This window comes from Limimaricola cinnabarinus LL-001, assembly GCF_000466965.1.
Lineage (GTDB): Bacteria > Pseudomonadota > Alphaproteobacteria > Rhodobacterales > Rhodobacteraceae > Limimaricola > Limimaricola cinnabarinus.
Window position 1 is genome coordinate 1 of the sequence record NZ_BATB01000007.1, and the last position, 54,999, is coordinate 54,999.

Below are 54,999 nucleotides of genomic sequence, written 5' to 3' on the forward strand. Positions count from 1 at the left end.
AGGGATCGGGGAGCACCTCACCCGTGACACTATGAACAACGGACCCTTGGCTCTTGAAGAAGCCGGCCGGAAGAGACCATATAAAACGCATGGCCCGTGTCCTTGCCCTCTGCCTGCTGTTGTTCGGTTTGGCGACGCAGCTTTCGTCCGCCGCGGCCGGGCCGATGTCTGGTGTGCACGATGTCGCCTCGACACAGAGGATGTCCAACTGCTCGGACTGTCCGGAGGAGACAAGCATGGGAGGCGCCCATTGTGAGACGACCGCTCCTTGTGGGTCGGTGCTCGCTGCTTCGGGCGCGCAGGCGACTGCGCGCGTGTTCGATCCTCAAGGCCGTGATCTGACCGTGGATTTCGATCGCGGCCCATCGGCAAGCACCCGACCGACCCCGTTGTTGGAGCCACCCCGCCACTTGGTCTGATGTCGTTCGCCCCGAGGGGCAAAGCCGCGCCTGCGCGGCGCGATCCGATCAAGGATATCCAAAATGACAAACTTGACCAGCCTCTCCCGGAGGGGCTTTCTTTCGGGCGCCGCGGCGCTCGGCGGCGCGGTGCTGCTGCCCACCCCGTCCGAGGCGGGCGCGACGATCGACCTGTCCATCGGCTCCTCGTGGGCCCAACTGCTTCCGCCGCCCCGCCCGGCCACGCCTGTCTGGGCCTATGACAGCGCCCTTCCGGGCCCCGAGCTTCGCTTTCGTCAAGGAGAGCGGTTGCAGCTACGCGCGCGCAATCATCTCGACAGGCCGACGAGTATTCACTGGCATGGGTTGCGGGTGCCGAACGCCATGGACGGTGTGGCGCACCTCACCCAGCCGCCGATCGGGCCGGGCGAGGATTTCCTCTACGAGTTCGATCTGCTTGATGCCGGAACCTACTGGTATCACCCGCATATGGGCGGTGCCGAACAGCTGGGCCGAGGCCTCGCTGGCGCGCTGATCGTCGAGGAAGACACCCCGATCCGGGTCGATCGCGATCTCGTCTGGATGCTTCAGGACTGGCGGCTCGAGCGTGGTGGAGAGGTCGCGCCCGGCTTCGACAGCGCCCATGACGCGATGCATGGCGGGCGGATCGGCAGCCATGTCACGCTGAACGGCCGGCCCGCGCCGCGCATCGAGGTCGTGCCGAACGAGCGGTTGCGCATCAGGATCGTCAACGCCGCGACGGCGCGTGTCCTCGCGCTCGATTTCGGCTCGCTCGCCCCTGTCGTCGTCGCGCTCGACGGCCAGCCGGTTGCGCCGCATGCACCAGAGGGCGGCGTGGTGTTGGTCGGGCCGGGCATGCGGGCCGATATCGTGCTCGACGCCACTGGCGAGCCGGGCGCGGCGATGACGGTGCGCGATCTGTTCCGCTCTGGCGATGCTTATGACGTCGCCACATTAGCGCATGGCGATACGCCGCTGCGCGCACGTGCGCCTGACTGGGACATGGCGCTCGCGCCCAATCCGCTGTCCGAGCCTGATTTGGCGGGTGCAGTGCGGCACGACATCGTTTTCAACGGTGGCATGATGGGGCAGATGATGATGGGTGACGAAGCACCGGCCATGATCGAGCAGATGCGCCAAGGTCGGATGTGGTTCGTCAACGGGCGCGCCTCGGACGGTCATGACGGCCCGCCGCTGATCGCGGCCGAGCATGGCAGCTCGCATGTTCTCCGGCTTGAGAACCGCACCGGCTGGTGGCACCCGATCCACCTGCATGGCCACGTCTTTCGCGTGATGTCGCGCGATGGCCGACCGACTGCGCATCGCGAATGGCGCGACACCGTTCTCATGGCCCCCGAGGAGCGCGTCGAGATCGCGTTCCAGGCCGACAACCCGGGCGATTGGATGTTGCATTGCCATGTCCTCGCCCACCAATCCGCCGGGATGGCGGCACTGATCCGCGTCGCCGACGCGGTCTGATTTGAAACACAAGGAAACGACAGATGAAAAGCCTCAGGACCCTCGCCACCGCCACGCTGTTCAGCCTCACCGCCCTGCCGGTACTGGCGGGCACCATGACCCTCTACAAGGACCCGAACTGCGGCTGCTGCGCGGCCCATGCCGAATACCTTCGTGAGAACGGCTACGAGGTCGAGATCGTCGAGACCTACGACCTCGCCACGGTCAACGCCGAGGCCGGGATTCCGCTTGGCCAGCAGGGCTGCCACACCGCGCTGATCGACGGCTACGCGGTCAGCGGGCACGTGCCCGCCGACATCCTGTCGCGCTTTCTTACCGAAAAGCCCGAGGCGATCGGCCTGAGCCTGCCCGGCATGCCGATGGGCGCACCGGGTATGGGCGACGACCCGGAGGCCGAACTCGACGTGGTGATGATCGACGCCGAGGGCATGCCCCGCCCCTACCCGGCCGAGTAAGGCTTGCGGGCCGGCGCGGAACCGCGTCGGCCCTGCGACCGTGGATCCTTCATGACCGTAACCAAGGCTGCCGCAGACGGAAGATCTCTGCGCGCCGACGGAACGTGAGGCTTCGATGTGCGGCTGCGACCTGCGGGTCGATGAGGATGAGGCGACCCCCTCGGTCAGTCCCGTGCTTTTTCGAGGAGCGCGACCATCTCTTGGAACTTGGTGCGCTGCTGGTCGGGATCGCCCGACTGGATCGCCGCCTCCATGCAATGGTTGGCATGATCCTCGATCAGGAGCCGCTCCACAGACCTGAGCGCCGAGCGTACCGCCGCTGTCTGCATCAGCACGTCGACGCAGTAGCGGTCCTCTTCAACCATCCGGGAGATGCCCCTGACTTGGCCCTCGAGGCGCGCGAGACGCTTCTGTATCGCCACCTTGTTCTGCTTTTCCTGCATGTCGTTCGCCTCCGAACTTGGAACCATTCGACCGGACGATGGTTCCCGCCATACCCCAAGAGGGTATCGTCGAAGATCGGGCGCTGATTGGTGCCTTTGCAGCAAGGAAACTTGCCATGAGCCTGGTCGCCATGCGCGCATGCCTCGTCACGGGAGACTCGGCGGTCGGTCAGCGACCGATCCGCAGGATGATAGGAACAAGGCCCCTGCTGATTCTCCTATCGAAACGGCAGCGGCCCCTGACACGCTCGGTCCCAAAATCTTTTGTCTGGCCATGAACGGCGCGACGATGTCGGGCACGCCGGTTTTCGACCTCGATCATGACGTGGCGGCGATGGGCAGAATCGCCGCTACCCTCAACGAACTCCCCGGCCCGCAGCCGGAGACCTGCCAGTGCCTTGCCGCTACCGCCGGCGGACATGGCGGCATCACTTTTCCCCATACCGAGTAACAAGGAGACCCCCATGTCCTACTGGCGCTTTGCCGCGATGATCGCGACCTCGACGATCGTGATGTTCGGGCTGATGTACATCAACACCTACGCCTTCGAGCACCTCTTCTTCAGCGAGACTCGCACCTACATGGCCCTCCTGATGGGGGCCGTGATGGCGGTGATCATGCTCAGCTTCATGCTGTCGATGTATGCCAGCCGCGCGATCAACATCGCGATCTACGCCGGTGCGGTCGTGGTCTTCGGCCTGACGCTGTGGCTCGTGCGCGGTCAGGCCACGGTGGGCGACACCAGCTACATGCGCGCGATGATCCCGCACCACTCGATCGCTATCATGACCTCGGAGCGGGCCAACATCTCGGACCCGCGGGTCCGCAAGCTTGCCGACGAGATCATCGCGGCGCAGCGCAAGGAGATCGGCGAAATGCGCTACCTGATCGCCGACATCGAGGAGAACGGCGACGCCGCGGCGCCGGAGCTGGGCGAGCCGGAGGCCCCGGCCTCCGAAGGCACCGTCGATGAGGCGCTGGGGTCGGCCGAGCTGGCCGGGCTCGATCCCGAGGGCCTCAAGCCCGAAGAGGTCGAGACCGTGCTGGAGGCGGGGGCTGCCTGCGAGTTCCGCCGCACGAACGAAGGCGAGCCGATCCTCGCCATGGCCGGCGAGAGCGGCGCAATCAAGCTGTCGGGCACTCTGATCTCGCTCGCCGCCGACGCGACGGTTGCGGTGGATACGCTGAACGACGGCGCGCGCCTCACCGCGGAAGGCACCGAGATCACCGTGACGCCAGACCCCGAGGCCGACTGGACCGAAGAGAACCCCGGCCTGCGCCGCGCGGACGCGGAGATGGTGTTCCACCTCGATCGCGGTCTCACCGTCGGATATCGCGGCTTCCTCGACTGCGCTGTTTGATCCGTACGATCGCCGCCACCGGCTCGCAGGGGATCGGTGGCGGCGTACGTGGTCGGGTGGTCGGGTTCGGCCACGCAGATGTCAGAGTGAAGAACGCCATCACAACGGTCGCCCCTCCATGGGGCGGCCGGTTTCGTTTCCGACGGTCAGCGGCTCGAACCGGGCTTGGCGATGTTTGCGCCGTGTTCGAGCGGATGCTATCGACGGATCGGCCGCCGGACCATGCCAGACTCAGTGTCCGGACATCGTCCCCTGATCCGCGGGTATCGCGAGCGTGTCACCGAGCTCGCCGTGACCGCCCGCATGATCATCCACATGCGCCGCCGGGGACGCCCCGCCATGATGGCCCGGGCTCATCGGCAAACTCTCCGCATATGCGCGCAGGCCCAGATGGAAGACCGAGGCGAAGACGAGGCCGCCGACGATCATCAGCATCCAGTTCCGGCGATGCAGCACGTAGCCCTGCCGGATCGCGAAGGCGAGCGAGGAGACGAAGACGCCGATCGGCGCGCTCCAGCTCGCAAAAATCGGCGTGTCGTAGAAATGCTGCGCCGCGCCTGACACCATGCCGATGCCGACCGCCAGCAAAAGCGAGACCGACACGTATTTCAGGACGCTGTCGCCGAGGATGCCCGTCTTGAACAGCACCTCGTTGAGATAGGAGCCGAAGGCGAAGAGCGCGGCACCGATGGCCATGAGAGCCAGAGCATAGGACCGCATGTCCGGCTGCGCCGCGTGCACGAGCGAGCCCGAGATCAGGCCCATACCGAGGAACATGGTGAGATAGGAGAAGTAGGGTTTGAAGACCTCCCACGGGGCGGTGAAGGTTACTTCGTTGGGTTGAGCATTCGTCGACATCTGGTCGAAACTTTCGTTGTGTTGCTGGGGTTCGTCTAGAGTCCGGCCTCGATGTCGAGGCCGGGGCACCGGATCGCGTCGCCCCCCGCAAGCGGGCGAAAACGCGCATTTCTTCGGAAAATGGATGCGCCCGGAGGCCATCGGCCTTGCCGTGGCGCATCGAGGGTCACGGCTGCCCCGTGGCGGGCAGCCGCTGTTGGCTCAGCCCGCCTGAACGGCGAATTCGGTCATCATGCCGCTCGCGAGGTGTGGCATCTGGTGGCAATGCAGCATCCAGCGCGCCGCCTCGCCCGCGTCGAGCGCCACGGTGACGGCCGCCATCGGCGGCACATAGACCGTATCGCGCAGCGCGCCCGAGAAGCGCACCCCGTTGATCTCGACGACCTGGAACACGTGCCCGTGCAGGTGCATCGGGTGCCCCATCGACGACATGTTGTGGAACATCAACTCCACCCGCTCGCCGCTGATCGCGGGGACCGGCTGACGCTCTTCCCAGACCTTGCCGTCGATGGTCCAGACATAGGGCTCCATCTGACCGCCGAGCATCACCATCTGTTTGCGGTCCACCGCACGCTCGGCCAACGGCGACACGGCACGCAAGATCCCCTCCTGTTCGAGCTTGAGATCGAAGGCGGGGGCGGCCTGCCCGGCGGTGCCGATGATCTTCTCGACCTGCGCGCCCTTGCTCGCCAGCACGATCCCGGTGCGCTCGACGGCGCCCTCGCGCAGCGCGAGGATCGGGAAGGCGCCACCGCCCGGCAGGTCGATCTCGATGTCGAGCCGTTGCGCCATCGCGGCGGCGAAGCGGCGGCCCGGAAGCGGTTGTACCGGATGACCATCGACGGCGACCAGCCGCGCCGGGGCGGTGCCGCTGTCGATCCAGAAGGTTGTGGCGGCCGCGGCGTTGATCACCCGCAGCAGCACCCGCCCACCCGGCTCCACGCTCACCACCTCGGGGTCCGACAGGGTGCGGTCATTTGCGAGATAGGCGTCGAAGTCGTAATCGTTGAGATCGGCGGTCATCGGCTCGGAGCCGGTCATGGACCCATGGTCCATGCCAGCCATCGCGCCATCCATGCGCATCCCGCCCATCGCCGACATGGCACCGTGATCCATGCCCTGCATCGCCATGCCGGAGGTGATCTCCTCCATCACCTCCTCGGGCGCCTTGAAGGAGAAATCGTGCAGGAACATCACCACCTCTTGGCGGTCGGCAGCGAGGTCTTCGGGCCGCCGCACGATCAGCGGTGCGGCGAGCATGCCGAGCTCCTGCGTCGGGATGTGGCTGTGCATCCAGTGGGTGCCCGGCATCGGCGCGAAGTCGTAGTCGCGGCTTTCGCCCGGCGCCAGCGGCGGCATCGGCAGGTTCGGCACGCCGTCCTGCGCGTTGGGCGGGATCTGCCCGTGCCAGTGAATGAGCGTCTCGACGTCGAGCTGGTTCTCGAGCCGGACGGCGAAGCGCTGGCCGGGATCGAGGGTCAGGCCGGGACGGCCATCGGGGCCGAGCACGCCCATGACGGACGCCGCGCGCCCCTCGATGTCGAGCGTCCGGCGGGTGGCGCGCAGCGCGAGCGCCGCGGTTTGGCCTCGGGCGAAGCCGGGCATGGAAAGGGTGGTGGCCATGGCCGCGCTGGCGGCGAGAAAGCCGCGGCGGGAAATCTGGGTCATCTGTCTGTCATCCTTGCGGCGTGTTGCGCCGCGCGTGAAGGGCCCCGGCGGACCGGGAGAGAACACGGAGAAAGTCAGACGATCTCGGGCGGATGCCATGGCGGCGCGGGCGTGCGCCCCTCGACCGAAAGCCGCAACTGGCTCCAAGGCCCTTCCGCCCCGCGCGCGAGGACGCGGTAGCCTTCGGGACCGGCGCCGACAGGGCGCTGTGCAAGGCACATCAGAGCACAGGCCGCGTCATGCGCGATGTCGTGATGCCCCTTGGGGACATGATGCTCGGCCTGGTGGATAGAAGCCCCCGGCGTCTCGGCCGCGCCACCGCCAAAGCCCGACGACGCCAGCAGCAAAAGCACCACCCCCAAAAGGGCGGGCAAGGCGGCGGGGAGGCGGATTCGATGGCTCATGACACGGCGACACATGGCAGGTCCCGCGCGCAGCGCAAGGGGCCGCGCAGGGGGGCGAGATCACATCGGCGCCATGCCGCGCGCCTTGCCACGCCGCCTCAGTCGATGCCGTTTTCGCGTTGGAGCGCGCGTACATAGGCCACGACATTGGTGACATCCGCGTCCGTCAGCCCGTCGATCGGGGGCATGTCGCCAAAGCCCCAGTGATGCGATCTCACGCCGTTGCGCACGGCGGCGAGAAAGGCGTAGTCGCCATGGTGGCTTGGCTCATAGGTCTTGTGCACCAATGGCGGCGCGATGCCGTTCTGCCCCGCGGCGTTCGCGCCGTGGCAGTCGGCGCAGACGGCCTCGAAAGCCCGCTTGCCCATCTGCGCCTGCTCATCAAGCGCGGCGGGCAGCGCGACCTGCGCGATCGGCGCGCCCTGTGCGATTTCGGAGGTATCGGGCGGGGTCATGGAGTGTCCGGCCATGCCGCCGTCATCGGGTGTCGAGGCGATCCACAGCAGCCCGCCGGCAAGGATGACGCCCGTGGCGCCGAATATCATCGTCTTGTTCATCAGTCTTCTTTCGAATGGGTTCGATCCGCCGCGCAGCTTGGCGCGCCGGTGATTTGGTCCGAAGGATCAGCGCAGCTGCGCAAGCGCGTCGGAGGCTTTCGGGGCGAGCGTGGCGTCGAGCAGATAGGTGGCGATGGCCCGTCTGTCGGCCTCATCGAGAAAGCTGGTCCCCTGCTCCACCACTTCGGCCATGGAGCCGCCGAACACGTCGCCCGAAGGGGTGATCCCGGTCTCGAGCGCATAGGCCAGAGCGCTTGCGGTCCAGCCCTCCTCCCTGAGGTCGTCGGCACGGATCGACGGTGCTGCGGAGCCGCCGGGCAGGTCGTCATTGCCACCGAAGGGCCGCGCGTCGAGCCCGCCCAGAAGGCCGCGCCCAGTATGGCAGGCCCCGCAATGCGCGGCCCCATCGACCAGTTCGCGGCCCCTGTTCCACTCCTCGGATCGGCCCAGCACCGGCGCGGTCTCGGCTTCGCGGAGCGCCGTCGCACGCCAGGGCTTCAGCCCTGCGCGGATGCTGAACGGGAATGCGACATCGCTCTCGGCCCGCGTCTCGGCCACCGGCGGCACGCTGGCCAGCGCCGCCCAGAGATCCGCGATGTCCTGATCCGAAAAGCCCGCGTAGAACTCGAAGGGAAAGGCCGGGTAATAGGGCGCGCCTTCGGGCGATATTCCCTCGCGCAGCGCGCGCGCCAGATCGTCCTTGCTCCAGCCGCCGATGCCATGCGCGAAATCGGGCGTGATGTTGGGCGGCGCAAAGCTGCCGAAGGGCGTGTCGAGAGGCGCGCCGCCCGCGAGCGCCGGGCCATCCGCCGCCGTGTCGGTGTGACAGGCGACGCAGCCCGAGGCCCGCGCCAGATAGGCGCCGCGCCGTGCGTCGCCCTCGAGAGTGATGCGCGAGGGCGTGTCCCCGATGGGCCACACGCGCAGCCCGGCATAAGCCCCGCCCGCCATCACGCCCAGCAGGATGACACCCCTGAGAAGTCCCTTCATGCTCAACTCCCCGACCGGTAGCGGCCGTGGCAGGCCGAACAGGTCTCGCCGATCATGCGAAACACATCGCTCGCCGCCATGGAGGCATAATCCGGCGCGTTGCTCTCCATGGAGACCGGATCACTTCCCACCCCGATCTGTGGCCGCCGGGCTGGGTCGCGGCCTTCCGCGACTCGAGCCCCATGAGCTGTGCCACCGAATAGGACGCGCCGGGGCCGGATAGCGGCTCCGCCGCCCCGCCCATGTCCATGCCCGCATGTTTGCTCATGTCCATGCCGGCCTGACCGCTCATGTCCATGCCGGCTTGTCCGCCCGTATCGGCACTTGTGCCCATATCCATGCCCGCATGCGCATCATTCGTCGGCGCGGTGGGGTTGGGCGCTGCGGTCACCAGCCCCTCGGCATGGCGGCGCAACTCCTCGGCCAGCGCCGAGAAGTCGTCAGGCGCGGCCCAGACCGCTTCCTTGGCAAAAGACACGCCGCCACCGCTTCCCTCCGGGAAAAGCGCCGTCATCGCCTCGCCCGCATGTTGCGCGATCGCGCGCCCGGCGGCCGCGACCGCCGATTGGTCGTGCGGTGCCTCGCCGCGCATCATCGGTGTCAGGTCGCGCATGGCATCGCGCATCGCGACCATGCCTTCCATCCGTTCGCGCACCACGCCGGTGGCGCCGTTATGCGCGCCCGCCACGGCCGCGGCCATGATCGCCGTCAGGGCGATGGCCGTCATTCTGTATGGGTTCATCTCTCACTCGCTTGTCCGGTTTGAAGAAGGGCTCAAACCGGCGATCGAGGGGGCGGCGTCGCGATCCGGAGGATATGGCCCGATCCACGATCGTGCCGGGGCGTGGGACTGAGCCGCCGCGCGCGCACTTCACGCACCGGCAGGACGATGCCGTCGCCCATAGTCAGGGCATTGCATCTGAGCGCCGCATGACAGTTGGTTTTCGCGTGGGAGGATTGATCGCGGTGCTGCTCTTCGGTGCTGATCCCGACAGGGCTTGCATGCGCGTGCTTTGCCTCGAAGGCCATGGTGCCGATGAGCAGCGACACCGCAACCATGATCCGCAAGACACAAAGGGGCATCCAAGTCTTCATCAGGCGTCCGGCTCTCTCGCGCAACGTCGGGTGTTTCCACCCCTACTTCATCGCACGCCGTTTCGAAAGCATCGGCCGCGCGCGACCGTCAAGAGGTGGCGATTTGCCGCTTCGGATGCTGGGCGGCGGAGCCGGGACCATGAGGCGCCGCTCAAGGCACGGATATCGCCCGGAGCCGCCTTTCAGGTGCGACCGGCAAAGAACCGCTTTTCTGTGACCGGGGCCGTGATCGGGGCTGGCGGCGCGCAGCAGCGGCGCGATCTTGACATCCCCGTGATGCGCTGCGCATCGCCAAGTACAAGACGCATGACTGGCCCATGAACAGACCGAGCCCGGAATGACACATGACCGCCCCTACCCGACCCTGTCCGAGGCCACCCTCATCTGGGCCCGCATCGGGCTTTTCAGCTTCGGGGGGCCAGCCGGTCAGATCGCGCTGATGCACCGCATCCTCGTCGAGGAGGAAAGATGGCTGGGCGAGCGGCGCTTTTTGCACGCGCTCAACTACTGCATGCTCCTGCCCGGCCCCGAGGCGATGCAGCTCGCCGTCTATATCGGCTGGCTGATGCACCGCACCCGGGGTGGCATCGTGGCAGGCGTGCTGTTCGTTTTGCCCGGCATCGTCGCGATCATGGTGCTGAGCTGGGTCTACGCCCTTTACGGCGATGTCGGACCGGTCGAAGCGCTGTTCTTCGGGCTGAAGGCGGCCGTTTTGGCCATCGTCGTGCAGGCGGTGATCCGCATCGGCACGCGGGCTTTGAGGAACGTGGCGATGCTGGCCATCGCCGCCGCCTCCTTCGTGGCGATCTTCGTCTTCGGCGTGCCCTTTCCGCTGATCATCCTGACGGCCGGGGCGATCGGCTATCTCGGCGTCCGCGCGGGTCTGGCGGCGTTCCGCGGCGGCGGCGGGCATGGCGGACTGGGCCGTCCCGAGGTGGATGACGCCGAGACCCTCCTGGGCGAGGAAACGCCCGAGCACACGCTCGTCAACCGCGGCTGGGCGCTTCGGATCTCGTCGGTGCTCCTCGTGCTGTGGCTGGCCCCGGTCGCGCTCATCTTCGCGCTGGCGGGACCGGCCCATGTCTATTCGCAGATCGCGGGGTTTTTCAGTGTCATGGCGGTGGTGACCTTCGGCGGGGCCTATGCGGTGCTGGCCTATGTCGCGCAGGAGGCGGTGCAGAATTTCGGCTGGCTCGCCCCGGGCGAGATGCTCGACGGGCTGGGCATGGCCGAAACGACGCCCGGGCCGCTGATCATGGTGACGCAGTTCGTCGGCTTCATGGGGGCGTTTCGCGAGGCGGGCGGCCTGCCGCCGCTGGTGGCGGGCACGCTGGGCGGGCTGCTCACCACATGGGTGACCTTCGCGCCCTGCTTCCTGTGGATCTTTCTCGGCGCGCCTTTCATCGAGCGGCTGCGCGGCAACGTGACCCTGACCGCGGCGATGACGGCGATCACCGCCGCGGTGGTGGGCGTGATCCTGAACCTCGCGATCTGGTTCGGTCTGCATGTCGTCTTCGACGAGGTCCGGACGATCACCGGCGGGGGGATCGACATGGAGGTGCCCGTGCTCGGCTCGCTTGATGTCGCGGCGCTGGCGCTCGTGACGCTGGCGGCGATCACAGTCTTCCGGTTTCGCCTCGGCCCGATGACGGTGCTGGCGGTCAGCGCGGCGCTGGGGATCGCGATGGGCCTCGGGGGCCTGGCCTGATTTCGGTGCACGATTCCTAGGTCTTTAGGGCCCGCCCATCCGGCCATCGAGGTTGTGCAGAATCCAGATCGTGCCGCCGCCCATCATGCCAAGGATCAGCGCGGTGAAGAGGATGAGTTGTAGATCCTCCTTGGCCTGCCCTTTCAGCCGGATATGCAGGAAGAACCGGAACTGCACCGCCACCTGCGCCAGCGCCGCCGCGCCGATCGCCCACCACAGCGTCGCGCGCGCCAGCCAGTCCCACGCGACCGCCCCGAACACCGGCAGCGTCAACAGCAGTGACAGCCCGTAGCCCCACAGATAGGAGCGAAGCTCCTGCCGAGGCGTGCCGTCCGGCGTGCCGGTCTCGTCCTCGGTTTCGACGGGTGCGGTCATGCGAGGCCTCCGAGAAAAACGACCGAGACGATGGCGATCCAGACCACGTCGAGGAAGTGCCACAACACGCCCAAGCGCAGCAGTGCCGTCTTGACCGGCGTATCAAGACCGAAGCGCCAGATCTGCGCCGCGATTGCCACGAGCCAGAGCGCGGCGGCGGCAACGTGCAGTGCGTGCAGCGGCACCAGCGCCCAGAAGGCCGAGAGGAAACCGCTGCGCTGCGGCGCACCGCCCTTGGCCTGCAGCGCGTGCAGATCCTTGGCCTCCATCGCGACGAAGGCAAGGCCAAGCATCAGCGTCAGCCCGAGCCACGCCAGCACCGGGCGCAGGCGGCGTCCCGGGTCGTGCTTCAGCGACAGGATCGCCATGCCGTAGGTCAGGCTTGAGGTCAGCAACACGAGGGTCTCGATGAAGACGGGCTTCAGCTCGAACAGGTCCTTCGGCCCCGGCCCACCCGCAAGGTTGTCGAGCATCGTCACATAGGTGGCGAGCAGCAGGCCGAAGGTCACGAGATCGCTCATCATGAAGACCCAGAAACCGAAAACCAGCGCTTCGGCCTCGCCATGCGCCTCGGCATGGCCGCTGCCGAGGTTGAGGCCGGGGTGCCGACCGGTTTCGGTGTTCATGACTGCTCCTCCTGTGAGGCCGGGATCGCATGTCCGAGATTTGCGGGTGTGTTCTCCTCGTGCCGGGGGATGCGCGGCGTGGCGCGCACCATGGCCAGCCAGCTTTCATGCGCCTCGCGAACCTCCGCTGCCGCAATGATCCGCACCGTGTCGCGCGCAAAGCCGCGCGCCAGCATCGCTCCGAGGCTCAAAAGCGCCCCCGAGATCGCCAGCCACCACATATACCAGACGAGGCCGAAGGCGCAGGCGAACCCTGCGATACCGACGATCGGGCCGACGGCGCTGTGCCTCGGCATCTCGATGTCCTCGTAACCCTCGGGCGACCGGTAGGCGCGCCCTTGCTCCTTGGCCTCGGTGAACGGGTCGCGTGTCTCCACCTTCGGCAGCACGGCAAAGTTCCACTCCGGCGCTGGCGCCGGGATCGACCATTCGAGGCTGCGCCCGTCCCACGGATCGCCCACGGGCACCCGGCGCATATCGCGCTCGCGGATCGAGACGACGAGCTGTGCGACGAGGCAGCCGAAGGCAAAAAGAACCAGCCCCGCCCCGACGAGGGCTATGAGCGTGAAGGGAAGATAGGCCGGCTCGAGGAACGCCACCGTCCGGCGCGGCATACCCAGAAGCCCCAGGCCGTAGAGCGGAAAGAAGGCGAGGATGAAGCCGGCGATCCATGAGACGGCGGCACGGCGGCCCCATTTTTCCTCGAGCCTGAAGCCGAAGGCCTTGGGAAACCAGAAGGCATAGGCCGCGAGCATACCGAAAAGCAGGCCGGGGATCAGCATGTTGTGGAAATGCGCGACCAGAAACAGCGTGTTGTGGGTGACGTAGTCGAGGCTTGGATTGGCCAGCACGATGCCGGTGGCCCCGCCGATGACAAAGAGCATCAGGAAGCCCGCCGCATAGATCATCGGGACGCCCAGACGCACGCGGCCGCGGTAGAGCGTCAGCATCCAGTCATAGACCTTCACCCCGGTGGGGATGCCGATCAGCATCGTCGCGATGCCGAAGACCGCGTTGAGCGAGGCCGACTGTCCCATGGTGAAGAAGTGATGTACCCAGACGGTGAAGGAGAGCACCGCGATGCAGATCGTGGCCAGCGCCAGTGAGGTGTAGCCATAGAGCTTCTTGCCCGAGAGGGTCGAGATCACCTCGGAATAGACGCCGAAGGCGGGCAGGATCAGGATGTAGACCTCCGGATGCCCGAACAGCCAGAACATGTTGGCATAGAGCATCGGATCGCCGCCGCCGGTATTGGTGAAGAAGTGAAAACCCAGATAGCGGTCGAGCGCCAGCATCGAGGTCGCCAGCGTCAACGGCGGCATCGCGAAGATCATCAGGATCGACACGCACAGCGCGGTCCAGCAGAACAGCGGCATCCGGAACATCGTCATGCCCGGCGCGCGCTTCTTGTAGATCGTCACCGCGAAGTTCATCCCCGCCAGCGTCGTGCCCAGCGAGGACAGCGTCACCGCCCAGATCCAGTAGTCGGGCCCGACATCGGGGCTGAAGCCGGTCTCGGTGAAGGGCGGATACCCGCTCCAGCCGCCGATCGAGAACGGCGTGAACAAGAGCGACGCCATGACGAGCGCCGCGCCCGCCGCGGTGAGCGCGAGGCTGACGGAGTTCAACAGCGGAAACGCGACGTCGCGCGCGCCGATCTGCAACGGCATGACGAAGTTGATGACGCCGGTCAGGAACGGCATCGCCATGAAAAAGATCATGATCGTGCCATGGGTCGAAAACAGCTGGCCGAAATGCTCGGGGCTGAGAAAGCCGCCCCCCAGACCCACCGCCTGCTGCGTGCGCATCACCGACGCCTCGGCCAGCGCCCGCGCCAACATCACGAAGGCGAGCACGACATACATGATGCCGATCTTCTTGTGATCGAGGCTGGTCAGCCAATCACGCCAAAGCGTCCCCCAGAGCCGATGCCGGGTCAGCGCCCAGATGGTGACCAGCGCGCCCAGCACCATGATCCCGGCCGCTCCGCTGGCGATAAGGCCGTTGATGATGCTCGACGCGCTCGGATGCGTCACCATTTCCCAGAACGGCAGGGCATTCCAGTCGAGCCGCCCCAGCGCGGCATCGAGGAGACCGGCGAGCGTCATCGACCGGCTGCCATGTCATGCGGGGCCATCGGGGCCTTGGCGGTCTCCGCCATCACCCGCGCGAAAAGGTCGTCCGGCAGGCCGCCGAACAGGATATCGTCGCTGGGGCGGTCCAGTGCGTGGGCCAGATCGGAGGCCACGCCCTTTTGCTCCAAGGCGTCCAGCGCCGCCGTATCAAGGGCCGACGCCGTCGCGGCATTTTGCGCCCAACCCTCGAACGCCGCCTCGTCCATCGCAACGGCCTCGAACTTCTGCATATGGAAGCCCTCGCCGTTGTATTGGGAGTTCTCGCCCCTGAACCGCCCCGGTGCATCCGCCCCGAGATGCAGCCATGTCGACATGCCGCCCATGGCATAGACCTGACTGCCGAGCGCGGGGACGAAGAACGACTGCATCACCGTGGCCGAGGTCAGCTCGATCTCCAACGGCCGCCCCGCTGGAAAGGCCAGCAGATCGACGCTGGCGATGCCGAGATCGGGATAAAGGAACAGCCATTTCCAGTCGTATCCCACGGCCTGCACCCGCAACGAATTGGCATCCGAGGCGAGCGGCGCATAGGGGTCGAGCCGCGTCGTGTTGATCCACAGCAACGCCGCGAGAACCGCCACCACCAGCGCCGGCCCGCCCCACAGGGCGATCTCCCACCCCCGCGAGAAGCCCCATCGCGGCTCGTAATCCGCGCCGCCGCGATCACGGTAGCGCCAGAGCAACCACGGCGTCAGCGTCAGCACAGGCAGCACGACCAGCGCCATCAGACCCGTGACCTGCCAGAAATGCAGCCGCTGCTGCGCGGCCACCGGCCCTTGGGGGTCGAGGAAGGTCTCAACACCGCAGCCCGACAAGAGCACCAGACCGAGTGTCGATGCCCCCCACGGACCGACTACTCGCGCGCGGCATTGCGAAGCCATGGCAGTGCGCCGCTCCCGAAGGTCGGCCGCCTTGAGGGGCTGGGACAAGAGCCCGCCCCGGTCCCCTTGGGACTTGATCGATGTCGTTTCATCGCTGCAGTACCTAGAGAGAAAATGGTGACGGGAAAGACCGGCGACGCCACAAGGTAAGCCAGTTACCAAGTCCCCCCTGTGGCCCGCGCGGCGCGTTGATCCGCAGAACCCCACCGGGCCGACCTGCCCGCTCGCGGCTCCGCGTGGACCGGCTGAACCGTTCACAGCCGAACCACGCCTTCAAGGCGACATACGGGAGCGATCCCATCTTGGCACGCGCCGCGTTCTCTCCCACTCTGCGCCGCAAGGCGGGGCCGCTGGCACCGCGGGGAGAAACACGAGGCACCCATGACACTTACGACCGAAACCGCCGACGCGCTGCGCGCGGTGACGACCGCGACGCTGACCACCATCCTTCTCAAGAAGGGGCTGCGCAACGTGTGGATTCGCGGCGCCATGCCGATGCGCGAGGGCGAGACGCGCGTGGTCGGCCCGGCCTTCACCTTCCGCTTCGTGCCCGCGCGCGAGGATCTGGCCACCCCCGCCTCGTGGGGTAGCCCGATCTCGACCCGCGCCGCGATCGAGGAAATGCCCGAGGGCGCGATCGCGGTGATCGACGCCATGGGCATCGTCGATGCCGGTGTGTTCGGCGACATCCTGTGCGCGCGCATGGTCAAGCGCGGGGCGGCGGCGCTCATCACCGACGGGGTGATCCGCGACCGCGCCGGGGTGATGCAGACCGGCCTGCCGATCTGGGCGCGCGGGGCCGCAGCACCACCCTCCGTCGCCGGCCTGACCTTCGTGGGCTGGCAGGAGACGGTAGGCTGCGGTGGCGTCTGCGTGGTGCCGGGCGACGTGATCGTGGCCGATGCCGACGGCGCCGTGGTGATCCCCGCGGCACTGGTCGATGAGGTCACGACCGAGGCGATCGAGCAGGAGCGCCTCGAAGGCTGGATCGTCGAAGAGGTCGAGCGCGGCGAGAAGCTGCCCGGCCTCTACCCGATGAACGAGGCCACGAAGGCGCGTTACGCGGCATGGAAGGAGGGCCGGTCATGATCTCGGCCGAGACACGCGGCGTCTTCGCCATCGCGCCGACGCCGTTTTTGCCAAGCGGCGCGCTCGACATGGCCTCTCTGGGGCGCATGACCGAACGCTACCGCGACTGCGGCGTCGACGGTCTGACGATCCTCGGGATCATGGGTGAGGCGCAAAAGCTCGAGCCCGAGGAAAGCCTTGCGGTGGTGCGCGAGGTGATCGCCCATGCGCAAGGCCTGCCCGTGGTGGTCGGCATCTCCGCGCCGGGCTTCGCGGCGATGAAGCGGCTCTCGGCGGCGGCGATGGAGATGGGGGCAGCAGGCGTGATGATGACGCCCCCCGCCGCGATGCGCAGCGACGACCAGATCGCGGGCTGGTTCTCGGGGGCCGTGGCGCAGATCGGCGGCGACGTGCCCTTCGTGCTGCAGGACCACCCCACGGCGACCGGAGTAGTCATGTCCAACGCGGTGATCCGCCGCGTCGTGGACGAGAACCCGTCATGCGTGATGCTCAAGCACGAGGATTGGCCGGGGCTGGAGAAGATCTCGGCGATCCGGCGCTGGCAGGCGGAGGGCGAGATGCGCGCCCTGTCGATCCTGTGCGGCAACGGCGCGCTGTTTCTCGACATGGAGATGGCGCGCGGAGCCGATGGCGCAATGACCGGCTATGCCTTTCCCGAGATGCTGCGCCGCGTGGTCGACCTCTCAGTCAGCGACCGCGACGCGGCACAGGACATTTACGACGCGCATCTGCCGCTTCTGCGCTATGAGCATCAGCCCGGCGTCGGCCTCGCGGTGCGCAAGCACATCCTGGCGCGGCGCGGCTTCATCGCGCATGGCGACCTGCGCGCCCCCGGCGCCGGCCCGAGCGAGGCCACGCGCGCCGAGATCGACTACCTGCTGGCGCGGCTCGCGGCGCGCGATCCTGGCTGCGGTCTCTAGGCCTCGTCGTCGTCGTTGCGGCCCTTGTAGCCGGTCGCAACGACGAATTTCTCCGAACTGTCGGAGCGCGAGGCGGGCGGCTTGACGTTCTGCACCTTGTCGAACTTCTTTTTCAGAAGCTGCTGCAGGCTGCCCTCGGCCCCGCCCGCCAGCACCTTGGCGACGAAGGTGCCGCCGGGGCTGAGCACGTCGAAGGCGAAATGGGCGGCGGCCTCGCACAGCGCGATGATCCGGAGGTGGTCGGTCTGCTTGTGGCCCGAGGCCGAGGCGGCCATGTCGGACATTACCACGTCGGCCTCCCCGCCGAGCCATTCCTTGACCTGCAGATCGGCGTCGTCCTCCATGAAGTCGAGCTGGTGGATCTCGGCGCCCGCGATCGGCTCGACCTCCTGCAGATCGACGCCCAGCACGGTGCCGACCTGTTTGCCCGACTTGGCGCCGAGCGCGTTGACCCGTGCGACGGCCACCTGGCACCAGCCGCCGGGCGCGCAGCCCAGATCGACCACACGCGCGCCGGGCACCAGAAAGCGGAACTTCTCGTCGAGCTCCAGGATCTTGTAGGCGGCGCGGCCCCGGTAGCCCTCGGCCTTGGCGCGCTTCACGTAAGGATCGTTGAGCTGCCGCTCGAGCCAGAGCTTGGAGCTCATCTTGCGGCCGCGCGCGGTCTTGACCTTGACAGTCAGGTCGCGCTGCCCGCGACCGGAGGTGTTTCCGGTGCCCGCGCCGGGCTTCTTGGGGGTCGTGGCCATGCCGAGGTCTCCTGATCAGAGACCCCGACTATGCCAAGCGCACGGGTCAGGGCAAGGCCAAGCGGCACTGCCCGCGGGTTTGAAACGCGGCGGTGTCAGGCCCGCCGACGCCGACGGCCGCCATCGCGCCCGCCCCGGCCCTCGCCCGGAACGCCCGGCGGACGGTTGAAACGGATCCACTCCGCCCCCGAGGGGTCGTTGTCGGTAAGAAAGTTCGCGGCGCGAATCGCGCTCATCTCGCCGCCCGGCCGGGCGCTGCGCGAGCCGATGCCCATCAGGCGGCAGAAGGTCTCGTCGTCCATTTCGTCGGGCACGATGATCCCGGCCGCTTCCAGCTCGGCCCGCTTCTCGGCGATCTTCGCCATCGGCGTCGGCAGCGCGCAGGGGTTCATGATCGCGCTCGTCATGCCCGAGGCGATCGCCATCGGCAGGAAGGCGTTGTTGATCCCGTGCCGGTTGGGTAGGCCGAAGGAGATGTTCGAGGCGCCGCAAGTGGTGTTGACGCCCAACTCCTCGCGTAGGCGTCGCACGAGAGCGAAGACCTGCAGACCGGCGGTCGCCATTGCGCCGATCGGCATCACCAGCGGATCGACCACGATGTCATGCGCGGGAATGCCGAAATCGGCGGCGCGCTCGACGATCTTCTTGGCGACGGCAAAGCGCACATCGGGATCCTCGGAGATGCCGGTGTCGTCGTTCGAGATCGCCACCACCGGCACGTTGTATTTCTTGACCAGCGGCAGGACGAGCTCCAGCCGCTCCTCCTCGCCCGTCACCGAGTTCAACAAGGGCCGCCCCTGCGCCGCCGCGAGACCGGCCTCGAGCGCCGCCGGAACCGAGCTGTCGATGCACAGCGGCACATCGACGAGGCCCTGCACCAGCTCGATGATCTTGGTCATGAGCGGCGGCTCGGTCTCGTTGGGGTTGGGGTTGGAGTTGTAGACCACGCCCGCGTTCACATCGAGCATCGTCGCCCCGCAGGCAACCTGCGCGATGGCGTCCTTTTCCACGGTCGAGAAATCGCCCGCCTCGAGCTCGGCGGCGAGCTTCTTGCGCCCTGTGGGGTTGATCCGCTCACCGATCACGCAGAACGGCTGATCAAAGCCGATGATCGCGGTTTTCGTTTTCGATTCAACGATCGTTCGGGTCATTCTCAATCCTTGTCATTGGCCGTTCGGCCTGAAATCTCAGCGGGCCGCGCTATGCTGCGCGGGATGCCGCGCGGCCAGCCAGTCGGCGCTGGCAGCGATGCCGCCCAGCGGGAAGATATGCGCCTGCTCCAGCCCGAGCTGCGGCTCGGCCGACCGCGCGTTCTCCAGCGCGGCGGCGATCTCGTCGGGCGCATAGGGCACGAGCAGGTGGCTGACGTCCATCGCCCGTTTCTGCAACACTTTCAACGACGGGCCAACCCCGCAGGCCATGGCGTATTTGATCAGCGTCTGAAGCTTGGCCGGCCCCGCGAGGCCGACATGCACCGGCAGGTCGACGCCGGCGGCGCGGATGGTGCGGGCCCAGTCGATCACCGGCGCGGCGTCGAACACGAACTGCGTGACGAGCGCCATCGCCGCGTCGGAGCGGTTCGCGAAATCCTGTTTCCAGCGCAGCGCGTCGCGCACCACCGCGTCGCCGCCATCGGCATCGATGTCGCGGTTGCCCTCGGGGTGGCCCGCCACGTGCAGCCGCTCAAAGCCCGCGCGATCGAACTCGCCGCTCTCGAGAAGCTGCATCGAGGAATGGAAATCGCCGCGCGGGGTGGCGATGCCGCCCGCCAGCACCAGCGCCTCCTTGACCCCCGCCTCGCCCTGATAGCGCGCGATCCAGTCGCCAAGCTGGGCGCGGCTCTCGATGCTGCGGGCCGGGAAATGCGGCATCACGGCAAAACCTTCGGCGGCGATGCGTTTCACCGTCGCCACCATCTCATCGATCGGCGTGCCGTCGATATGGGCGATATAGACGCGCGTACCCGCGGGCAGGAGGGCGGCGAAACTGTCGACCTTGGCCGCGGTGCGCGGCATCACCTCGATCGAGGCGCGGGCGGTGAGATCACCACCCCGGGCGGGCGCGGGTTTCGCGCGGCGGAAGGTCAACAGGGACATCAGCACCTCCTTGAGGGCGCGGGTCATTCGCGCCCGTTATTGTCGATCAGCGCCTTGAGACGCGCCGTGTCGTATTCGGCCTCGACCCGCTCGGCCGCGACGCGCGCGGCCTCGTCGGGCGCGCCTTCGATCTCGCCCCACGGCGCCTTGCGCCATTCGGCGAGGTAGTCGTCCGTGCCCGCCGCCCCCGATTTCATCGCCGCGCGGTCGATGGCCTGTTCGAACCGCTCGGAGAGCTGGATCTTGGTGCCGCGCCGACCACGGCCGACGATCACCTGAGCGGGCATGTCGCGCCACAGAACGAGCGTGATTTCTGGCATTGCGGGTCCTTTCCTCGACTTTGCTGATATCGTGCCACGCCGCCCCGGCAGGGTCGGAATTCGACATTCTGGCCGCGTAGCGCGACGCCGCTCCTTGTCGCAGGCCGGGGCCACCGCCGCCAGAGCGGCGAATCGCAGAAATCCCCAAGATCGTGATGAGCTACGTTGCGACGGGAGGCATCGCGGCGCTTGCGTGACGGCGGCACAGCCCCTACCCTGAACCCAACTCGATATTGGAGGGCGTGTTCATGACGCCCATGCGTCCCGACGGTGCGGGCGTGTTCCCGAAAGCGGTGAGATCCCCCGCGCCAGATCCGGATCAGGCGACGCTCTATGCCGCGCTTGATCTTGGTACAAACAGCTGTCGGATGCTGATTGCCCAACCCAAGGGCAGCCAGTTTCACGTCGTCGACAGCTTTTCAAAGACGGTCCAGCTGGGCCACGGGCTCGAGCAGACGGGCCGGCTTTCGCGCGCCTCGATGAATCGCACCATCGGCGCGATCCGGATCTGTCGGCAAAAGCTGCAGAAGCACGGCGTGACCCGGATGCGGCTCGTCGCGACCGAGGCGTGCCGCCGGGCCAAGAACGGTCGGGCCTTTCTCGCGCAGGTGCAGCGCGACACCGGTCTCAGGCTCGACGTGATCCGCCCCGAAGAAGAAGCGCGGCTCGCGGTGATCTCCTGCGCGCCGCTGGTCTCGACCAAGACCGAGCAGCTTCTCGTCGTCGACATCGGCGGCGGCTCGACCGAGCTTGTCTGGATCGACCTCACCAACGTGCCCAAGCGCGAACGCCCCCGCGCGATCATGCGGTTGCATTCGGGGTTTCATCAGGACCCCGGCCCCTTCGCCGCCGCCAAGGTGGTGGACTGGATCTCGGTGCCCTTGGGGGTGGCGACGCTGCGCGATCAGTTTCAGGACGTGGAGGACGACGCCGCGCGCTTCGCGCTGATGAGCTGGTTCTTCGAGGAGAACCTCGCGGGCTTTGCGCCGTCGGCCTCCGAACAGGCGCGCGAGGGCTTTCAGATCATCGGCACCTCGGGCACCGTCACCACCGTCGCCGCGAGCCACCTTGGCCTGAGACGTTACGATCGCAACAAGGTGGACGGTCTGCGCATGACCTCCGACCAGATCGACGCGGTGATCCGCGACTACCTCGCACTCGGCCCCGACGGGCGGCGCGACGATCCGCGCATCGGTCGCGACCGGCAGGCGCTCATCATGTCCGGCTCGGCGATCCTTCAGGCGCTGATGCGGCTGTGGCCCACCGACCGGCTGTCGGTGGCGGATCGCGGCCTGCGCGAGGGGCTGCTCTATGCCCAGATGAGCGCCGATGGCGTGCTGGAGGACGGGCCTTACTAGGCACGCCGCGGCAAAACGGACGGCGCAAGCGACCCCGGATGGCCCCCGCCATCTTCTGTTTGGTGACAATCCGCCTTCGGAGCCCGGTGGGACGGTCACCCTTTTGCCCCCCGCGCCACGGGCGTATGTAGGCGCCACAGGGATGAAAGGACTACCATGGATCGCGCCACCCGCATCAACCGGACCATCGGCCAGGACATCGGGGCGATCGCGACCCAAGTCGCGGCCGCGATCAGGCTTCTCGACGAGGGCGCGACGGTCCCCTTCGTCGCGCGCTACCGCAAGGAGGCCACAGGCGGGCTCGATGATGCGCAGCTGCGCCTGCTGGCCGACCGCTTGGGCTATCTACGTGACATGGACGACCGGCGCGACGCGATCCTCAAGTCGATCCGCGAGCAGGACAAGCTCACCGAGGCGCTGGCCCGCGCCATCGATGCGGCCACGACCAAAGTCGAACTCGAAGACATCTACCTGCCCTACAAGCCAAAGCGCCGCACCAAGGCGATGATCGCGCGCGAGAACGGGCTGCAACCGCTGCGCGACGCGATCATGGCGGATCGGAAACGCGACCCTGAAGAACTCGCCAAGTCCTATCTGAGCGAAGCGGTGCCGGAGGTGAAGGAGGCGCTGAACGGCGCGCGTGACATCCTGACCGAGGAACTGGCCGAAACCGCCGACCTGCTGGGCGACCTGCGCGGCTACTTGCGCCGGGAGGCGCTTGTGACCGCCAAGGTGGTCCCCGGTCAGGAAGAGGCCGGAGCCAAGTTCTCAGACTATTTCAACCACTCCGAGAAGTGGTCGACGATGCCGTCACACCGCGCCCTCGCCCTGCTTCGCGCGATGAAGGAAGGTGTCATCCGTTTCGACATCGGCCCCGACAAGGAGGTCGGCGAACCCCGCTGCGAGTCCATGGTCGCTGCCCGGCTGCAGCCTTCGGGCGACGGTCCGGGCGACCGATGGCTGCGCGAAGTGGCGAGCTGGGCCTGGCGGGTGAAGCTTTCGACGACGATGATGACGGAACTCGTCGCCGAGCTGCGCGCCCGCGCGCATGAAGGGGCGATCTCGGTCTTCGCGCGCAACCTCAAGGATCTACTGCTGGCCGCACCGGCTGGCGCCCGACCGACGCTCGGCCTCGATCCGGGCATCCGCACCGGCGTGAAGGCCGCCGTGATCGACGCCACCGGCAAGGTGCTGGCCACCGACACGCTCTACCCGTTCCAGCCGCGCAAGGACGTGCAAGGCGCGCAGGCGGCGATCCTGCGGCTCGTCAAGGCGCATGGGATCGACCTCATCGCCATCGGCAACGGCACCGCCTCGCGCGAGACCGAAAAGCTGGTCGCCGACACCATCGCCCTGCTGCCCGCCGACGCCAAGAAGCCGACCAAAGTGATCGTCAGCGAGGCCGGCGCTTCGGTTTATTCCGCCTCCGAACTGGCGTCCAAGGAGTTCCCCGACCTCGACGTGTCGCTGCGCGGGGCGGTCTCGATCGCCCGGCGGCTTCAGGACCCGCTCGCCGAGCTGGTAAAGATCGAGCCCAAGAGCATCGGCGTCGGCCAGTACCAGCACGACGTCGACCAGCGCCGCCTGTCGAAATCGCTCGAGGCGGTGGTCGAGGACGCAGTGAACGCGGTGGGCGTCGATCTCAACACCGCCTCCGCACCGCTTCTGGCGCATGTCTCCGGCCTCACTCCGGGGCTGGCGGAATCGATCGTCGCCCGTCGTGACGCGGCTGGTGCCTTCACCAGCCGCAAGGCGCTCCTGAAGGTCGCGCGTCTCGGCCCCCGCGCCTTCGAGCAATGCGCCGGTTTCCTGCGCATCCGCGACGGGAGCGAGCCGCTCGACGCCTCGGCGGTGCACCCCGAGGCCTACGGCCTGGCGCGCCGGATCATCGCCGATTGCGGCCGTGAGCTGCGCGCGCTCCAGTCCGATCCGGCGGCGCTGAAGTCCCTTCGGGCCGAGGCCTATGTCGACGAGAGCTTCGGCCTCCCGACCGTGCGCGACATCCTCTCCGAGTTGGAAAAGCCCGGTCGCGACCCGCGCCCCAGCTTCAAGACGGCGAGCTTTGCCGAAGGCATCGAGCAGATCGGCGATCTGCGCGAGGGCATGGTGCTCGAAGGCACGGTGACCAATGTCGCGGCTTTTGGGGCTTTCGTGGATATCGGCGTGCATCAGGACGGCCTCGTTCATGTGAGCCAGCTCGCCGACCGGTTCGTCAAGGACCCCCACGAAGTGGTGAAGGCCGGTGACGTGGTGAAGGTGCGCGTGACCGAGGTCGACGTGGCCCGCAAGCGCATTGGCCTGACCATGCGCAAGGATGGTGGCGTCTCGGCCAAGGACGACCGCAATGCCCGCGGCGATCGGCGACAGGAGCGGCCCCACGGCATCCCGAAGAAGACCGGCACGCCAGCTCGCAAGGATGGCCAGAGGGGCGGCGCGCCTGCGGGCGGCGATCAACCCGGCGCTTTCGGCTCGGCCTTGCTGGAGGCGATGAAGAAGCGCTGAAATCTCTCGCCGCCGCTCGTTCCTTCGGGCGGCGGCCTGCACTGCCTCGCCTTTGGCGAGCGGTTGCGGGGCCTGCCTTACCGGTTTGTCGCTTCTAGCGCTGTCCGACGAGATGGGCAGCGTCGCGCCCGACATCCGAAGCTCACCCCATCGAATTGCCCGTAGCGTCGAACGATACCGGAACCTCTGTTCAATCCTGTGCAATACGCACGGATCCACACACGATGCAGCTCGTCGAACTAATGTGATATAGGAAGGATATGGTGCACCCGACAGGATTCGAACCTGTGGCCTCTGCCTTCGGAGGGCAGCGCTCTATCCAGCTGAGCTACGGGTGCCAATGGGCGTTCGATAGGCGAAACCGGACGCGGGCGCAACGGCTTTTCGCCGCCGCCCCCGCGTCAATTCGCACTCAGCCGAACAGCTCGTGGCAAAGTTCGAGCGCGTCGACGAGGCGGTCGACCTCGGCCTCGGTGTTGTAGAGGCCGAACGAGGCGCGGCAGGTCGCACCGACGCCCAAATGGTCCATCAGCGGCATCGCGCAATGGGTGCCGGCCCGCACCGCGATGCCCTTCTTGTCGAGCACGGTCGAGATGTCGTGTGCATGCGCGCCGCCCTCGATGGTGAGCGAGAAGATCGCGCCCTTTCCGGCCGAGTTGCCTTGGACATTAAGCCAGTTCAGCCCCTTGAACCGCTCGATCGCCCGATTGCGCAGGTGCCTCTCATGCGCGGCGATGTCGTCCATCCCGACGCCCATCATCCAGTCGAGCGCCACGCCCATGCCGATGGTCGAAACGATGGACGGCGTGCCGGCCTCGAACCGCATCGGCGGTTCGTTATAGGTCACCGTGTCGCGCGTCACCCGGTCGATCATGTCGCCGCCGCCCATGAAGGGGCGCATCTCGGCCATGCGCTCGCTCCGCACGTAGATTGCGCCCGCGCCCGAGGGGCCATAGAGCTTGTGACCGGTGATCGCATAAAAATCGCAGCCGATCGCCTGAACGTCGACCGGCATGTGCACCGCCGCCTGGCTGCCATCGACGAGCACCGGCACGCCGCGGGCGCGCGCACCGTCGCAAATCGCCTTCACGTCGACCACGGTGCCGAGCACGTTGGACATGTGGGTCACGGCCACGAGTTTGGTCTTCGGCCCGATCGCGTCGATCACCGCCTGCGGGTCGAGATCGCCATTCGCGTCCACGTCGACCCATTTGATCACCACGCCCTGCCGCTCGCGCAGGAAATGCCACGGCACGATGTTGGCGTGGTGCTCCATGATCGACAGCACGATCTCGTCGCCTGGCTCCATGCGCGGCATGGCCCAGCCATAGGCGACCATGTTGATGCCTTCGGTGGTGCCGGTGTTGAGGATGATCTCCTCGGCGCTGGCGGCATTGAGGAACTTGCGCACCACGTCGCGGGTGCCCTCGTATCTCTCGGTCGAGATGGTCGAGAGCGTGTGCAGCCCGCGATGCACGTTCGAGTATTCCTGCGCATAGCCACGGTTGATCGCGTCGATCACCACCTGCGGCTTTTGCGCCGAGGCGCCGTTGTCGAGATAGACCAGCGGCACGCCATTGATCTCGCGCGACAGGATCGGGAACTGGGCCCGGATCTCTTCGACGTCATACATTGGGCAATCCTCCCTGGGCGGTCAGCCCGGTGAGCGCCAGCAGCAGCGCGAGCGCCGTGCCGATGGCGATGAAGGCAAGAAACAGCGCCGCCATGGCCCGGCCGACGCCGCGAAAACCATGCAGCACCTGAATGAAGCGCGCGAGGCACCAGAAGAGCCAGACCAGCCCCGCGAGACCGATCAACCCCGCGACCGGCGGCAGCACGAGGATCAGCACCCCCTGTACCAGCCGCAATACCATGGCCAGCACCTCGAGCCAGACCACGAGCGCCAGCGCCGAGGCGAAGCGCCCGACCCCGCCGAGCATCCGGCCCGTCGCTGTCACACCGCCCGCGAGCAGCACCAGCGACACGCCCAGGAGCCCCGCATAGCCGAAGGGCGACAAGCCGAAGGAGCCGCCCTCCGCGTCCATCGGCATCATCGGCATCGCGCCTTGGATCAGCGCGGTCAGCACCACGCTCAGGCAGGTGACGAGAACCAGCGCCTGCCATGCGGTGGCCGCGCCCGGAAAGCTGCGCAGCAGCCGCGCCGCCGCGTCGCCGGGCGCGCGCAGGCTCAGCCGCAGGAGATCTGTCAGATAGGTCCACATGATTTCAGCCCCGATGCGCGACGGCGGCGCGCAGGCCCTGCGCCCAGAACCAGAAGAACGCCGCGATCCAGATCGCGCCCACGACATGGGCCGCGGGCCCCTGCCCGTTGAGGCCCGTCTGAAGCCCGTAGAGCAGCCCCGCAGGCGTCGCCGCGAGAAAGGACCAGAACAGCGCAAGCCGGGCGGAGAACGCCGGGATGCGGCGCTTGGCCAAACGCAGCGCGAGCCAGCTCAGCCCCGCCACGGCATAGAAGACCAGCGGCCAGAAGAAGATCCACGCCACCAGCTCGTAGGCGACGAGCTTCGACAGCTCGTCGCCGGTCTCATGCGCCACCCGCGCCAGCCGCGGCCATTGCGCCACGAAGATCAGCCCGCAGCCCGCCATCAGGAAGGCAATGGCCCGATCCTCGCGTCGCCCCTGATCGAGCAGGTCGGCCACGACCCGGCGCGGATGGCGCCAGGTCCTCAGAATGTCCGAGGACACCGCCATCTCAGCGGCGCCGCTCGAGCCAGCCCGCGAGCTGCCCGCGCAGCGTCTCGGCGAGATCCTCGTCCTCGATCTCGGCCAAAGCCTCGGCGACGAAAGCCAGAACCAGCAGGTCCTGCGCCTTGTCCTCGGGGATGCCGCGCGACTTCAGGTAGAACAGCGCCGTGTCGTCGATGGCACCCGAGGTCGAGCCGTGGCTGCACTGCACGTCGTCGGCATAGATTTCCAGCTCTGGCTTGGCGAGGAAGTTGGCGTCCTCGTCCAGAAGCAGCGACTGGCTGATCTGGTAGCCATCGGTCTTCTGTGCACCGGGCTCGACCAGGATCTTGCCCTGGAACACGCCGGTGGCGCCGTTGCGCAGCACCTTCTTGAACACCTGACGGCTTTCGCAGTTCACCGCGTCATGGGTGACGAAGACCGTATCGTCGTGGTGGAAATCGCGTCCGTCGCCAAGCGCTGCCCCCGCCACATGCGCCACCGCATCGTCGCCCTTGAGCGTGATGATCACCTCGTTGCGGGTCATCATGCCGTTGAGCGAGAGCGTGAAGCTCTTGAAGGTGCTCTCCTCGCCAAGCCGGGCAAAGACATGTGTGGCCGCCCGGCGCTCATGGTCACGGCCCTGCATGCGGACATGGTGGAACGCGCCGCGATCGGCGATGTCCACTTCCATGCCGGTGTTGAGCCGCGCCGCGCCGACACCGCTTTCGAGCAGCGTCAGCTCGGCGCCGTCCTCTACGCGCACCATGTGACGCAGCACCGCCTCGGCCCGGTCGTCCGAGCGGCGGTAATCGAGGTGCACCGGCTTCGACACTTTGCCGGTCGCGCGCAGGACGATGCCGTCCTCGGCGAAGGCGGTGTTGAAGATCGCCAGCGGACGGTCGACCCGGTTCTGGCCCGCCGCCTCAAGAACGCCAAGCAAGCCTTTGATCCAATGGATATCCTTGGTCACGGCATCCGAGAAGCGCTCGATCTCGAGGTTCTCCTGCGCGAGGTCGTCCGAGGCCTCGGCGTCGAACACGCCGTCGGTGAAGACGACGCGCAGCACCTCGGTGTCCTCGAAGCCCGGCGCGTCGAGGGCGATCTCGGCGCGCGGCGTCTCGGGGGTCAGGAACTCGGCCGGGTTGGTAAAGCGCCAGTATTCGTCGCGGCGATAGGGCAGCCCCATGCCGACAAGGCGGTTGAGCGCGTCATGCCGCGCCTCTCGCGCCCAAGCCGCGCCGCCTTCGGGGATCGAAAGCCCCGAAAGGCGCGCCTCGGTGGCGTCGGATTTCGCTTTGGGAAGCGCCATTACTGCACCTCGTCCATCAGGTCGCATAGCCGTTCTTTTCAACCTCGAGCGCCAGCTCGGGGCCCCCGGTCTTCACGATGCGGCCATTGGCCATGATGTGCACCACGTCGGGCGTGATGTGGTCGAGCAGACGCTGGTAGTGCGTGATGACAAGGAACGACCGCCCCTCGTTGCGCAGTGCGTTTACGCCGTCGGAGACGAGCTTCATCGCATCGACGTCGAGGCCCGAGTCGGTCTCGTCGAGGATGCACATCTTCGGCTCGAGAACCGCCATCTGCAGGATCTCGTTGCGCTTCTTCTCGCCACCCGAAAAGCCGACATTGACGGGACGCTTCAGCATCTCGGCGTCAATCTTCAGGTCTTTGGCCTTCTCGCGCACGATCTTGAGGAACTCGGCCGCCGAGGCCTCCTCTTCGCCGCGTGCCTTGCGCTGCGCGTTATACGCGGTGCGCAGGAAGGTCATGTTGCCGACACCCGGTATCTCGACCGGATACTGGAACGCGAGGAAGAGACCGGCAGCGGCGCGCTCCTCGGGCTCCATGTCCAGAAGGTCGATGCCCTCAAGCTCGGCGGAGCTTCGGTCACTTCGTAGCCGTCGCGGCCCGACAGCACGTAGGAGAGTGTCGATTTGCCAGAGCCGTTCGGCCCCATGATCGCATGCACCTGACCCGCGCCGACCTCGAGGTCGACGCCCTTCAGGATCTGCTTGTCCTCTTCTTCAAGTTTGACCTTCAGGCCACTGATCTTAAGCATCTATTTCTCCTTCCGCATCACTTCCTGCGGGTGAATGTCTCTAGGATCCAGGTCAGGTCGTCTGCCGGGATCGATGTGGGATCGAGGGCGAACTCGGCCATGCGGCCATGCATCGCCACCGGGGCGCCGTAGCGTTCGACCTCGTGGTAGATCGGCCGCCCGGCATAATCGTCGAAGAACAACCGCACCGGACGCGTGATCCGGAACAGCGTGGTCAGAAAGCACGCCGCACGGAACCGCCCATCGACCAGAACCACGTCGGGATGGACGAAATCGTCCCGGTCCCAGACGGTCGTCGGGTAGCGGTGAAACCGCCGCCAAGTCGAAGCCTCGTCCGCCGGCTGGCCCCACTTGCCCGTGGGGCCGATATCGCCGTGATGCAGATGCACCGTGGCCTCCGGAGGGCTGGCCTCGAACCAGCGGGTCAGCTCCGCGATATAAGCGCGGTCGCTTTCCACGGCGAAGACGGTCCGACCCGGCAGCAGCGCCGCCATCGCGGTTGAACCGCCAGAGCCGTATTCGAGGATCGTGGTCGCACCCTCATAGGCCGCGCCAAGGGCGCGGGCCTCCGCCTCCGCCTCCGGAAAGGCGAAGTCCGGGGGCGCGACCAGATCCATCAGCCGACCGAGCCTTCGAGCGAGATCGCGACGAGGCTTTGGGCCTCCATGGCGAACTCCATCGGCAGCGCCTGCAGGACCTCCTTGCAGAAGCCGTTGACCACGAGGGCCACCGCCTCCTCTTCGTCCATGCCGCGCTGGCGGCAGTAGAACAGCTGCTCGTCATCGACCTTCGAGGTGGTCGCCTCGTGCTCGACGCGAGACGAGTTGTTCTTGACCTCGATATAGGGGACGGTGTGCGCCCCGCATTTGTCGCCGATCAGAAGGCTGTCGCACTGCGTGTAGTTGCGGCTTTCCTTGGCCTTGGGGTGCATCGAGACGAGGCCGCGATAGGTATTCTGCGCCTGACCGGCCGAGATACCCTTGGAGACGATGCGCGACTTGGTGCGCTTGCCCAAATGAACCATCTTGGTGCCGGTGTCGGCCTGCTGGTGGTTGTTGGCGATGGCGATCGAATAGAACTCGCCCTGGCTGTCGTCGCCGCGCAGGATGCAGGACGGGTACTTCCACGTCACGGCGGAGCCGGTCTCGACCTGGGTCCACATCACCTTGGCCCGGTCGCCGCGGCAATCGGCCCGCTTGGTGACGAAGTTGTAGATGCCGCCCTTGCCGTCCTCGTCGCCCGGATACCAGTTCTGCACCGTGGAATATTTCACCTCGGCGTCTTCCTCGACGATGATCTCGACCACGGCGGCGTGCAGCTGCGCCACGTCGCGCTTGGGCGCGGTGCAGCCTTCGAGATAGGACACGTAGGAGCCCTTGTCGGCGATGATCAGCGTCCGCTCGAACTGGCCGGTGTTCTCGGCATTGATGCGGAAATAGGTCGACAGCTCCATCGGGCAGCGCACGCCCGGCGGCACGTAGACGAAGGAGCCATCCGAGAAGACGGCCGAGTTCAGCGTGGCGTAGAAGTTGTCGGATTGCGGCACCACGGTGCCGAGATACTTCTTCACCAGCTCGGGATGCTCGCGGATCGCCTCCGAGATCGAGCAGAAGATCACGCCCGCCTTCTTCAGCTCAGCCTGAAAGGTCGTGCCGACCGAAACGCTGTCGAATACGGCGTCCACGGCCACCTTGCGCTCACCATCGGCGGGCATGGCCTCGGCGCCCTCGACACCGGCGAGGATCATCTGCTCTTTCAGCGGAATGCCGAGCTTCTTGTAGGTTTCCAGAAGCTTGGGATCGACCTCGTCGAGCGATTTGGGCTTCACTTCCATGCTCTTGGGGCGGGCATAGTAGAAGATGTCCTGAAAATCGATCGGTGCGTATTTCACCATCGACCAGTTCGGCTCGTCGAGCTGCTCCCAGCGGGCAAAGGCCTGCAGACGCCATTCGGTCATCCACTCGGGCTCTTCGTTCTTTTCCGAGATCAGCTTGACGATGTCGGTGTTCACGCCCTTGGGGGCGTAATCCATCTCGATCTCGGTGTTCCAGCCGTGCTTGTAGGCGCCCGACAGCTTCGCCACGGCATCGACCGTATCCTGGTCGACGCCTTCCTTGGCTTCGTTGGTCATGTCCTTTTCGAGGATCGCCATGACGGTCTCCTTTTGTCACTCACGCCGCGCGGGCGCGCATTTTCCTGTAGGCCGAACTCCAGGCATCCGCGAAACGCATCACCTGTTCTTCGGTCGTCTCTACTCCGAGCGAGACGCGGATCGCGGATTGCGCGACGTCGCTCTCGTATCCCATGGCGGTCAGCACCCGACTGGCGCGGACCTTGCCGCTCGAACAGGCCGATCCGGCGGAAATCGCGATGCCGGCGAGGTCCATCGCCATCACCTGCGTCTCGCCCTTCCAGCCAGCGGCGGCAAAGCAGCTCGTGTTGGGCAGGCGTGCAGCGCCCCTGCCGGCAAAGATAAGATCTGGTGCGGCGTTTTCCACCGCCTGCTCCATCCTGTCGCGCAGAGTTTTCACGCGGCTCCAGATGCCCTTTCCGAGGTCGCGCTGCGCCGCGCGGGCCGCTGCCGCCATCCCGGCGATGCCGATCACGTTCTCGGTCCCGGCGCGGCGGCCCATCTCCTGCCCGCCCCCCCTGATCCGCGCGGCAAGGTCGGTGCCGCGTCTGAGGATCAGCACGCCGACCCCCTTGGGCCCGCCGAACTTGTGGGCCGAGAGGATCGCCATGTCGAGGCCGGACCAGTCGAAGGCGAAGGGCACGCGCCCGAAGCCCTGCGTGATGTCCGACACCGCCAGCCCTTGGGGCAGCGACTGGATCACGCCGGTCTCGGAATTGGCGAGCTGCAGCACCGACCGGGCCGGTTCGGCCACCGTGACACCGCCCTGCCCATCGACCGGCAGCGCGTCCGACACCCATGCGGCCACGGCGTCATGTTCGACCGCCGCACCGTCGAGCCCGCGCCCGTCGAGCGCCAGCGCCGCGGCCTCGGTCGCCCCCGATACGAAGACGATGTCGGCCGAGGCCGCGCCCGCCGCTTCGGCGATCTCGGCGCGCGCGCGCTCGATCACGGCCTTGGCGGCGCGGCCCTCGGCGTGGACCGAGGACGGGTTGCCGGTGACGTCCATCGTCGCGATCATCGCCTCGCGGGCCTCCGGCCTGAGCGGCGCGGTGGCGTTGTGGTCTAGGTAGATCCGGCTCATTCGTCCACCACATGAAACAGCGTCGGCACGGCCGGGCACGGGGCGAGCCCGTTGCCGGTCACATCCGACAGGCGGGTCTGGTGCAAAAACACGTAGACATGCGCCGAGAGTCCCTCCCAAAGCCGGTTGGTGAGGGATTGCGCCCTGCTGCCCGACGCGCCGCCCGAGACACCCGCGCCCTTGTGCATCGCGCTGACGGTTTCATCGACCGCGCCGAGGATCTCGGCCACCCGGATCTCGGAGGCGGGCCGCGCGAGGCGGTAGCCGCCGCCCGGACCACGTACGCTGTCGACGAGACCGTCGCGGCGCAGCTTGACGAAGAGCTGTTCGAGATAGGGCAGTGAAATGTCCTGACGCCGGGAGATTTCGCCCAGCGTCACCAGCGCGCCCGGAGGCTGCAGCGCCAGATCGGCCAGCGCCACCATGGCATAACGCCCCTTGGTCGACAGCTTCATGGCTCTCCCGCTCCGTTCCGACGCCCGCGTGGGCCATTGTGATTGACGCCGCAAGGGGGTCTGGTTAACTCCCCTACAGCCGCTCCGATGCAACCGTCTTCGGAGTTAGAACCGTTCTAAGGTGTCCGATGGTTTCTGTCAAGAAACTGTCACACGCACCGCAGCCGCAAGGGACGTCCATGCCCGAAGTCATCTTCCCCGGCCCCGAGGGCCGGCTCGAAGGCCGCTACCACCCGCAGAAGGACCGCGATGCGCCGATCGCCATCGTGCTGCATCCGCATCCGCAGTTCGGCGGCACGATGAACAACCGGGTCGTCTACAACCTGCATTACGCCTTCTACGAGATGGGCTTCACGGTGCTGCGCTTCAACTTCCGCGGCGTCGGACGGAGCCAGGGCGAATACGACCAGGGTATCGGCGAGCTTTCGGATGCGGCCTCCGCGCTCGATTATCTCCAGTCGATGAACAACAATGCCAAGCATTGCTGGGTCGCGGGTTTTTCCTTCGGCGCGTGGATCGGCATGCAGCTTCTTATGCGCCGTCCCGAAATCACCGGCTTCGTGTCGGTGGCGCCGCTGGCCAACATGTACGACTTTTCGTTCCTTGCGCCCTGCCCTTCGTCGGGCCTGATCATCAACGGCTCTGCCGACCGCGTGGCGCCGCCCGCCGATACGGTGGGCCTCGTGAACAAGCTGCACGACCAGAAGGGCATCACCATCACCCACGAGGTGGTCGAGGGCGCCGGGCACTTCTTCGAAGACCCGCACATGGACACGCTGATCGGCTCGGTGAAGGGCTATGTCGGCCGTCGCCTGACCGAGAACACCCGCTGATGGGCATCACCGAGGATCTCGCCGACGCGCTCGCGCGCGACGTCATCGCCGCTGCGGAAAAGCTGGGCGATGACGAGGTGATTTCCGAGGTGTCCGAGGCGCTCGGCGCGTCCTCGACGACGACGCAGGAAGCGTTCCTGACGATGGTGCGGGTGCGGCTCGCCGAACAGCGCGCGCGGCGGCTTCTCGACGAGAGGCTGCGCCAGGGCAGTCGGAAATGAGCCGCCTCGACGCGCAGCTGGCGTTCCTCGGTGAGGCGGACCGCCTGAAATCGGTGCTGCGCGCGACCTCCCTGCACGACCGCTCACGCCGCGAAAACTCGGCCGAGCATAGCTGGCACGTGATGCTGCACGCGCTCGTCCTCGCCGAACACGCGGCCCGCCCGGTCGACGTCTCCCGCGTGATGACAATGCTGCTGCTGCACGATCTGGTGGAGATCGACGCGGGCGACGCGCCGATTCACGGCGGCCACGACCCGGCCGAGCAGGAGGCCAAGGAACAGGCCGCCGCCGACCGTCTCTTTGGCCTGCTGCCGGTCGATCAGCGCGACGCGATGCGCTTCATCTGGGAAGAGTTCGAGGCCGCCGAAACCGACGACGCCATCTTTGCCAAATCCATCGATCGTGTGCAGCCGGTGCTGTCGAACCTCGCCACCGATGGCGGCACCTGGCCCGAATACAACGTGACGCCCGAACAGCTGGAAACCCGCGTCGGCGTCAAGGTCGCGCGCGGTGCGCCCGCCGTCTGGTCCGGCCTTCGCTCGCGCATCGACGCGTGGTTCTCCGGGCGCTGAGCCTCGCTACTTCACTATTGAAATACTCATGACGCGCCGCCCCGGTCAGGCGCGCGGTGTCACATCGCGCGCCGACGCCACCGCGTCCCGCTCCAGATGCTCGCGCAGGATCGCCGCGTTGCGCAGGTTGGCTTTGAAGCCGAAATCGATGAGATCGCCGATCACCGGGATCGAGCCCACGACGTAGTCCACGCCCGTGTTGAGCGCCATGCGCCCGATCTTGCGGCGCGGCACCCCGAGCTGATGCGCCCGCCACACCAGCCATGCCGAGGGCGCGAGCGAAATCGTGTCGCCGACGCCCGGGATCAACCCGAGCAGGCTGTCATAGCCGAACCGAAATCCGAACAGCTTGAAACGCGCATCCATCAGATGCGCCATGCGGTCGAGCCGGGCCAGCTCCTCGGCGTGGCGGATGGGTGCGGCGGTGTCTTTCGGCATGATCTGGCTCCTTTAGCTGCCTCAACACGTGAAACTGCGCGAAGTTCGATCGTATACGAGTGTATGCCGCCTTCCAAACCGGCGCGAGACACGTTATGCCCCGCGACGAGACAGCATAACAAACGCGGAGGCCCCCGTGACCAAGATCAAAGTCGAAAATCCGGTCGTCGAGCTCGACGGCGACGAGATGACCCGGATCATCTGGGACTTCATCAAGCAGAAACTGATCCTGCCCTATCTTGACATCGACCTGAAATATTACGACCTCGGCATCGAGGCACGCGACGAGACCGACGACCAGATCACGGTCGACGCGGCCCATGCGATCCAGAAATACGGCGTCGGCGTCAAATGCGCGACGATCACCCCCGACGAGGCCCGCGTCGAGGAGTTCGGCCTCAAGCGGATGTACCGTTCGCCCAACGGCACGATCCGCAACATCCTCGGCGGCGTCATCTTCCGCGAGCCGATCATCTGCCGCAACGTGCCGCGCCTCGTGCCGGGCTGGACCCAGCCGATCGTCGTCGGCCGTCACGCCTTTGGCGACCAGTACCGCGCCACCGACTTCCGCTTTCCGGGCAAGGGCAAGCTGACGATCAAGTTCGTCGGCGAGGATGGCGAAACCATCGAGAAGGAGGTGTTCGATGCGCCCTCCTCCGGCGTCACCATGGCGATGTACAACCTCGACGATTCGATCCGCGACTTCGCCCGCGCCTCGATGAACTACGGCCTCGCCCGCGGCTGGCCGGTGTACCTCTCGACCAAGAACACGATCCTCAAGGCCTATGACGGCCGCTTCAAGGACCTGTTCCAGGAGGTGTTCGACGCCGAGTTCGCCGAAGACTTCAAGAAGGCCGGCATCACCTATGAGCATCGCCTGATCGACGACATGGTCGCGGCGGCGATGAAGTGGTCTGGCGGCTATGTCTGGGCCTGCAAGAACTACGATGGCGACGTGCAGTCCGACACCGTGGCGCAGGGCTTCGGCAGCTTGGGCCTGATGACCTCGCAGCTGATGACCCCGGACGGCAAGATCGTCGAGGCCGAGGCCGCGCATGGCACCGTGACGCGTCACTTCCGCCAGCACCAGAAGGGCGAGCAGACCTCGACCAACTCGATCGCCTCGATCTACGCCTGGACCGGCGGTCTCAAGCACCGTGCCAAGCTCGATGACAACGCGCAGCTCATGACCTTCGCCGAGACGCTCGAAAAGGTCACCGTGCAGGCGGTCGAGGACGGTCACATGACCAAGGACCTCGCGCTGCTCGTCGGACCCGATCAGAAGTGGCTTACCACCATGGGCTTCCTCGAGAAGATCGACGAGTATCTCAACAAGTCGCTCGCCTGAGTGCCATGCGCTTTCCGCGCAAATTGATGATGGTGGCGGCGGTCCTGATCGGGGCCGCCGTCCTCGTCTCTGTTGCCCGCGACCGCTGGGGCGGCGAACGCCTTCCCGTGGCCGATGACTGCATCTCGGCCGTGCGCACCAACCGCTGCGACGTCGATCTCGTAGTGCATGCGGGCGATCTGGTCAACGGCCGCCGCATCTGGCTGCGGCCCGACCAGGCGCTGCCGCGTGACGCGCAGCCGCCCTTCCACGCCTGCGAACTGCCGAACCTGCCCGTGCAGATGTCGCATCGGTTCATCCCCGGCGCGCGGGTCTGGGGCTGCGAGCTTCCGCCGCGCCTGCGGGGCGACTGACCCCTAGACAGGTCAGAATACCTGCCCTATGTGACGGAAATGCGCAGCGTCTCTACCCCCACCCGCCACTCCGTCGTCGAGGACCTCCAAGGCCTCGGCATCGGTGTCTTCGCCTGCTCGATCGGGCTGCATGTCCTGACGCAGGTGGGCCTGATCACCGGCCAGACGGCGGGCATCGCCGTGATCATCTCCTATCTGACAAGCTGGTCCTTCGGCGCGGTATTCTTCGCGATCAACCTGCCGTTCTACTGGCTGGCCTGGCTGCGGATGGGGCCGGAGTTCACGCTCAAATCGATCATCTCGGTGACGCTGCTCTCGGCCCTGACCGAGTTTCTGCCAGCGCATTTCGAAATCGTGCGCCTCGACACATGGCTCGGCGCGACCGTGTTCGGCGTGCTCACCGGTCTCGGCCTCTTGGGTGTGTTTCGCCACAATGGCAGCCTCGGAGGCTTGGGCATCGTGGCGCTCATCGTGCAGGATCGCCTTGGCTTTCGCGCGGGCTACGTGCAGCTTGGGGCCGACGCGATGATCTTCGCCACAGCCCTGATGCTGTTCGACACGACCACGGTGCTGTGGTCACTTCTGGGCGCGGTGATCCTCAATACGGTGATCGCGTTCAACCACCGCCGAGACCGTTACATCGCCACCTGAGGTGCCGCCCATGCCTTGGATCGTCCTGTTCTTCGCCATCGCCTGCGAAACCGTCGCCACCACCGCGCTGCATGCCAGCCAGCAGTTCACTCGCCCCGGCCCTGCCGTGGTCGCCGTGCTGGGCTATTGCCTGTCGTTCTACCTGCTGTCGCTGGCGCTCGAAGCCATTCCCGTGGGCATCGCATATGCGATCTGGGCGGGCCTCGGGATCGTGCTCATCGCCGCGATCGGCTGGACCCTGTTCGGCCAGAAGCTCGACGCGGCGGCGCTGGTCGGCATGTCGCTGATCCTTTCGGGCATCGTCGTCATCAACGTCTTTTCGGGCAACAACCCGCACTGAGAGCGTCTCGTCGCGCGCATCCCCGCCATGCCGCCGCGCCGCGGCGACAAGGCTGGCCAACCGCGCGATTTTGGTGTAGAGGCGCGCTGACCCCTGAAAGAGTGAATTGAATGGAAATCCGCAACATCGCGATCATCGCGCACGTTGACCACGGCAAGACGACGCTGGTGGACGAGCTCCTGAAACAGTCCGGCGCCTTCCGCGAGAACCAGGCCGTCTCCGAGCGCGCCATGGACAGCAACGACATCGAGCGCGAGCGCGGGATCACCATCCTCGCCAAGGCGACCTCTGTCGAGTGGGGCGACACCCGCATCAACATCGTCGACACCCCCGGTCACGCCGATTTCGGCGGTGAGGTGGAGCGGATCCTGTCGATGGTCGATGGCGTGGTGCTGCTGGTAGACGCTGCCGAAGGCCCGATGCCGCAGACCAAATTCGTGACCTCCAAGGCGCTGGCCCTCGGCCTGCGTCCGATCGTGGTGCTCAACAAGGTCGACAAGCAGGACGCCGAGCCCGACCGTGCGCTCGACGAATGCTTCGACCTCTTCGCCAACCTCGGCGCCGATGAAGATCAGCTCGATTTCCCCGCGATGTACGCCTCCGGCCGCTCTGGCTGGGCCGACATGGAGCTCGACGGGCCGCGCAAGGACCTGACCGCGCTGTTCGACCTGATCGTCAAGCACGTTCCCGCGCCCAAGCAGCAGCAGGCCAAGAACGAGCCCTTCCGCATGCTGGCCACCACGCTGTCGGCCGACCCGTTCCTGGGCCGAATCCTGACCGGCCGCGTCGAGAGCGGTTCGCTGCGGGCCAACGAGACCGTCAAAGCGCTGTCGCGCAAGGGCGACAAGATCGAGCAGTTCCGCGTCTCCAAGATCCTCGCCTTCCGTGGCCTCGGCCAGCAGCCGATCGAGGTTGCCGAGGCCGGTGACATCGTGACCCTCGCCGGCATGTCCAAGGCCACCGTGGCCGACACGATCTGCGACCTCTCGGTCGAGGAGGCGATCCCGGCCCAGCCGATTGATCCGCCGACCATCACCGTGACCTTCGGCATCAACGACAGCCCGCTCGCCGGCCGCGATGGCAAGAAGGTGCAGTCGCGCGTGATCCGCGAGCGGCTCCACAAGGAAGCCGAATCGAACGTCGCGATCCGCATCGACGACACGCCCGGCGGCGAGGCCTTCGAGGTTTCGGGCCGTGGCGAATTGCAGATGGGCGTGCTGATCGAGAACATGCGCCGCGAAGGCTTCGAGCTGTCGATTTCGCGTCCGCAGGTGATCTTCAAGGAAGAAGACGGCGTCCGCATGGAGCCGGTCGAGGAAGTCACCATCGACGTCGATGACGAATACACCGGCGCCGTGGTCGAAAAGCTCACCGGCGCCCGCAAGGGCGAGCTGGCCGAGATGAAGCCCGCGGGCACCGGCAAGACCCGGATCATCGCCTACGTGCCCTCCCGCGGCCTGATCGGCTATCACGGCGAATTCCTGACCGACACGCGCGGCTCGGGCGTTCTCAACCGTATCTTCCACGGCTGGACCCCGCACAAGGGCGCGATCCAAGGCCGGCGTCAGGGCGTGCTGATCTCGATGGAGAACGGCACCGCGGTGGCCTACGCGCTGTGGAACCTCGAAGATCGCGGCAAGATGTTCATCCACCCGCAGGCCCCGGTCTATGAGGGCATGATCATCGGCGAGCACAGCCGTGACAACGATCTCGAAGTGAACCCGCTCAAGGGCAAGAAGCTGACCAACGTGCGGGCTTCGGGCACCGACGAAGCGGTCCGCCTGACGCCGCCCGTCGAGCTGAGCCTCGAGCAGGCGATCGCCTATATCGACGACGACGAGCTGGTCGAAGTGACCCCGCTCGCCGTGCGCATGCGCAAGCGGTTCCTCGACCCGCACGAGCGCAAGCGTCAGGCGCGCGCGAGCTGATCGACGCTATCCGAACATGAAAACGCCTGGTCGAAAGACCGGGCGTTTTTCGTTCCGTCGTGGTGTCAGACCGGCGTGACCGCGTCGCCGAGTTCGACCCATCCCGGCTCGATCACCTCCAGACACCAGCCGCCATGCCCGCGCATCGCGTTATAACCGCCCTCGCCGAGCGCGACCTCCATGCGCGAGCACGGCGCGCAGGGCACCGAAAACCGCAGCAGAGCCGTGCCGACGCGCAGGTCGCGGTGCCGCGCGGCGGTCAGGTTCACACCCGATACGACGATGTTGCGGCGCAGGGTTTCAGGCGCGACCGTCTCCAGCGCCGACAAAGACGCGATGACCGGCAGATGCTCGGATTGGAGGAGCGTCACCGCCCGCTTGCCTGGCCGCGCGTGATCGCCCGCGAGGCCCGAGGCGGTGATCTCCACCCTGGCGACGGAGAGAAGGCCCGCGCGTCGCGCGGGCCTCGTTCCGATCCACTCGACCCGGCCGGGGCGCGGAAACCGCGAGGTGAGGCTTGCGACCGTCTCCAGCCTCAGATCTCCTCGACGATCACCAGATCGCGCTCGGCCGCGCCGCGCGCAAAGCTCAGCGCCTCCTGATAGGCCGCCGAATGGTAGCAGTCATGCGCCGCCTGAAGGCTCGGGAACCGGGCCACGACATTGCGCGGACGGTCCTTGCCCTCAAGCTGCTCATAAGCGCCACCACGTACCAGAAAGGCGCCGCCATGCTCGGCGATCGCGCCGGTCGCGCGTTTCGCGTATTCCATGTAGGCTGCCTCGTCGGTGACGGTCACATGGGCGATCCAGAGCGCGCTCATGCCACGCCCTCCACGGCCTGCGCCAGCACCGCCTCGGCGGCCTTGATCGCGGCCTTGGCATTGTCGGCGCTCGCCGCGCCGCCCTGCGCCATGTCCGCACGGCCGCCGCCGCCCTTACCGCCAAGCTCGGCCACCGCCGCGCGCAACAGATCGACCGCCGAGACCTTGTCCTTGAGATCATCGGTGACGCCCGCCGCCACGGCTGCCTTGCCACCGGTCTCGGCAATGAGCAGCACCGCGCCCGAACCGATCTGGCCCTTGATCTGGTCGATCAGCGCCGGAAGATCCTTGCCGGTCACGCCCTTGAGCACCTGGCCCTGAAACTTCACGCCGGCGACCTCGACCGCCTGCGCGCCCGCCCCGCCGGAGCTTCCGCCCATGGCGATGTCGCGCTTGAGCTGCGCCACCTCATTGGCGAGACGGCGGCGCTCTTCGGCCAGCGCCTTCACCCGTTCAAGCACCTCCGACACCGGCGTCTTGAGGATCTGCGCCACCTCCGAAAGGGTCTGGCCCTGTTGCGCGAGATGCTTGAGAGCCTCGCGGCCGGTCAGCGCCTCGATCCGGCGCACGCCCGAGGAGGACGCGCTGTCCGATAGCAGCACGAAAGCCCCGATGTCGCCGGTCTGGCGCACATGGGTGCCGCCGCACAGCTCGATCGAATAGGTCGCCTGATCGGTGCCCTTGCCCGAGCCGTCGAGCCGGCCCATCGACACGACGCGAACCTCGTCGCCGTATTTCTCGCCGAACAGTGCCTGCGCGCCAAGGCCTCGCGCCTCGTCCGGGGTCATCACCCGCGTCTCGACGGGAGAGTTCTGCCGGATCATCTCGTTGACCTCGTCCTCGATCTTCTCGATCTCGGCGGGGGTCAGCGCGGCACCGTGGCTGAAGTCGAAGCGGAGCCGGTCATGCGCGTTGAGTGAGCCGCGCTGGGCCACGTGATCGCCCAAGGCCGCGCGCAGCGCCTCATTGAGCAGGTGGGTTGCCGAGTGGTTGGCGCGGATGCCGGTGCGGCGCGTGTGATCGACCTTGAGCTCGGCGCCCTGCCCGCGTTCGACATGCCCCTCGGCCACCTCGCCCACATGGACGAAGAGCCCGGCGATGCGGCGGCAGTCGGTGACGCGCACAAGGCCCGTTTCGGTGCGGATGGTGCCGGTGTCGCCGACCTGACCGCCGCTTTCGGCGTAGAACGGCGTCTGATTCAGCACGACCTGCACCTTGGTGCCGATCTCGGCCTTTTCGATCTGCTCGGCACCGCTCAGCACGGCGAGGATCTGGCCCTCGGCTTCCTCGGTGTCATAGCCGAGAAACTCGGTCGCGCCATGCGTGTCGGCGAGGTCGTACCAATGCGAGGCGTCGGCCACCTCGCCCGAGCCGGACCATGCGGCGCGGGCCTTGGCCTTCTGCTCGGCCATGGCGGCGTCGAAGGCTTCGGTGTCGACGCCGCGGCCCTTCTCGCGCAGCGCGTCCTGCGTGAGGTCGAGCGGGAAGCCGTAGGTGTCATAGAGCTTGAACGCCGCCTGACCGGGCAAAGCCGCCCCTTCGGGCAGGCCCGACAGCTCGTCATCCAAGAGCCGCAGGCCCCGCTCCAGCGTCTGCCGGAACCGGGTCTCCTCGGCGCGCAGCGTCTCTTCGATCAGCGCGCGGGCCTGACCCAGTTCGGGATAGGCCGCGCCCATTTCCTGCACCAGCGCCGGCACCAGACGGTGCATCAGCGGGTCCTTGGCGCCGATCTGGTGGGCGTGGCGCATGGCGCGACGCATGATCCTTCGCAGCACGTAGCCGCGCCCCTCGTTCGAGGGCATCACGCCGTCGGCGATCAGGAAGGAGGTCGAGCGCAGGTGATCGGCCACGACGCGGTGATGCATCTTGGCGGCACCGTCGGGATCGGTCGAGGTGGCATGCGCCGAGGCCTCGATCAGCGAACGCATCAGGTCGGTGTCGTAATTGTCGTGCTTGCCCTGCAAGAGCGCGCCGATCCGCTCCAGCCCCATGCCGGTGTCGATCGACTGCGCATCGAGGTCGCGGCGGGTGCCGTCCTCGAACTGCTCGTATTGCATGAAGACGATGTTCCAGATCTCGATGAACCGGTCGCCATCCTCTTCGGGGCTGCCCGGAGGGCCGCCCCAGATCTCGGGGCCGTGGTCATAGAAGATCTCGGAGCACGGGCCGCAGGGACCGGTCGGCCCCATCATCCAGAAATTGTCCGAGGTCGCGATGCGGATGATCCGCTCGTCGGGCAGGTTTGCGATCTTCTTCCAAAGGTTCGCCGCCTCGTCGTCGGTGTGGAACACCGTAACCAGAAGCTTGTCGGGGTTCAGGCCGAAATCTTTGGTCAGAAGCTCCCACGAATAGCGGATCGCCTCTTCCTTGAAGTAGTCGCCGAAGGAGAAGTTGCCCATCATCTCGAAGAAGGTGTGGTGCCGCGCGGTATAGCCCACATTGTCGAGATCGTTGTGTTTGCCGCCCGCGCGCACGCATTTCTGCGCCGTGGTGGCACGGGTGTAGTCGCGCGTCTCGACCCCGGTGAACAGGTTCTTGAACTGCACCATGCCCGAGTTGGTGAACATCAAGGTGGGGTCGTTGCGGGGCACCAGCGGCGAACTGCGGACCACGGCGTGGCCCTGCCGCTTGTAGAAATCCAGAAAAGTGGAGCGGATATCGGCGAGGCTGGTCATGACGTCTCCTTCGGGTCGCGGCGTAGCCGTCCTATCCCCGGCCTCGCTGCGCGTAAAGTCCCGCGCGCATCAACGCCCGTGGCGGCCCTCTCGAACGCAGGAGGCCGGAGCTTGCGCCCCGGCCCTCCTGTTTTATGCGGGAGCGGATCACATGTCGACGAGATCGTCGTCGTCGCTACCGCCGTTCCCCGTCTCTTCGGTCATGCCGAATTCGAGACCATGGGCGGCACGGATCTTGTCTTCGATCTCGTTGGCGACGCTCGCGTTCTCCTTGAGGAAGGTCTTGGCGTTCTCGCGGCCCTGACCGATCCGCTGATCGCCATAGGAGAACCACGAGCCGGACTTGTCGACCACGCCGGCCTTCACCCCGAGATCGAGAAGCTCGCCGGTCTTGGAGATGCCCTCGCCATACATGATGTCGAACTCGACCTGCTTGAACGGAGGCGCGACCTTGTTCTTGACGACCTTCACGCGGGTGGCGTTGCCGACGACCTCGTCGCGGTCCTTGATCGCGCCGATGCGGCGGATGTCGAGGCGCACGGAGGCATAGAACTTGAGCGCGTTGCCGCCGGTGGTCGTCTCGGGCGAGCCGAACATGACGCCAATCTTCATCCGGATCTGGTTGATGAAGATGACCATGCAGTTGGAGCGCGAGATCGAGCCGGTGAGCTTGCGCATCGCCTGTGACATCAGGCGGGCATGCACGCCGACCGAGCTGTCGCCCATGTCGCCTTCGAGTTCGGACTTCGGCGTCAGCGCCGCGACCGAATCGACCACGACCATCGACACCGCGCCCGAGCGGACCAGCGTGTCGACGATCTCGAGCGCCTGCTCGCCGGTGTCGGGCTGCGAGATCAGAAGCTCGTCGAGGTTCACCCCGACCTTCTTGGCGTATTGCGGATCGAGCGCGTGCTCGGCGTCGACGAAGGCGCAGACGCCGCCCTTCTTCTGCTCCTCGGCGACGGCGTGCAGCGTCAGCGTCGTCTTGCCCGAGCTTTCGGGGCCATAGATCTCGATGATCCGCCCTTTGGGCAGGCCGCCGATGCCCAGCGCGATGTCGAGACCGAGCGATCCGGTCGAGGTCGCCTCGATGTCGGGAAACTTGTTCTCGCCACCGAGCTTCATGATGGAGCCCTTGCCGAACTGCCGTTCGATTTGGGCCAGGGCGCTGTCGAGCGCCTTCTGCCGGTCTGCCGTGCGCTTGTCGCTCATCTGGAGAAGATCTGCCATTGCCATTGTTCGCAATCCTTATCCCACACCCGCCACATGGCGGCAATCATTGCGTCGTTCATGTCTTGTTCACTATGCTGGATATGAGACCATAAGGAGAACATTGCAAGGGAAACATGCCCGCAGTTTTCCTCGGGAGCGGTTAATGTAAGGTTACCGAGATCACGTCACGGAGAGCGTCATGCTGGTATTCTGGAAAGAGCGCTTGATCCTGCTGGCGGTGCCCAAGACCGGCACCACGGCACTGGAGGGCGCGTTGGCGCCGCGCGCGCAGTTCGTGCTGCGCGACCCGCCGCAGATCAAGCACGCGCCGCTCTATCGCGCCCGCCGCTTCGTGGTGCCGCTGATCGAAGCGGCGGGGGGCGAGGGCTTCGAGACGGTGGCGGCGGTGCGCGAGCCGGTGGACTGGCTCGGCAGTTGGTGGCGATACCGGCAGCGCGACGATCTCGCGGGGCACCCCAACTCGACGCGCGGCGTGCCCTTCGAGGAGTTCGTGGACCAGTACGCCCGTGGCAAGCCCGCGCCCTACGCCTCGGTCGGCAGCCAGGCGCGTTTCGTGGGCGACGGAGAGGGCAGCATCGGCGTCGATCACCTGTTCCGCTACGAGGCGATGGAGAGCCTCAAGGGGTTCCTCGAAGAGCGGCTGTCGCTGTCGATCGATCTGCCCCGCTCAATGTCTCGCCAGAACATCCGATGGAGCTTCCCGACCACGTCGCCTCCAAGTTGCGGCGCAAGCGCGAGGCCGAGTTCGCGGTCTGGCAGGCGGCGCGCACCTAGGCCGCCTCCGGCGTCGTGCCCAGCGCGGCGGCGCGTTCGGGGTCCATGCCGCGCTTGAGCGCGCTCTCGCGCACCGCCTCGCGCAGCGCCGGGCTGCGCCGCATCAGCCGCAGGAACCGCGCCTCGTCCAACTCGAGAAGCACCCCGTGGCTGATCGCGCGCACCTCGACGCGCCGCCTGCGTGGCGAAAGCAGCGCCAGCTGACCGAACATCTCGCCCCGGCCAAGCCGCACCGTCTGGCCCGCGGTTTCGACCTCCACCGCGCCCGAGGCGATGAAACTGACCGCCCGGGCGGTGGCGTCGCGCTGCTGCAGCACCTCGCCGGCGGCGACGAAGCGCGTGACCAGCGCCTTGGAGAGCCGCTGGCGCACCGCCTCGTCGAGATCGGCGAAGAGCGGGAATTGCTGCACCAGAACGGCCTTTTGCACCGCGAGGTCGAGCTTGGGCCGGGCCTCGGCCTCCATGCGCTGCGCTTCGAGCTGCGCCAGCAGCGTCGCGTGAAGTTCCGGCCCGATCAGCCCGTCCTCGCGCAGCGCCGCGTATTCGCGCTCCTCGATCCGAAGCGCGGTGCGGCGGATGAAGCGGCGCTCCAACTCCTCGGCATAGCCCGGATACTGGAGCCTGAGCCCGTCGAGCGCTTGGGCCACCTGCTCACCGCGCCGTCCGATCAGCTCGTGCAGCAGCTCCGCCACGCGGCGTCCGTGAATGCGGCGGATGCGGTTGTCGATGAAACCATCGAGATCGCGCAGCACGAGCCCTTGGGTCAACAGCAGTTCGAACCGGTCGGAGGTGAGCCCCGCCAGCGGTCCGGAGATGTGCAGCCGGTTGTGCAGGAAGGCCGCGAAGCGCGTCGGCCCGCCCTGCCCGAGGCTCTCGCGGGCGGCGCGCCGATACCCCATGCGCCCGCTGGAGCGGGTCATCTCGATCAGCCGATCGGCTTCGGCCAAGGCCCGCTCTGCCTGCCGGTTGGAAATCGCCCGGTCCCGGAACAATTGAAGAACATGCTCGCGTTCCGCGCCTGCCAGCGCGATCAGGCCCAGCGTGATCCGGTCGCGGTCCGAGATCGCCTCGCCCTCTTCGGCCTTGGCCACCGCCTCGTCGAGCCGTTCGGCGAAGCTCTTGGCCTCGGAGCGGACCGTTTCGCGCGTGAGGCCATAGTTCTCGGCCGCTTCGCTCACCGACTCGCGCACGGTCTGCAGCGCCACGGCGACGACCTGCCGGGCAAGCGCCGCGTCGAGCGGCGACAGCTTCTCGAGACCCAGCCGCTTGACCAGAGGGCGCAGGGTGACGCCCTGCACGATCAGGGTGAACAGGGTGAAGCCGGTGGCGAGGATGCCGGTGAGGCGACGCACCTCCTCGGGCACCCGCAGGCTTTCGGTCACGGCCAGCGCCAGCGCCAGCGTGATCGCCCCGCGCAGGCCGCCCCAGAGGATCGCCATGCGGTAGGGCCGCTCCACCGGGGGCGAGAGGCGCAGGCGGCTCAGCAGCGGCAGCAGCCCCCACAGGATCGCCACCCGTCCGCCCAGCGCGGCCAGCGTGACCACGGCGACGAGGACGAAATCCATGAGCTGCGCGCCATGCAGCAGCCGCGGGATCAGCAGCGCCGCAAGCAGGAAGATGAAGGCCCCGGCCCAATGCGCCAGCAGGTCCCAGACCTCGCGCATGTTGGTCCACGCCACGGGCGAGAGACGACCGGGGGCCGCGAGGTTGAGTGTCAGCCCCGCCCCCACCACTGCGATGACACCCGAGGCGCCGACCAGCTTCTCGGCCACGATATAGGCCAGATAGGGCAGCGCCACGGAGACCGAGATCTGCGCCAGCGGAAACCGCCCCAGCCAGCGCATCAGCCGCACCGCGATCTGCGCCATGATCCAGCCGGTGAGACCGCCCGCGCCCAGAAGCCACGGGAACTGCGCCAGCGCGGCGCCCAGCTCGGGGTTGGGCACGCCGCGCATCACGAAGCCCATGAACAGGCCGAACAGCGCGATGGCGGCGGCGTCGTTCAGGAGGCTCTCGCCCTCGATGATCCGGCTCAGCCGGCGTGGTGCGGCGAGGTTGCGAAAGATCGAGACCACGGCCGAGGGGTCGGTGGTCGACACGATCGAGCCGATCAGAAGGCACGCCATCAGCGGCAGCACGCCCGTCAGGAACAGCGCGTAGCCGACCGAAAAGGTCGCCACCACGACTGCCACGATGGCGAGCGTCAGGATCGGCACCCAGTCGTCGATCATCCGCCGCAGGTTCACCCCCAGCGTCACCTGGAACAGCAGCGTCGGCAGGAACACGTAAAGGAACACGTTCGAGCGGATCGGCAGGTTCAGGATCGCCTCGGCCACCGGGTTCAGCGCATCGGTGATCTGCGTGTTGAGAAAGAACGTGGCCCCCGCGCCCGCCATGAGGCCGAAAGCCGCGAGGATCACGTTGAACGGCAGCCGCAACCGCGCGGCGAGCGGCTCTCCCAAACCGATCAGCAGGAAGAACGAGGCGAGGATGACGGTGGCGATGACGATGTCCATGCCCCTGCGATACAGCCTTGTCGCGGCGCGGGAAATGGCCTGCGCGCGCGGATCGGCGGCGAAACGTCGCGCCGCCCGAGGGCTCCTTCCAACCGGTCAGGAAACCTGACCGCGCATCTTGCCAGAGCGCTGCCGCTGAGGCAGGCTCACCACCGGAACGGCGGCCGGGGAGAGCCGTCGCAACGGGAGGAATTCATGACCATCACCACCATTCTCAAGGGGGCGGCGGCGAGCGCCGCGCTCGTGACCGCGCCGCTGGCCGCAAACGCGCAGGAGTTCATCAACGTGCTGACGGGCGGCACCTCGGGCGTCTACTACCCGCTCGGCGTCGGCCTCTCGAACATCTATGGCGAGAACATCGAAGGCGCGCGCACGCAGGTGCAGTCGACCAAGGCGAGCGTCGAGAACATGAACCTGTTGCAGGACGGGCGCGGCGAGCTGGCCTTCGCGCTCGGTGACACGGTGGCGATGGCCTGGGAAGGCAACGCGGATGCGGGCTTCACCGCGCCGCTCGACCAGATCCGCGGCATCGCCGCGATCTATCCCAACTACATCCAGATCGTCGCTTCCGCCGAGAGCGGCATCACCAGCTTCGAAGAGCTCAAGGGCAAGGGCCTGTCGGTCGGCGCGCCGGCTTCGGGCACCGAGCTCAACGCCCGCGCCATCTTCGGCGCGATGGAGATGAGCTACGACGATCTGGGCAAGACCGAGTACCTGCCTTTCGCGGAATCGGTCGAGCTGATCAAGAACCGCCAGCTCGACGGCACGCTGCAATCGGCGGGCCTCGGCGTCGCCTCGATCCGCGACCTCGCCTCCTCGATCGACATCAACGTGGTGGCGATCCCGGCCGAGACCGCCGAGGCGCTGGGCGCGCCCTATGTCGCCGCGACCATCCCGGCGGGCACCTACGACGGTCAGGAGGAGGACGTGTCCACCGTGGCGGTGTCGAACTTCCTCGTCACCCATGCGGGCGTCTCCGACGATCTCGCCTACGAGATGACGCGTCTGCTCTACGAGAACCTCGACACGCTCGAGGCCAACCACATGGCCGCCGCCGACATCAAGATCGAGGACGCGCTGAACGGCATGCCGATCCCGCTGCATCCGGGCGCGGAGCGCTACTACCGCGAGCAGGGCATGATCGACTGATCGGATTTCGGCCCCCCCCATAGGGGTCGATCCCGCCCCGAGCGCGCCCCGTCCTCCCGCCGGAAGACGGGGCGTTTTGCCCTGACAGCCCCGAAAGCCTGCGCCATGACCGCCCATCCAGACCCGCTCACCGACATTCCCGCCGAGGCCGGAGGCCCCGACCACCACATCTCGGCTTTTCCGCCGGGCGCCACGGGGCATTGGCTGTTCTGGATCGCAGTTGCCTTCTCGACCTTCCAGATCGTCACCGCCGCGCATCTCCTCGATCTGCCGAGCCAGGTGACGCGGGCGCTGCATGTGGGCTTTCTGATGCTGATGACCTTTCCCCTCGTCGCCGCCGCGCGCAGGCGCGGCACGGGGTGGAAGACCGTCGCATGGGCCTTCGCCGCCGCGGGCGTCGCGGTCGCGCTCTACCAGTGGTGGCAGTACCAGCCGCTGATCATGCGCGCGGGCCGCCCGCTGCCGATGGACCTCGCCATCGGCGTCACGGCCCTCGTCACGGTCTTCGCGGCGGCTTGGGTGCTGATGGGCCCGGCGCTGCCGATCATCTCGGGCACCTTTCTGGCCTACACGCTGCTGGGACAATACCTGCCGCCGCCGTTGATCCATCGTGGCTATGATTTCGAACAGGTGATCGACCACATGGCCTTCGGCACCGAGGGCATCTACGGCATCCCGATCTACGTGTCCTCGACCTACATTTTCCTGTTCATCCTGTTCGGGGCCTTTCTCGAAAAGGCCGGGATGATCCGGCTCTTCACCGATGTCGCGCTCGGGCTGTTCGGTCACAAACAGGGCGGCGCCGCCAAGGTCGCGGTGGTCTCCTCCGGCCTCATGGGCACGATCTCGGGCTCGGGCGTGGCCAACGTCGTCACGACGGGACAGTTCACGATCCCGCTGATGAAGCGCTTCGGCTACCGCGCGGCCTTTGCCGGCGGGGTCGAGAGCACCGCCTCCATGGGGGGGCAGATCATGCCCCCCGTGATGGGCGCCGTGGCCTTCATCATGGCCGAGACGCTGGGCGTCGAATACGTGGAGGTGGTCAAGGCCGCCATCGTGCCCGCGATCCTCTACTTCCTCTCGGCCTTCTGGATGGTGCATCTGGAGGCCGGAAAGCACGGGCTGCGTGGGTTGTCCAAGGCCGAGCTGCCCTCGGCGCTGGGCGCGCTCCGTGAAAACTGGATGCTGATCGTCCCTCTGGGCATCCTGATCTACCTTCTGTTCACCGGCTACACGCCGCTGTTTGCCGGCACGGTCGGGCTCGGCCTTACCGTCCTTCTGATCCTCGGTGGCTCCATCGCGCTTGGCTTGCCCAGCGCCGTGCTGCGCGCCATTGTCTGGGTTGGCCTCGGTCTCGTCGCCGCCGCCTTCCTGCAATGGGGCATCGAGGTGCTGGTGGTCGCGATCGCGGCGCTCGTCGCGGTCTGCGTCTTTTTCAAGGGCGGGCGCGAAACCCTGCTCCTGTGCCGCGACAGCCTCGCCGACGGCGCGCGCACCGCCCTCCCCGTGGGAGTGGCCTGCGCGCTGGTCGGTGTGATCATCGGCGCGATGACCCTCACGGGGGCGGCCAACACCTTTGGCCAGTTCATCGTCGCCGTGGGCCAGAACAACCTGTTCCTCAGCCTCGTTCTGACGATGATCACCTGCCTGCTGCTCGGCATGGGCATCCCGACCATCCCCAACTACATCATCACCTCTTCGATCGCGGGGCCGGCGCTGCTGGAGCTGGGCGTGCCATTGATCGTCAGCCACATGTTTGTGTTCTATTTCGGCATTCTCGCCGACCTCACACCTCCCGTGGCGCTGGCCTGCTTTGCCGCGGCCCCCATCGCCAAGGAGAGCGGCCTCAGGATCTCGATCGAGGCGATCAAGGTCGCGGCGGCGGGCTTCGTGATTCCGTTCATGGCGGTCTATTCGCCGGCGCTGATGCTGCAGGCGGGCGGCCCGCTGGCCGAGGCGATCGGTTACTGGCCGGCCGTGGCTTGGATCATCACCAAGTCGCTGCTCTCGATCGGGTTGTGGGGCACGGCCGTCATCGGCTGGGTCGGACGGCCCCTGCCCGCATGGCTGCGCGCGCTCGCCATGATCGCGGCCTTCACGCTGGTCGCCGCCTGGCCCGTCACCGACTGGATCGGCCTCGCCCTCGCCCTTCTCGTGGCGCTGCTGATCCGCCGTCGCCCCGTCCCGGCCGCGGCATGAGCGCCTGCCTGATGATCGCGGGCGCGGCGCTGAGCCTCGCCACCGGGGGGTTCGACCTCGGCTGGACCCATTCGGTCGAAAAGACTGAATGGCGCGAGCGCTGGCGCGTAGAAGACGGCGCGCTGCATCTCGAACAGGCCCGGGTGCGCGGCTCGGGCGCGGGGATGGAGCCCGGCCCCGAGGCCCGGCTCGAGGAGGGCTGGTGGGTCTGGGAGCCGAGCCTCAGCGTCCCCGCTCTCGACCTCGCGGCCTCGGGCGCCACGGGCGCGGGATGGACGCTATGTGCCGATGGGCAGTGTCGCGAAATTGGCACGCAATCGGGCGAGGCGCTCCACCTCACGCCCTGTTGAAGGACCCTGACGCGGAAAGGCTGGTTGAGTTGGCTGAAGGTCGCCCATGCGGTGCCGCTTTTTCGCCCGGCTGCGAACGCCCTGCACGAGCAGGCTTGAAGAATCGCAACCGCCGGAGTGAAGCAGCGCCCAGATTGGCGGCTTCGTGAAGGCCGCAGACAAGGAACGTGACATGCCGAGCAATATCCCGTCCGAGGACGCACCCTCCCAACCGCGCCAAGGCGCGCAGCAACCCCCTTCGAAACCCATCTTCCGCGATTTCGCGGCGATCTGAGCCGCGCCCTTTCGCGCTCCGGCGCGGCGGGATAGAACATGTCGGACCGCCTCCCTGACGGAGCTATTCGATGCGCTACAGCCGCCGCGCCGCCCTCGCGGGCTTTCTGGTCCTCGCCGCCTGCGGACGCAGGCAACCGGCGCCCCCCGACCTTTATCCGAACGAGAGCTCGCAGCTGCGCCAGCTCATCAATGGTTATGCCGACGCCTACAAGGTGCCGCGCGATCTCGTGCACCGCGTGGTGCAGCGCGAAAGCTCCTACAACCCGCGTGCGCGCAACGGCTCGTATTACGGTCTGATGCAGATCAGCCCGCAGACCGCGCGCACCATGGGCCATCGCGGTGCCCCGTCCGAGCTTCTCGATGCCGAAACCAACCTGCGCTACGCTGTGCGCTACCTGCGCGGCGCGTGGATCGTGTCGAACGGCAACCGTGACAAGGCGGTGAAGTGGTATTCGCAGGGCTACTACTACGAAGCGCGCAACCGCTGCCTCCTAGTCGAGACCGGCCTGCGCGACAGCGAAGTGAAGTGTTGATCCGGTGAGCGTAAGCGACCCCGACCGGCTGCGCGAGATCGTGGCCGAGATCTGCGACCATATGGCCGGGCAGACCGACCGCGGCGCGGTGGCGGATTACATCCCCGAATTGGCGCGCGTCGATCCCGGTCGTTTCGCGCTCACGCTTGTTACCCATGAGGGCGAGGTGATCGCAGGCGGCGACGCCGACACCCCGTTTTCGATCCAGAGCGTGTCCAAGGTCTTTGCCCTCGCCGTGGCACTGGGCCGGATCGGCGACGCGCTCTGGAGCCGCGTGGGCCGCGAGCCGTCGGGCGATCCGTTCAACTCCATCGTGCAGTTGGAACATGAACGGGGCATCCCGCGGAACCCCTTCATCAACGCCGGCGCCATCGCCGTGACCGACGCGATCCTCGCACGGTCCGAACCGCGCGAGGCGCTGGGCCAGATCCTGCAATTCGTGCGCTACCTCGCGGGCGACGACGACATCGCCATCGACCCGGCGGTGGCCAAATCCGAAACCGCCACAGGTTGGCGCAACGCGGCGCTGGCCAATTTCATGCGCGGCTTCGGCACGATCGAGCGGCACCCCGACAAGACGCTCGGCACCTATTTCCACCAATGCGCCATCGCCATGACCACGACCCAACTGGCCCATGCGGGGCGCTTTCTCGCCTTTGACGGCGCGTTGTCGCCCGGCGGATCGCGCGCCATCGCCCCGCGCATGGCGCGTCAGATCAACGCGCTGATGCTCACTTGCGGGCATTACGACGGCTCGGGCGAATTCGCCTTCCGCGTCGGTCTTCCGGGCAAGAGCGGCGTCGGCGGCGGCATCCTCGCCGTGGCGCCGGGGCGCGCCTCGATCGGGGCATGGTCGCCGGGGCTCAACGCGGTGGGCAACTCGCATCTCGCCTCGATGGCGCTGGAGATGCTGGCCGATCGCACCGGCTGGTCGGTCTTCGCGCCCAAATAGACGTCCAGACCACGCCGCCTGACGCAAAAAGGCCCGCGCTGTCGCGCGGGCCTTTCATCGGGGTCACGAGGACCGGCTTCAGCCGACCAGTTCGAGGCCCGAGAAGAAGAACGCGATTTCTTCGGCGGCGGCATCGGGCGCGTCCGAGCCGTGCACCGAGTTCTCGCCGACCGACTCGGCGAATTCGGCGCGGATGGTACCGGGGGCGGCATCGGCGGGGTTGGTCGCGCCCATGACTTCACGGTTCTTGGCGATCGCGCCTTCGCCCTCGAGCACCTGCACGACGACCGGGCCGGAGGCCATGAATTCGGTCAGTTCGCCGAAGAAGGGACGCTCGGCATGCACGGCATAGAACTTGCCGGCCTGCTCTTTGGTGAGCAGGATGCGCTTGGAAGCGACGATGCGCAGGCCCGCCTCTTCGAACTTGGCGGCGATCTTGCCGGTCAGGTTGCGCTTGGTGGCGTCGGGCTTGATGATCGAGAGCGTGCGTTCGGTGGCCATGATGTCCCTCATTTGAACAGGTTGCAGCAGGGGGCGCGCGCGGCGACCCCGGTCGGGCTGCGCCCTAGCACGGGCACCGCGCCCTGAAAAGCCGCGACATCGCGCCATGCGCCTCGCGCCGCAGGCCACACCGCGCCCGATCGCCGATCCGGGCCGCCGCCCGTTGACGCGCCGCCCGGCTTCGGGCAAGGCGCTGCCATGTTGCGCATCACAGACATCTCATACTCCGTCGAGGGCCGACCGCTCCTCGAACACACCTCCGCCGTGATCCCAGCCGGCCACAAGGTCGGCGTGGTGGGTCGCAACGGCACGGGCAAATCGACGCTGTTCAAGCTGATCCGGGGCGAGCTGACGCTCGACACCGGCGAGATCGAGCTGCCGCGCGGCGCCCGCATCGGCGGCGTGGCCCAGGAGGTCCCCGGCAACGAGGTCACGCTGATCGACACCGTGCTGGCCGCCGACACTGAGCGCGCGGCGCTTCTGGCCGAGGAGGCGACCGATCCAGCCCGGATCGCCGAGGTGCAGATGCGCCTCGCCGATATCGACGCGTGGTCGGCCGAGGCGCGCGCCGCGACGATCCTCAAGGGTCTGGGCTTCACCCATGAAGAGCAGCTCATGCCCTGCTCCGCCTTCTCGGGCGGCTGGCGGATGCGCGTGGCGCTGGCCGCCGTGCTCTTTGCCGAGCCCGACCTGCTGCTCCTCGACGAGCCGACCAACTATCTCGATCTCGAAGGCGCGCTCTGGCTCGAAAGCTACCTCGTGCGCTACCCGCACACGGTGCTGATCGTCTCCCACGACCGCGAGCTTCTGAACCGCTCGGTCGGCGGCATTCTGCATCTGGAAAACCGCACGCTCACCTACTGGTCGGGCAATTACGACCAGTTCGCCAAGAGCCGCGCCGCCCAACGCGCCGTGCTGATGGCCGCCTCCAAAAAGCAGGACGCCCAGCGCGCCCACCTGCAAAGCTTCGTGGATCGCTTCAAGGCCAAGGCGTCGAAGGCCAAGCAGGCCCAGAGCCGGGTCAAGATGCTCGAGAAGATGGAGACGATCCGCGTGCCCGAGGACGCGGCGCGCACCGTCTTCACCTTTCCCGAGCCCGAGGAGCTGTCGCCGCCGATCATCGCCACCGAGGACGTTTCGGTCGGCTACGACGGCAAGATCGTTCTGAACAAGCTCGACCTGCGCATCGATCAGGACGACCGCATCGCGCTTCTGGGCCGCAATGGCGAAGGCAAGTCGACGCTGTCGAAGCTCCTGTCGGACCGACTCGCGCCGATGGGCGGCAAGATCATCCGCTCCAACAAGCTGCGCATCGGCTTCTTCGCGCAGCATCAGGTCGACGAGCTTCGGGTCGAGGAAACGCCGATCCAGCACATCCAACGCGCCCTGCCCGACGTGATGCCCCCCAAGCTGCGGGCGCGGCTCGCTG

55 protein-coding genes, 1 tRNA gene and 1 pseudogene (1 of these 57 only partly in view) are annotated in these 54,999 nt (G+C 67.0%); 24 read left to right on the forward strand and 33 right to left on the reverse strand.

Annotated elements, in window-relative coordinates; genetic code table 11:
- Window positions 1-482 precede the first annotated feature (482 nt).
- Window positions 483-1,898: a multicopper oxidase family protein gene (locus MBELCI_RS04270; protein WP_021692920.1), complete on the forward strand. Its 1,416-nt coding sequence runs from the start codon at window positions 483-485 to the stop codon at window positions 1,896-1,898.
- Window positions 1,899-1,921: 23 nt separating this feature from the next.
- Window positions 1,922-2,353, forward strand: coding sequence for a DUF411 domain-containing protein (locus tag MBELCI_RS04275; RefSeq protein WP_021692921.1), 432 nt, complete (start codon window positions 1,922-1,924; stop codon window positions 2,351-2,353).
- 164 nt (window positions 2,354-2,517) lie between these two features.
- Here MBELCI_RS04275 and MBELCI_RS04280 read toward each other — a convergent pair whose 3' ends face one another.
- Window positions 2,518-2,796: a metal-sensitive transcriptional regulator gene (locus MBELCI_RS04280; protein ID WP_045319695.1), complete on the reverse strand. Its 279-nt coding sequence runs from the start codon at window positions 2,794-2,796 to the stop codon at window positions 2,518-2,520.
- A gap of 274 nt (window positions 2,797-3,070) precedes the next feature.
- On the opposite strand from MBELCI_RS04280, the gene MBELCI_RS20945 reads away from it, so the two are divergent.
- Window positions 3,071-3,247, forward strand: coding sequence for a hypothetical protein (locus MBELCI_RS20945; RefSeq protein ID WP_021692923.1), 177 nt, complete (start codon window positions 3,071-3,073; stop codon window positions 3,245-3,247).
- Window positions 3,248-3,260: 13 nt separating this feature from the next.
- Window positions 3,261-4,157 carry a DUF6692 family protein gene (locus MBELCI_RS04285; protein ID WP_021692924.1) on the forward strand — a complete coding sequence of 299 codons (897 nt, stop codon included), beginning with the start codon at window positions 3,261-3,263 and terminating at the stop codon, window positions 4,155-4,157.
- Window positions 4,158-4,388: 231 nt separating this feature from the next.
- Here the strand turns inward: MBELCI_RS04285 and MBELCI_RS04290 are convergent, their stop codons facing one another.
- From MBELCI_RS04290 to MBELCI_RS04320, 7 genes are all read right to left on the reverse strand, one after another.
- Window positions 4,389-5,015: a hypothetical protein gene (locus MBELCI_RS04290; RefSeq protein WP_045319696.1), complete on the reverse strand. Its 627-nt coding sequence runs from the start codon at window positions 5,013-5,015 to the stop codon at window positions 4,389-4,391.
- A 201-nt stretch (window positions 5,016-5,216) separates the two neighbouring features.
- Window positions 5,217-6,683, reverse strand: coding sequence for a multicopper oxidase family protein (locus MBELCI_RS04295; RefSeq protein ID WP_021692926.1), 1,467 nt, complete (start codon window positions 6,681-6,683; stop codon window positions 5,217-5,219).
- A 74-nt stretch (window positions 6,684-6,757) separates the two neighbouring features.
- Entirely contained in the window at window positions 6,758-7,087 is a 330-nt protein-coding gene (locus MBELCI_RS04300; protein ID WP_131505504.1) for a hypothetical protein, read from the reverse strand.
- A gap of 98 nt (window positions 7,088-7,185) precedes the next feature.
- Window positions 7,186-7,644, reverse strand: a complete 459-nt coding sequence (locus tag MBELCI_RS04305; RefSeq protein ID WP_021692928.1) for a c-type cytochrome — start codon at window positions 7,642-7,644, stop codon at window positions 7,186-7,188.
- A gap of 66 nt (window positions 7,645-7,710) precedes the next feature.
- Window positions 7,711-8,634 (reverse strand): cytochrome c family protein, encoded by a 924-nt coding sequence (locus MBELCI_RS04310; protein ID WP_021692929.1) that lies wholly within the window; start codon window positions 8,632-8,634, stop codon window positions 7,711-7,713.
- A gap of 52 nt (window positions 8,635-8,686) precedes the next feature.
- Window positions 8,687-9,361 (reverse strand): cytochrome c, encoded by a 675-nt coding sequence (locus MBELCI_RS19155; RefSeq protein WP_052512675.1) that lies wholly within the window; start codon window positions 9,359-9,361, stop codon window positions 8,687-8,689.
- A gap of 47 nt (window positions 9,362-9,408) precedes the next feature.
- Window positions 9,409-9,729 (reverse strand): hypothetical protein, encoded by a 321-nt coding sequence (locus tag MBELCI_RS04320; protein ID WP_045319698.1) that lies wholly within the window; start codon window positions 9,727-9,729, stop codon window positions 9,409-9,411.
- Between the two features lie 337 nt (window positions 9,730-10,066).
- Between MBELCI_RS04320 and chrA the strand changes: the two genes are divergently transcribed.
- Window positions 10,067-11,437, forward strand: a complete 1,371-nt coding sequence (gene chrA, locus MBELCI_RS04325; RefSeq protein ID WP_021692933.1) for a chromate efflux transporter — start codon at window positions 10,067-10,069, stop codon at window positions 11,435-11,437.
- A 24-nt stretch (window positions 11,438-11,461) separates the two neighbouring features.
- On the opposite strand, the gene MBELCI_RS04330 is transcribed toward chrA, so the two are convergent.
- Genes MBELCI_RS04330 through MBELCI_RS04345 form a run of 4 tightly spaced genes read right to left on the reverse strand, consistent with a single transcriptional unit; the run spans window position 11,462 to window position 15,502 of the window.
- Window positions 11,462-11,812, reverse strand: coding sequence for a cytochrome o ubiquinol oxidase subunit IV (locus MBELCI_RS04330; protein WP_021692934.1), 351 nt, complete (start codon window positions 11,810-11,812; stop codon window positions 11,462-11,464).
- Window positions 11,809-12,438, reverse strand: coding sequence for a cytochrome c oxidase subunit 3 (locus tag MBELCI_RS04335; protein ID WP_021692935.1), 630 nt, complete (start codon window positions 12,436-12,438; stop codon window positions 11,809-11,811). The genes MBELCI_RS04330 and MBELCI_RS04335 overlap by 4 nt, the downstream gene beginning before the upstream one ends.
- Window positions 12,435-14,546 (reverse strand): cbb3-type cytochrome c oxidase subunit I, encoded by a 2,112-nt coding sequence (locus tag MBELCI_RS04340; RefSeq protein WP_021692936.1) that lies wholly within the window; start codon window positions 14,544-14,546, stop codon window positions 12,435-12,437. Before MBELCI_RS04340 ends, MBELCI_RS04335 begins: the two co-directional genes overlap by 4 nt.
- Window positions 14,543-15,502, reverse strand: coding sequence for a cytochrome ubiquinol oxidase subunit II family protein (locus MBELCI_RS04345; protein ID WP_131505505.1), 960 nt, complete (start codon window positions 15,500-15,502; stop codon window positions 14,543-14,545). The genes MBELCI_RS04340 and MBELCI_RS04345 overlap by 4 nt, the downstream gene beginning before the upstream one ends.
- A gap of 333 nt (window positions 15,503-15,835) precedes the next feature.
- Between MBELCI_RS04345 and MBELCI_RS04350 the strand changes: the two genes are divergently transcribed.
- Complete coding sequence (locus tag MBELCI_RS04350; protein ID WP_021692938.1) at window positions 15,836-16,543, forward strand: ribonuclease activity regulator RraA; 708 nt, start codon at window positions 15,836-15,838, stop codon at window positions 16,541-16,543.
- On the forward strand, window positions 16,540-17,463 hold the full coding sequence (locus tag MBELCI_RS04355) for a dihydrodipicolinate synthase family protein (RefSeq protein ID WP_021692939.1): 924 nt from the start codon (window positions 16,540-16,542) through the stop codon (window positions 17,461-17,463). The genes MBELCI_RS04350 and MBELCI_RS04355 overlap by 4 nt, the downstream gene beginning before the upstream one ends.
- Here MBELCI_RS04355 and MBELCI_RS04360 read toward each other — a convergent pair.
- The 4 genes from MBELCI_RS04360 to MBELCI_RS04375 form a co-directional block, all read right to left on the reverse strand.
- On the reverse strand, window positions 17,460-18,212 hold the full coding sequence (locus tag MBELCI_RS04360; RefSeq protein ID WP_021692940.1) for an RlmE family RNA methyltransferase: 753 nt from the start codon (window positions 18,210-18,212) through the stop codon (window positions 17,460-17,462). The genes MBELCI_RS04355 and MBELCI_RS04360 overlap by 4 nt on opposite strands.
- A gap of 95 nt (window positions 18,213-18,307) precedes the next feature.
- Complete coding sequence (locus MBELCI_RS04365) at window positions 18,308-19,363, reverse strand: dihydropteroate synthase (RefSeq protein ID WP_021692941.1); 1,056 nt, start codon at window positions 19,361-19,363, stop codon at window positions 18,308-18,310.
- 36 nt (window positions 19,364-19,399) lie between these two features.
- Window positions 19,400-20,308, reverse strand: coding sequence for a methylenetetrahydrofolate reductase (locus MBELCI_RS04370; protein ID WP_045319713.1), 909 nt, complete (start codon window positions 20,306-20,308; stop codon window positions 19,400-19,402).
- 23 nt (window positions 20,309-20,331) lie between these two features.
- Window positions 20,332-20,628: a virulence factor gene (locus MBELCI_RS04375; protein ID WP_021692943.1), complete on the reverse strand. Its 297-nt coding sequence runs from the start codon at window positions 20,626-20,628 to the stop codon at window positions 20,332-20,334.
- A gap of 248 nt (window positions 20,629-20,876) precedes the next feature.
- On the opposite strand from MBELCI_RS04375, the gene MBELCI_RS04380 reads away from it, so the two are divergent.
- Together MBELCI_RS04380 and MBELCI_RS04385 are read left to right on the forward strand one after the other, a co-directional pair.
- Entirely contained in the window at window positions 20,877-21,986 is a 1,110-nt protein-coding gene (locus MBELCI_RS04380) for a Ppx/GppA phosphatase family protein (protein WP_045319701.1), read from the forward strand.
- 156 nt (window positions 21,987-22,142) lie between these two features.
- Entirely contained in the window at window positions 22,143-24,488 is a 2,346-nt protein-coding gene (locus MBELCI_RS04385) for a Tex family protein (protein ID WP_021692945.1), read from the forward strand.
- Window positions 24,489-24,749: 261 nt separating this feature from the next.
- Here MBELCI_RS04385 and MBELCI_RS04390 read toward each other — a convergent pair.
- The 10 genes and pseudogenes from MBELCI_RS04390 to iscR form a co-directional block, all read right to left on the reverse strand.
- A tRNA-Arg gene (locus tag MBELCI_RS04390) sits at window positions 24,750-24,826 on the reverse strand.
- 74 nt (window positions 24,827-24,900) lie between these two features.
- Entirely contained in the window at window positions 24,901-26,121 is a 1,221-nt protein-coding gene (locus MBELCI_RS04395; RefSeq protein WP_021692946.1) for a cysteine desulfurase, read from the reverse strand.
- Window positions 26,114-26,710 carry a Yip1 family protein gene (locus MBELCI_RS04400; protein ID WP_021692947.1) on the reverse strand — a complete coding sequence of 199 codons (597 nt, stop codon included), beginning with the start codon at window positions 26,708-26,710 and terminating at the stop codon, window positions 26,114-26,116. Before MBELCI_RS04400 ends, MBELCI_RS04395 begins: the two co-directional genes overlap by 8 nt.
- A 4-nt stretch (window positions 26,711-26,714) precedes the next feature.
- Entirely contained in the window at window positions 26,715-27,200 is a 486-nt protein-coding gene (locus tag MBELCI_RS04405; protein ID WP_021692948.1) for a hypothetical protein, read from the reverse strand.
- Window position 27,201: 1 nt separating this feature from the next.
- A complete protein-coding gene (gene sufD, locus MBELCI_RS04410; protein ID WP_021692949.1) occupies window positions 27,202-28,485 on the reverse strand; it encodes a Fe-S cluster assembly protein SufD in 1,284 nt (427 codons plus the stop codon).
- A gap of 16 nt (window positions 28,486-28,501) precedes the next feature.
- Window positions 28,502-29,238: pseudogene (sufC, locus tag MBELCI_RS04415) on the reverse strand (Fe-S cluster assembly ATPase SufC).
- A 17-nt stretch (window positions 29,239-29,255) separates the two neighbouring features.
- Window positions 29,256-29,855, reverse strand: a complete 600-nt coding sequence (locus MBELCI_RS04420) for an O-methyltransferase (RefSeq protein WP_021692951.1) — start codon at window positions 29,853-29,855, stop codon at window positions 29,256-29,258.
- Window positions 29,855-31,390, reverse strand: coding sequence for a Fe-S cluster assembly protein SufB (gene sufB, locus MBELCI_RS04425; protein WP_021692952.1), 1,536 nt, complete (start codon window positions 31,388-31,390; stop codon window positions 29,855-29,857). The genes MBELCI_RS04420 and sufB overlap by 1 nt, the downstream gene beginning before the upstream one ends.
- 19 nt (window positions 31,391-31,409) lie before the next feature.
- A complete protein-coding gene (locus tag MBELCI_RS04430) occupies window positions 31,410-32,453 on the reverse strand; it encodes a cysteine desulfurase family protein (protein WP_021692953.1) in 1,044 nt (347 codons plus the stop codon).
- Entirely contained in the window at window positions 32,450-32,908 is a 459-nt protein-coding gene (gene iscR, locus MBELCI_RS04435) for a Fe-S cluster assembly transcriptional regulator IscR (RefSeq protein ID WP_021692954.1), read from the reverse strand. Before iscR ends, MBELCI_RS04430 begins: the two co-directional genes overlap by 4 nt.
- A gap of 179 nt (window positions 32,909-33,087) precedes the next feature.
- Here iscR and MBELCI_RS04440 point away from each other — a divergent pair, with 179 nt between their 5' ends.
- From MBELCI_RS04440 to MBELCI_RS04450, 3 genes are read left to right on the forward strand one after another with little or no spacing between them, the layout of a single operon-like run.
- The gene (locus MBELCI_RS04440) at window positions 33,088-33,741 is read left to right on the forward strand and encodes an alpha/beta hydrolase (RefSeq protein ID WP_021692955.1); all 654 of its coding nucleotides are present in this window, start codon (window positions 33,088-33,090) and stop codon (window positions 33,739-33,741) included.
- A complete protein-coding gene (locus MBELCI_RS04445; protein WP_021692956.1) occupies window positions 33,741-33,962 on the forward strand; it encodes a hypothetical protein in 222 nt (73 codons plus the stop codon). The genes MBELCI_RS04440 and MBELCI_RS04445 overlap by 1 nt, the downstream gene beginning before the upstream one ends.
- The gene (locus MBELCI_RS04450; protein ID WP_045319702.1) at window positions 33,959-34,534 is read left to right on the forward strand and encodes an HD domain-containing protein; all 576 of its coding nucleotides are present in this window, start codon (window positions 33,959-33,961) and stop codon (window positions 34,532-34,534) included. Before MBELCI_RS04445 ends, MBELCI_RS04450 begins: the two co-directional genes overlap by 4 nt.
- A 45-nt stretch (window positions 34,535-34,579) precedes the next feature.
- On the opposite strand, the gene MBELCI_RS04455 is transcribed toward MBELCI_RS04450, so the two are convergent.
- Window positions 34,580-34,972 carry a DUF4112 domain-containing protein gene (locus MBELCI_RS04455; protein WP_021692958.1) on the reverse strand — a complete coding sequence of 131 codons (393 nt, stop codon included), beginning with the start codon at window positions 34,970-34,972 and terminating at the stop codon, window positions 34,580-34,582.
- Between the two features lie 136 nt (window positions 34,973-35,108).
- On the opposite strand from MBELCI_RS04455, the gene MBELCI_RS04460 reads away from it, so the two are divergent.
- The 5 genes from MBELCI_RS04460 (at window position 35,109) to typA (ending at window position 39,592) form a co-directional block, all read left to right on the forward strand.
- Window positions 35,109-36,320, forward strand: coding sequence for an NADP-dependent isocitrate dehydrogenase (locus MBELCI_RS04460; RefSeq protein ID WP_021692959.1), 1,212 nt, complete (start codon window positions 35,109-35,111; stop codon window positions 36,318-36,320).
- 5 nt (window positions 36,321-36,325) lie between these two features.
- The gene (locus MBELCI_RS04465; protein WP_021692960.1) at window positions 36,326-36,673 is read left to right on the forward strand and encodes a hypothetical protein; all 348 of its coding nucleotides are present in this window, start codon (window positions 36,326-36,328) and stop codon (window positions 36,671-36,673) included.
- Window positions 36,674-36,712: 39 nt separating this feature from the next.
- Window positions 36,713-37,324: a YitT family protein gene (locus MBELCI_RS04470; RefSeq protein WP_021692961.1), complete on the forward strand. Its 612-nt coding sequence runs from the start codon at window positions 36,713-36,715 to the stop codon at window positions 37,322-37,324.
- A 10-nt stretch (window positions 37,325-37,334) separates the two neighbouring features.
- Window positions 37,335-37,664: a DMT family transporter gene (locus MBELCI_RS04475; RefSeq protein WP_021692962.1), complete on the forward strand. Its 330-nt coding sequence runs from the start codon at window positions 37,335-37,337 to the stop codon at window positions 37,662-37,664.
- A 110-nt stretch (window positions 37,665-37,774) separates the two neighbouring features.
- Window positions 37,775-39,592, forward strand: a complete 1,818-nt coding sequence (gene typA / locus MBELCI_RS04480; protein WP_021692963.1) for a translational GTPase TypA — start codon at window positions 37,775-37,777, stop codon at window positions 39,590-39,592.
- A 65-nt stretch (window positions 39,593-39,657) separates the two neighbouring features.
- On the opposite strand, the gene MBELCI_RS04485 is transcribed toward typA, so the two are convergent.
- The 4 genes from MBELCI_RS04485 to recA form a co-directional block, all read right to left on the reverse strand.
- Window positions 39,658-40,020 (reverse strand): MOSC domain-containing protein, encoded by a 363-nt coding sequence (locus MBELCI_RS04485; protein WP_021692964.1) that lies wholly within the window; start codon window positions 40,018-40,020, stop codon window positions 39,658-39,660.
- Window positions 40,021-40,127: 107 nt separating this feature from the next.
- Window positions 40,128-40,412 carry a DUF1330 domain-containing protein gene (locus MBELCI_RS04490; protein ID WP_021692965.1) on the reverse strand — a complete coding sequence of 95 codons (285 nt, stop codon included), beginning with the start codon at window positions 40,410-40,412 and terminating at the stop codon, window positions 40,128-40,130.
- Window positions 40,409-43,087, reverse strand: a complete 2,679-nt coding sequence (alaS, locus tag MBELCI_RS04495; RefSeq protein ID WP_021692966.1) for an alanine--tRNA ligase — start codon at window positions 43,085-43,087, stop codon at window positions 40,409-40,411. Before alaS ends, MBELCI_RS04490 begins: the two co-directional genes overlap by 4 nt.
- Before the next feature lie 147 nt (window positions 43,088-43,234).
- Complete coding sequence (gene recA / locus MBELCI_RS04500; RefSeq protein WP_021692967.1) at window positions 43,235-44,323, reverse strand: recombinase RecA; 1,089 nt, start codon at window positions 44,321-44,323, stop codon at window positions 43,235-43,237.
- A 175-nt stretch (window positions 44,324-44,498) separates the two neighbouring features.
- Between recA and MBELCI_RS04505 the strand changes: the two genes are divergently transcribed.
- A complete protein-coding gene (locus MBELCI_RS04505; RefSeq protein WP_369385354.1) occupies window positions 44,499-45,152 on the forward strand; it encodes a gamma-glutamyl kinase in 654 nt (217 codons plus the stop codon).
- On the opposite strand, the gene MBELCI_RS04510 is transcribed toward MBELCI_RS04505, so the two are convergent.
- Window positions 45,091-47,610 carry a cation:proton antiporter gene (locus MBELCI_RS04510; RefSeq protein ID WP_021692968.1) on the reverse strand — a complete coding sequence of 840 codons (2,520 nt, stop codon included), beginning with the start codon at window positions 47,608-47,610 and terminating at the stop codon, window positions 45,091-45,093. The two genes, MBELCI_RS04505 and MBELCI_RS04510, sit on opposite strands and share 62 nt — an antisense overlap.
- 195 nt (window positions 47,611-47,805) lie before the next feature.
- Between MBELCI_RS04510 and MBELCI_RS04515 the strand changes: the two genes are divergently transcribed.
- The 5 genes from MBELCI_RS04515 (at window position 47,806) to MBELCI_RS04535 (ending at window position 53,069) form a co-directional block, all read left to right on the forward strand.
- A complete protein-coding gene (locus MBELCI_RS04515; RefSeq protein ID WP_021692969.1) occupies window positions 47,806-48,759 on the forward strand; it encodes a TAXI family TRAP transporter solute-binding subunit in 954 nt (317 codons plus the stop codon).
- Window positions 48,760-48,864: 105 nt separating this feature from the next.
- Window positions 48,865-50,958: a TRAP transporter permease gene (locus MBELCI_RS04520; protein ID WP_021692970.1), complete on the forward strand. Its 2,094-nt coding sequence runs from the start codon at window positions 48,865-48,867 to the stop codon at window positions 50,956-50,958.
- On the forward strand, window positions 50,955-51,308 hold the full coding sequence (locus MBELCI_RS04525) for a DUF1850 domain-containing protein (protein WP_045319704.1): 354 nt from the start codon (window positions 50,955-50,957) through the stop codon (window positions 51,306-51,308). Before MBELCI_RS04520 ends, MBELCI_RS04525 begins: the two co-directional genes overlap by 4 nt.
- 344 nt (window positions 51,309-51,652) lie before the next feature.
- The gene (locus MBELCI_RS04530) at window positions 51,653-52,117 is read left to right on the forward strand and encodes a lytic transglycosylase domain-containing protein (RefSeq protein WP_021692973.1); all 465 of its coding nucleotides are present in this window, start codon (window positions 51,653-51,655) and stop codon (window positions 52,115-52,117) included.
- A gap of 4 nt (window positions 52,118-52,121) precedes the next feature.
- Window positions 52,122-53,069 carry a glutaminase gene (locus MBELCI_RS04535; RefSeq protein ID WP_021692974.1) on the forward strand — a complete coding sequence of 316 codons (948 nt, stop codon included), beginning with the start codon at window positions 52,122-52,124 and terminating at the stop codon, window positions 53,067-53,069.
- A 78-nt stretch (window positions 53,070-53,147) separates the two neighbouring features.
- Here MBELCI_RS04535 and ndk read toward each other — a convergent pair whose 3' ends face one another.
- Window positions 53,148-53,570, reverse strand: a complete 423-nt coding sequence (gene ndk, locus MBELCI_RS04540) for a nucleoside-diphosphate kinase (protein ID WP_021692975.1) — start codon at window positions 53,568-53,570, stop codon at window positions 53,148-53,150.
- Between the two features lie 198 nt (window positions 53,571-53,768).
- Between ndk and MBELCI_RS04545 the strand changes: the two genes are divergently transcribed.
- Window positions 53,769-54,999: the 5' portion of an ABC-F family ATP-binding cassette domain-containing protein gene (locus MBELCI_RS04545; protein ID WP_021692977.1), read on the forward strand. Its footprint extends 617 nt past the window's final position; the window shows 1,231 of its 1,848 coding nt (coding positions 1-1,231); its start codon is at window positions 53,769-53,771; its stop codon lies off the right edge, out of view.

Bases quoted from the DNA above. Each gene is read 5' to 3' on its own strand.
- MBELCI_RS04270 (WP_021692920.1), top strand. From the start codon at position 483: ATGACAAACTTGACCAGCCTCTCCCGGAGGGGCTTTCTTTCGGGCGCC.
- MBELCI_RS04275 (WP_021692921.1), top strand. From the start codon at position 1,922: ATGAAAAGCCTCAGGACCCTCGCCACCGCCACGCTGTTCAGCCTCACC.
- MBELCI_RS04280 (WP_045319695.1), bottom strand. From the start codon at position 2,796: ATGCAGGAAAAGCAGAACAAGGTGGCGATACAGAAGCGTCTCGCGCGC.
- MBELCI_RS20945 (WP_021692923.1), top strand. From the start codon at position 3,071: ATGAACGGCGCGACGATGTCGGGCACGCCGGTTTTCGACCTCGATCAT.
- MBELCI_RS04285 (WP_021692924.1), top strand. From the start codon at position 3,261: ATGTCCTACTGGCGCTTTGCCGCGATGATCGCGACCTCGACGATCGTG.
- MBELCI_RS04290 (WP_045319696.1), bottom strand. From the start codon at position 5,015: ATGTCGACGAATGCTCAACCCAACGAAGTAACCTTCACCGCCCCGTGG.
- MBELCI_RS04295 (WP_021692926.1), bottom strand. From the start codon at position 6,683: ATGACCCAGATTTCCCGCCGCGGCTTTCTCGCCGCCAGCGCGGCCATG.
- MBELCI_RS04300 (WP_131505504.1), bottom strand. From the start codon at position 7,087: ATGAGCCATCGAATCCGCCTCCCCGCCGCCTTGCCCGCCCTTTTGGGG.
- MBELCI_RS04305 (WP_021692928.1), bottom strand. From the start codon at position 7,644: ATGAACAAGACGATGATATTCGGCGCCACGGGCGTCATCCTTGCCGGC.
- MBELCI_RS04310 (WP_021692929.1), bottom strand. From the start codon at position 8,634: ATGAAGGGACTTCTCAGGGGTGTCATCCTGCTGGGCGTGATGGCGGGC.
- MBELCI_RS19155 (WP_052512675.1), bottom strand. From the start codon at position 9,361: ATGACGGCCATCGCCCTGACGGCGATCATGGCCGCGGCCGTGGCGGGC.
- MBELCI_RS04320 (WP_045319698.1), bottom strand. From the start codon at position 9,729: ATGAAGACTTGGATGCCCCTTTGTGTCTTGCGGATCATGGTTGCGGTG.
- chrA (WP_021692933.1), top strand. From the start codon at position 10,067: ATGACACATGACCGCCCCTACCCGACCCTGTCCGAGGCCACCCTCATC.
- MBELCI_RS04330 (WP_021692934.1), bottom strand. From the start codon at position 11,812: ATGACCGCACCCGTCGAAACCGAGGACGAGACCGGCACGCCGGACGGC.
- MBELCI_RS04335 (WP_021692935.1), bottom strand. From the start codon at position 12,438: ATGAACACCGAAACCGGTCGGCACCCCGGCCTCAACCTCGGCAGCGGC.
- MBELCI_RS04340 (WP_021692936.1), bottom strand. From the start codon at position 14,546: ATGACGCTCGCCGGTCTCCTCGATGCCGCGCTGGGGCGGCTCGACTGG.
- MBELCI_RS04350 (WP_021692938.1), top strand. From the start codon at position 15,836: ATGACACTTACGACCGAAACCGCCGACGCGCTGCGCGCGGTGACGACC.
- MBELCI_RS04355 (WP_021692939.1), top strand. From the start codon at position 16,540: ATGATCTCGGCCGAGACACGCGGCGTCTTCGCCATCGCGCCGACGCCG.
- MBELCI_RS04360 (WP_021692940.1), bottom strand. From the start codon at position 18,212: ATGGCCACGACCCCCAAGAAGCCCGGCGCGGGCACCGGAAACACCTCC.
- MBELCI_RS04365 (WP_021692941.1), bottom strand. From the start codon at position 19,363: ATGACCCGAACGATCGTTGAATCGAAAACGAAAACCGCGATCATCGGC.
- MBELCI_RS04370 (WP_045319713.1), bottom strand. From the start codon at position 20,308: ATGTCCCTGTTGACCTTCCGCCGCGCGAAACCCGCGCCCGCCCGGGGT.
- MBELCI_RS04375 (WP_021692943.1), bottom strand. From the start codon at position 20,628: ATGCCAGAAATCACGCTCGTTCTGTGGCGCGACATGCCCGCTCAGGTG.
- MBELCI_RS04380 (WP_045319701.1), top strand. From the start codon at position 20,877: ATGACGCCCATGCGTCCCGACGGTGCGGGCGTGTTCCCGAAAGCGGTG.
- MBELCI_RS04385 (WP_021692945.1), top strand. From the start codon at position 22,143: ATGGATCGCGCCACCCGCATCAACCGGACCATCGGCCAGGACATCGGG.
- MBELCI_RS04395 (WP_021692946.1), bottom strand. From the start codon at position 26,121: ATGTATGACGTCGAAGAGATCCGGGCCCAGTTCCCGATCCTGTCGCGC.
- MBELCI_RS04400 (WP_021692947.1), bottom strand. From the start codon at position 26,710: ATGTGGACCTATCTGACAGATCTCCTGCGGCTGAGCCTGCGCGCGCCC.
- MBELCI_RS04405 (WP_021692948.1), bottom strand. From the start codon at position 27,200: ATGGCGGTGTCCTCGGACATTCTGAGGACCTGGCGCCATCCGCGCCGG.
- sufD (WP_021692949.1), bottom strand. From the start codon at position 28,485: ATGGCGCTTCCCAAAGCGAAATCCGACGCCACCGAGGCGCGCCTTTCG.
- MBELCI_RS04420 (WP_021692951.1), bottom strand. From the start codon at position 29,855: ATGGATCTGGTCGCGCCCCCGGACTTCGCCTTTCCGGAGGCGGAGGCG.
- sufB (WP_021692952.1), bottom strand. From the start codon at position 31,390: ATGGCGATCCTCGAAAAGGACATGACCAACGAAGCCAAGGAAGGCGTC.
- MBELCI_RS04430 (WP_021692953.1), bottom strand. From the start codon at position 32,453: ATGAGCCGGATCTACCTAGACCACAACGCCACCGCGCCGCTCAGGCCG.
- iscR (WP_021692954.1), bottom strand. From the start codon at position 32,908: ATGAAGCTGTCGACCAAGGGGCGTTATGCCATGGTGGCGCTGGCCGAT.
- MBELCI_RS04440 (WP_021692955.1), top strand. From the start codon at position 33,088: ATGCCCGAAGTCATCTTCCCCGGCCCCGAGGGCCGGCTCGAAGGCCGC.
- MBELCI_RS04445 (WP_021692956.1), top strand. From the start codon at position 33,741: ATGGGCATCACCGAGGATCTCGCCGACGCGCTCGCGCGCGACGTCATC.
- MBELCI_RS04450 (WP_045319702.1), top strand. From the start codon at position 33,959: ATGAGCCGCCTCGACGCGCAGCTGGCGTTCCTCGGTGAGGCGGACCGC.
- MBELCI_RS04455 (WP_021692958.1), bottom strand. From the start codon at position 34,972: ATGCCGAAAGACACCGCCGCACCCATCCGCCACGCCGAGGAGCTGGCC.
- MBELCI_RS04465 (WP_021692960.1), top strand. From the start codon at position 36,326: ATGCGCTTTCCGCGCAAATTGATGATGGTGGCGGCGGTCCTGATCGGG.
- MBELCI_RS04470 (WP_021692961.1), top strand. From the start codon at position 36,713: ATGCGCAGCGTCTCTACCCCCACCCGCCACTCCGTCGTCGAGGACCTC.
- MBELCI_RS04475 (WP_021692962.1), top strand. From the start codon at position 37,335: ATGCCTTGGATCGTCCTGTTCTTCGCCATCGCCTGCGAAACCGTCGCC.
- typA (WP_021692963.1), top strand. From the start codon at position 37,775: ATGGAAATCCGCAACATCGCGATCATCGCGCACGTTGACCACGGCAAG.
- MBELCI_RS04490 (WP_021692965.1), bottom strand. From the start codon at position 40,412: ATGAGCGCGCTCTGGATCGCCCATGTGACCGTCACCGACGAGGCAGCC.
- alaS (WP_021692966.1), bottom strand. From the start codon at position 43,087: ATGACCAGCCTCGCCGATATCCGCTCCACTTTTCTGGATTTCTACAAG.
- recA (WP_021692967.1), bottom strand. From the start codon at position 44,323: ATGGCAATGGCAGATCTTCTCCAGATGAGCGACAAGCGCACGGCAGAC.
- MBELCI_RS04505 (WP_369385354.1), top strand. From the start codon at position 44,499: ATGCTGGTATTCTGGAAAGAGCGCTTGATCCTGCTGGCGGTGCCCAAG.
- MBELCI_RS04510 (WP_021692968.1), bottom strand. From the start codon at position 47,610: ATGGACATCGTCATCGCCACCGTCATCCTCGCCTCGTTCTTCCTGCTG.
- MBELCI_RS04515 (WP_021692969.1), top strand. From the start codon at position 47,806: ATGACCATCACCACCATTCTCAAGGGGGCGGCGGCGAGCGCCGCGCTC.
- MBELCI_RS04520 (WP_021692970.1), top strand. From the start codon at position 48,865: ATGACCGCCCATCCAGACCCGCTCACCGACATTCCCGCCGAGGCCGGA.
- MBELCI_RS04525 (WP_045319704.1), top strand. From the start codon at position 50,955: ATGAGCGCCTGCCTGATGATCGCGGGCGCGGCGCTGAGCCTCGCCACC.
- MBELCI_RS04530 (WP_021692973.1), top strand. From the start codon at position 51,653: ATGCGCTACAGCCGCCGCGCCGCCCTCGCGGGCTTTCTGGTCCTCGCC.
- ndk (WP_021692975.1), bottom strand. From the start codon at position 53,570: ATGGCCACCGAACGCACGCTCTCGATCATCAAGCCCGACGCCACCAAG.